The 57,671-nt window shown below is 45.3% G+C and carries 41 protein-coding genes and 4 tRNA genes (1 of these 45 running past the window's edge); 31 read left to right on the top strand and 14 right to left on the bottom strand.

The window, feature by feature from the left end; all coding sequences use genetic code 11:
- The 11 genes from ACWNM1_RS05995 to ACWNM1_RS05945 form a co-directional block, all read left to right on the top strand.
- Positions 1–12, top strand: the final stretch of a protein-coding gene (locus tag ACWNM1_RS05995) for a hypothetical protein (protein WP_449600288.1). It extends 300 nt beyond the left edge of the window; only the last 12 of its 312 coding nucleotides appear in the window; the start codon falls outside the window, past its left edge; its stop codon occupies positions 10–12.
- Positions 12–707 carry an N-acetylmuramoyl-L-alanine amidase gene (locus ACWNM1_RS05990; RefSeq protein WP_449600287.1) on the top strand — a complete coding sequence of 232 codons (696 nt, stop codon included), beginning with the start codon at positions 12–14 and terminating at the stop codon, positions 705–707. The genes ACWNM1_RS05995 and ACWNM1_RS05990 overlap by 1 nt, the downstream gene beginning before the upstream one ends.
- Before the next feature lie 4 nt (positions 708–711).
- Positions 712–930 carry a hypothetical protein gene (locus ACWNM1_RS05985; protein WP_449600286.1) on the top strand — a complete coding sequence of 73 codons (219 nt, stop codon included), beginning with the start codon at positions 712–714 and terminating at the stop codon, positions 928–930.
- 74 nt (positions 931–1,004) lie between these two features.
- A complete protein-coding gene (locus ACWNM1_RS05980; RefSeq protein ID WP_449600285.1) occupies positions 1,005–1,208 on the top strand; it encodes a hypothetical protein in 204 nt (67 codons plus the stop codon).
- A gap of 288 nt (positions 1,209–1,496) precedes the next feature.
- Entirely contained in the window at positions 1,497–1,823 is a 327-nt protein-coding gene (locus tag ACWNM1_RS05975; RefSeq protein WP_449600284.1) for a hypothetical protein, read from the top strand.
- 261 nt (positions 1,824–2,084) lie between these two features.
- The gene (locus tag ACWNM1_RS05970) at positions 2,085–2,444 is read left to right on the top strand and encodes a hypothetical protein (protein ID WP_449600283.1); all 360 of its coding nucleotides are present in this window, start codon (positions 2,085–2,087) and stop codon (positions 2,442–2,444) included.
- Between the two features lie 12 nt (positions 2,445–2,456).
- Positions 2,457–2,738 carry a hypothetical protein gene (locus ACWNM1_RS05965; protein WP_449600282.1) on the top strand — a complete coding sequence of 94 codons (282 nt, stop codon included), beginning with the start codon at positions 2,457–2,459 and terminating at the stop codon, positions 2,736–2,738.
- Complete coding sequence (locus ACWNM1_RS05960; protein WP_449600281.1) at positions 2,735–5,167, top strand: hypothetical protein; 2,433 nt, start codon at positions 2,735–2,737, stop codon at positions 5,165–5,167. Before ACWNM1_RS05965 ends, ACWNM1_RS05960 begins: the two co-directional genes overlap by 4 nt.
- Positions 5,168–5,340: 173 nt before the next feature.
- Positions 5,341–5,416, top strand: a tRNA-Ala gene (locus tag ACWNM1_RS05955).
- 10 nt (positions 5,417–5,426) lie between these two features.
- A tRNA-Lys gene (locus ACWNM1_RS05950) sits at positions 5,427–5,499 on the top strand.
- 444 nt (positions 5,500–5,943) lie between these two features.
- Positions 5,944–6,120, top strand: coding sequence for a hypothetical protein (locus ACWNM1_RS05945; RefSeq protein ID WP_449600280.1), 177 nt, complete (start codon positions 5,944–5,946; stop codon positions 6,118–6,120).
- A 266-nt stretch (positions 6,121–6,386) separates the two neighbouring features.
- Here the strand turns inward: ACWNM1_RS05945 and ACWNM1_RS05940 are convergent, their stop codons facing one another.
- Positions 6,387–7,298, bottom strand: a complete 912-nt coding sequence (locus ACWNM1_RS05940) for a helix-turn-helix transcriptional regulator (RefSeq protein ID WP_076300916.1) — start codon at positions 7,296–7,298, stop codon at positions 6,387–6,389.
- A gap of 99 nt (positions 7,299–7,397) precedes the next feature.
- On the opposite strand from ACWNM1_RS05940, the gene ACWNM1_RS05935 reads away from it, so the two are divergent.
- Both ACWNM1_RS05935 and ACWNM1_RS05930 read left to right on the top strand, forming a co-directional pair.
- Entirely contained in the window at positions 7,398–8,339 is a 942-nt protein-coding gene (locus ACWNM1_RS05935) for an alpha/beta fold hydrolase (protein ID WP_449600279.1), read from the top strand.
- Positions 8,315–8,905 carry a YdeI/OmpD-associated family protein gene (locus ACWNM1_RS05930; protein ID WP_256721570.1) on the top strand — a complete coding sequence of 197 codons (591 nt, stop codon included), beginning with the start codon at positions 8,315–8,317 and terminating at the stop codon, positions 8,903–8,905. Before ACWNM1_RS05935 ends, ACWNM1_RS05930 begins: the two co-directional genes overlap by 25 nt.
- An 859-nt stretch (positions 8,906–9,764) precedes the next feature.
- Here the strand turns inward: ACWNM1_RS05930 and ACWNM1_RS05925 are convergent.
- Positions 9,765–10,223, bottom strand: a complete 459-nt coding sequence (locus ACWNM1_RS05925; protein WP_449600376.1) for an IS110 family transposase — start codon at positions 10,221–10,223, stop codon at positions 9,765–9,767.
- A gap of 691 nt (positions 10,224–10,914) precedes the next feature.
- On the opposite strand from ACWNM1_RS05925, the gene ACWNM1_RS05920 reads away from it, so the two are divergent.
- A tRNA-Lys gene (locus tag ACWNM1_RS05920) sits at positions 10,915–10,987 on the top strand.
- Between the two features lie 215 nt (positions 10,988–11,202).
- Here the strand turns inward: ACWNM1_RS05920 and ACWNM1_RS05915 are convergent.
- The 3 genes from ACWNM1_RS05915 to ACWNM1_RS05905 all read right to left on the bottom strand — a co-directional run bounded on the left by ACWNM1_RS05915 (position 11,203) and on the right by ACWNM1_RS05905 (position 12,526).
- Positions 11,203–11,268, bottom strand: coding sequence for a putative holin-like toxin (locus ACWNM1_RS05915; RefSeq protein ID WP_449600375.1), 66 nt, complete (start codon positions 11,266–11,268; stop codon positions 11,203–11,205).
- A gap of 77 nt (positions 11,269–11,345) precedes the next feature.
- Positions 11,346–11,651 carry a hypothetical protein gene (locus ACWNM1_RS05910; protein ID WP_449600278.1) on the bottom strand — a complete coding sequence of 102 codons (306 nt, stop codon included), beginning with the start codon at positions 11,649–11,651 and terminating at the stop codon, positions 11,346–11,348.
- Positions 11,652–11,695: 44 nt separating this feature from the next.
- Positions 11,696–12,526: a hypothetical protein gene (locus ACWNM1_RS05905; RefSeq protein WP_449600277.1), complete on the bottom strand. Its 831-nt coding sequence runs from the start codon at positions 12,524–12,526 to the stop codon at positions 11,696–11,698.
- Between the two features lie 538 nt (positions 12,527–13,064).
- On the opposite strand from ACWNM1_RS05905, the gene ACWNM1_RS05900 reads away from it, so the two are divergent.
- Positions 13,065–17,369: a discoidin domain-containing protein gene (locus ACWNM1_RS05900; RefSeq protein ID WP_449600276.1), complete on the top strand. Its 4,305-nt coding sequence runs from the start codon at positions 13,065–13,067 to the stop codon at positions 17,367–17,369.
- Positions 17,370–17,398: 29 nt separating this feature from the next.
- Complete coding sequence (locus ACWNM1_RS05895) at positions 17,399–21,544, top strand: DUF4855 domain-containing protein (RefSeq protein ID WP_449600275.1); 4,146 nt, start codon at positions 17,399–17,401, stop codon at positions 21,542–21,544.
- Between the two features lie 16 nt (positions 21,545–21,560).
- Here ACWNM1_RS05895 and ACWNM1_RS05890 read toward each other — a convergent pair whose 3' ends face one another.
- Positions 21,561–21,872: a hypothetical protein gene (locus tag ACWNM1_RS05890; protein WP_449600274.1), complete on the bottom strand. Its 312-nt coding sequence runs from the start codon at positions 21,870–21,872 to the stop codon at positions 21,561–21,563.
- Positions 21,873–23,823: 1,951 nt separating this feature from the next.
- Between ACWNM1_RS05890 and ACWNM1_RS05885 the strand changes: the two genes are divergently transcribed.
- The 5 genes from ACWNM1_RS05885 (at position 23,824) to ACWNM1_RS05865 (ending at position 27,221) form a co-directional block, all read left to right on the top strand.
- Positions 23,824–24,417, top strand: coding sequence for a TetR/AcrR family transcriptional regulator (locus ACWNM1_RS05885; RefSeq protein ID WP_449600273.1), 594 nt, complete (start codon positions 23,824–23,826; stop codon positions 24,415–24,417).
- A gap of 26 nt (positions 24,418–24,443) precedes the next feature.
- A complete protein-coding gene (locus tag ACWNM1_RS05880; protein ID WP_449600272.1) occupies positions 24,444–25,376 on the top strand; it encodes a dimethylarginine dimethylaminohydrolase family protein in 933 nt (310 codons plus the stop codon).
- Positions 25,377–25,427: 51 nt separating this feature from the next.
- Positions 25,428–26,330, top strand: coding sequence for a cation transporter (locus ACWNM1_RS05875; protein ID WP_449600271.1), 903 nt, complete (start codon positions 25,428–25,430; stop codon positions 26,328–26,330).
- Positions 26,331–26,517: 187 nt separating this feature from the next.
- Complete coding sequence (locus tag ACWNM1_RS05870) at positions 26,518–27,024, top strand: recombinase zinc beta ribbon domain-containing protein (RefSeq protein WP_449600270.1); 507 nt, start codon at positions 26,518–26,520, stop codon at positions 27,022–27,024.
- A gap of 124 nt (positions 27,025–27,148) precedes the next feature.
- Positions 27,149–27,221 (top strand) — tRNA-Lys (locus ACWNM1_RS05865).
- Positions 27,222–27,394: 173 nt separating this feature from the next.
- On the opposite strand, the gene ACWNM1_RS05860 is transcribed toward ACWNM1_RS05865, so the two are convergent.
- Genes ACWNM1_RS05860 through ACWNM1_RS05850 form a run of 3 tightly spaced genes read right to left on the bottom strand, consistent with a single transcriptional unit; the run spans position 27,395 to position 31,155 of the window.
- A complete protein-coding gene (locus ACWNM1_RS05860; protein WP_449600269.1) occupies positions 27,395–28,153 on the bottom strand; it encodes an ABC transporter ATP-binding protein in 759 nt (252 codons plus the stop codon).
- A gap of 4 nt (positions 28,154–28,157) precedes the next feature.
- Positions 28,158–30,479, bottom strand: coding sequence for an ABC transporter permease (locus ACWNM1_RS05855; RefSeq protein WP_449600268.1), 2,322 nt, complete (start codon positions 30,477–30,479; stop codon positions 28,158–28,160).
- Positions 30,480–30,525: 46 nt separating this feature from the next.
- Positions 30,526–31,155, bottom strand: coding sequence for a TetR/AcrR family transcriptional regulator (locus ACWNM1_RS05850; RefSeq protein WP_449600267.1), 630 nt, complete (start codon positions 31,153–31,155; stop codon positions 30,526–30,528).
- A 346-nt stretch (positions 31,156–31,501) separates the two neighbouring features.
- Between ACWNM1_RS05850 and ACWNM1_RS05845 the strand changes: the two genes are divergently transcribed.
- From ACWNM1_RS05845 to ACWNM1_RS05815, 7 genes are all read left to right on the top strand, one after another.
- Entirely contained in the window at positions 31,502–33,283 is a 1,782-nt protein-coding gene (locus ACWNM1_RS05845; protein ID WP_449600266.1) for a sensor histidine kinase, read from the top strand.
- A 36-nt stretch (positions 33,284–33,319) separates the two neighbouring features.
- Complete coding sequence (locus tag ACWNM1_RS05840; RefSeq protein ID WP_449600265.1) at positions 33,320–34,864, top strand: response regulator transcription factor; 1,545 nt, start codon at positions 33,320–33,322, stop codon at positions 34,862–34,864.
- Between the two features lie 144 nt (positions 34,865–35,008).
- The gene (locus ACWNM1_RS05835; RefSeq protein ID WP_449600374.1) at positions 35,009–36,301 is read left to right on the top strand and encodes an extracellular solute-binding protein; all 1,293 of its coding nucleotides are present in this window, start codon (positions 35,009–35,011) and stop codon (positions 36,299–36,301) included.
- A 32-nt stretch (positions 36,302–36,333) separates the two neighbouring features.
- Positions 36,334–37,206: a carbohydrate ABC transporter permease gene (locus tag ACWNM1_RS05830; protein ID WP_449600264.1), complete on the top strand. Its 873-nt coding sequence runs from the start codon at positions 36,334–36,336 to the stop codon at positions 37,204–37,206.
- 56 nt (positions 37,207–37,262) lie between these two features.
- Complete coding sequence (locus ACWNM1_RS05825) at positions 37,263–38,123, top strand: carbohydrate ABC transporter permease (protein ID WP_445671635.1); 861 nt, start codon at positions 37,263–37,265, stop codon at positions 38,121–38,123.
- Between the two features lie 62 nt (positions 38,124–38,185).
- Positions 38,186–40,096, top strand: coding sequence for a family 20 glycosylhydrolase (locus ACWNM1_RS05820; protein WP_449600263.1), 1,911 nt, complete (start codon positions 38,186–38,188; stop codon positions 40,094–40,096).
- Positions 40,097–40,548: 452 nt separating this feature from the next.
- Positions 40,549–49,107, top strand: coding sequence for an alpha-L-fucosidase (locus ACWNM1_RS05815; protein WP_449600262.1), 8,559 nt, complete (start codon positions 40,549–40,551; stop codon positions 49,105–49,107).
- Positions 49,108–49,265: 158 nt separating this feature from the next.
- Here the strand turns inward: ACWNM1_RS05815 and ACWNM1_RS05810 are convergent, their stop codons facing one another.
- The 3 genes from ACWNM1_RS05810 to ACWNM1_RS05800 all read right to left on the bottom strand — a co-directional run bounded on the left by ACWNM1_RS05810 (position 49,266) and on the right by ACWNM1_RS05800 (position 51,696).
- Positions 49,266–50,468 carry an MFS transporter gene (locus ACWNM1_RS05810; protein ID WP_449600261.1) on the bottom strand — a complete coding sequence of 401 codons (1,203 nt, stop codon included), beginning with the start codon at positions 50,466–50,468 and terminating at the stop codon, positions 49,266–49,268.
- Positions 50,469–50,492: 24 nt separating this feature from the next.
- Positions 50,493–51,083: a TetR/AcrR family transcriptional regulator gene (locus tag ACWNM1_RS05805; protein WP_449600260.1), complete on the bottom strand. Its 591-nt coding sequence runs from the start codon at positions 51,081–51,083 to the stop codon at positions 50,493–50,495.
- Positions 51,084–51,330: 247 nt separating this feature from the next.
- Positions 51,331–51,696 carry a VOC family protein gene (locus ACWNM1_RS05800; RefSeq protein WP_449600259.1) on the bottom strand — a complete coding sequence of 122 codons (366 nt, stop codon included), beginning with the start codon at positions 51,694–51,696 and terminating at the stop codon, positions 51,331–51,333.
- Positions 51,697–52,104: 408 nt separating this feature from the next.
- Between ACWNM1_RS05800 and ACWNM1_RS05795 the strand changes: the two genes are divergently transcribed.
- The 3 genes from ACWNM1_RS05795 (at position 52,105) to ACWNM1_RS05785 (ending at position 55,393) form a co-directional block, all read left to right on the top strand.
- Positions 52,105–52,752 carry a hypothetical protein gene (locus ACWNM1_RS05795; RefSeq protein WP_042186601.1) on the top strand — a complete coding sequence of 216 codons (648 nt, stop codon included), beginning with the start codon at positions 52,105–52,107 and terminating at the stop codon, positions 52,750–52,752.
- A gap of 326 nt (positions 52,753–53,078) precedes the next feature.
- Positions 53,079–53,888 carry an acyltransferase domain-containing protein gene (locus ACWNM1_RS05790; protein ID WP_449600258.1) on the top strand — a complete coding sequence of 270 codons (810 nt, stop codon included), beginning with the start codon at positions 53,079–53,081 and terminating at the stop codon, positions 53,886–53,888.
- A gap of 266 nt (positions 53,889–54,154) precedes the next feature.
- A complete protein-coding gene (locus ACWNM1_RS05785; RefSeq protein WP_449600257.1) occupies positions 54,155–55,393 on the top strand; it encodes an RICIN domain-containing protein in 1,239 nt (412 codons plus the stop codon).
- 111 nt (positions 55,394–55,504) lie between these two features.
- On the opposite strand, the gene ACWNM1_RS05780 is transcribed toward ACWNM1_RS05785, so the two are convergent.
- Both ACWNM1_RS05780 and coaA read right to left on the bottom strand, forming a co-directional pair.
- Positions 55,505–56,530, bottom strand: a complete 1,026-nt coding sequence (locus ACWNM1_RS05780; RefSeq protein ID WP_449600256.1) for a glycosyltransferase family 8 protein — start codon at positions 56,528–56,530, stop codon at positions 55,505–55,507.
- Between the two features lie 163 nt (positions 56,531–56,693).
- Entirely contained in the window at positions 56,694–57,629 is a 936-nt protein-coding gene (coaA, locus tag ACWNM1_RS05775) for a type I pantothenate kinase (RefSeq protein ID WP_449600255.1), read from the bottom strand.
- Between the last annotated feature and the right edge of the window lie 42 nt (positions 57,630–57,671).

Below are 57,671 nucleotides of genomic sequence, written 5' to 3'. Positions count from 1 at the left end.
GATGCGGCTTAATGGGCGCTTATATCTACCGCAAGGACTATATACCGAAGGGGACCGCGTGCAATCGGCGGCCAGGATACGTTATGTCTGCGACTACGATTACGATTCACAATACGGGTAACCCCGTATCATCAGCGGCAAACGAGCGCGCGTGGTTAACGAATCCAACGAACGCGCGCCAAGCGTCATTTCATATCGTAGTCGACGAAAAGGAAGCGGTCGAATGTTTACCGCTGAATGAGAACGCATGGCACAGCGGAGACGGTAGCGGAGCTAAATCCGGCAACCGTACGTCAATCGGCGTAGAGATATGCGAAAGTGGCAACTACGCAAAGACGCTTGATAACGCGGCCAGTCTCGTAGCATCGATGCTAAAGGAACGCGGATGGGGCGTGGATAGATTGCGCCGACATTACGATTGGTCCGGTAAAATATGTCCGCGCTTAATGTACGATAGCGGAAAATGGACCGGATGGGCAGCGTTTAAGGCGCTAGTTGACGCGAAATTAAATCCGGTTAAACAGGAGGCCGCCGATATGATAGTAAATAAAGCTAACGTAGTAATCAACGGTTGCAAGGCGAAGGATGGCGTATTAATTGACGGTGCTGTTTATGTTCCCTTGCGCGATGTATCCGATAAGCTCGGCGCGGCAATCGCGTGGGACAACGTAACGAAGACCGCAACTATTACAAAGGAGGCGAAATAATACGATGAACAAAAACGATATCATCCGCAAATTATCTTCGCGGAAGTTTTGGGCGCTATTGGCGGCGCTGGCTACTTCGGTACTTACGGCTAGCGGTGCGGGCGATAATACGGTGCTGCATGTAACGGGCGTCATCGGCGCAGTTGGTGCGTGCGTTGCGTATATGCTGGCGGAGGGTATTTCTGACGCAGCGAACAAAGTTAGCGGAGATAAGACGGAATAGACTAAGCATATTTACAAAATGCGGAAACTCTCCGATAATAAGATATAACGGAAATTAACGGAGGTTGAACGAATATGCTCTTAGGTGTAATCGTATTCGGAGTTGTAGTCGGAATAATCATCGCGGTTATTATCGCTATTAAACAGACCGCAACTGCGGAGAAAGTCGATTGCCCTACGTGCGGACGGACGACGATACTACCGGGCGGAAGCGCGAAATGTCCGAAGTGTAAGACGCTGATTGTGCGGACATCGAGCGGAGAACTAATAACGAAATAGATACGTAATAATAAGGCGCAGTCTTAGCGGAGTAACATCCGTTAGGGCTGCGCCTTTTTTCGTTTAATTACGCGAGTTCGTCCGGTATAACGTACAAGCCCGCCGTCATACGCTAGGGGTAAAGCGGTCGCCTACGCGATCCGCGCTTTGGGAGCGACGGTGGATACCTGCGCTCCTTTTCGCTGTCTAACGCCTGTCTACCCGTAAAAATGTCGTAAAATTTGACGACATATAGACCGAGCTTCCGCGCATAACATCAAACATACGTAAAACGTAGGAGGCGATAATGTGGCAGCGTTAGTAAACAAAGCGTTATTGAAGCGTATGGCGGGCGAAGTATCCGTTGGAATACTCGCTGAGATGATCGTTGACTTTGCGCAAGGTATTACGGAAGCAGACGACGTTGACGACAGCGTGCTCGAAGTAATTGGCGCGATTGAAACGCTGACGGCGGAGATTAAGAGTCGCAGCGGTGCGCCGAAAGTTGATCGGTCGAAGCGTAAGAAAACAGCCGCAGTAGTGGCGGAAGCTAAGCCCGACGACACTCCGCCTAATCAAACGAACACTCAACCAGTAACTATGCGCCCGATAGGAAACGGTAGTCATCGTGAGTAAGTACGTACGCAAGGGCGTTAATTTCAACGTCGACAACGAGCACCAACGTAAGATACTCGAATGGGCAGCGCGTAAGGGCCGCGACAACTTTAGCGGATTTGTAAAAGCGATATTATACGCGGCAATGACCGCTGAATTAAAACAGAAACGTGATCGCTCCGATAGTTCCGCCGACGATTAATCCGATAATAAACGCCATATTAACAACTCCTCTGCGTTAAATTTACGCCTAGTATATCCAATCCGAAAGGAATGATACGTATGACTAAAACCGTTGCGCTCGAATGGGGCGCATTCCAATCCGGCATCATTACGCCAAAGATATCCGCGCCACGCATATCCACTTCGCTAACCAAAACGGCCGCCACCGTTCACCTCGCGTTAATCCCGAAGGTCGCGTTCGCATCGTCAGTTGCGGCCGGTTCCGCGACGTGGGTAACGGTATTTTCAACGGTGCTCGGTATCGCCGATTGGCTCTGCGTCGGCATCATCGTATACGCCGGAATTACGTGGATGTTCGGCAACCATACGAAGGCGATCGAGTTTCTAATGGGCGGAAGCATCGGTTACATTATCGTGCGCCATGCGGTCGATATCCGTAACTGGCTGCGGATGTTATAGGAGGTGGGCGCAATGATAATACGTATAAATGGCGCCGCACTTCCGGACATTGGCGGAGGCGTAATCGATAATATAACGGAGACAATTACCGGACTTATATCGCGCGTACTTGGTGAGACAGCGACCGGAATCATCGCGGCAATGAACGCATATTCTCCGGAAATTATTACGTTCGGCATTATCGTATGTGCGCTCGGAATGATGGTCGCGCCTATCGTCGGCAACAACGGTAAATGGATGGGGCGTATGTTTTTAACGTTTTGGGTCGGCGTAATCTGGCGTGTATTAACGTGAGCGCGTACGTCGTATATAAAATAATTCCGCATGTATCCGCGCTAAACTCCGCATCCCGTAACTTCCAACGCTCACTCTACGAACTATTCTCCGCACGCACTAAACCACGCCGCGAAGGTTATCGCATTGTCACGAAGCCAGCTCCGGACTTTTGGTGGATTACGCAAATGTGTTCGGATTCCATAACGTTTTACTGCGCCATGCCCGTCGAATTCGCCGAATCCTTCCGCGTTAAATTCCGCAATCATGAGCAATGGCGTAAGTCAACGCTAGAAATCGCAGATGACTTTACGTTTCAGACCGCAGACAATACGGATTTATATGCGCTCAAATACCGCAGACACGATATGTTCTCGCTAGACTTCCGCTATAACGAGCAGACGACGCCTATACGCGAATTACTCGGCGTAACGAACGAATTAAGCGAAGGCGAATCGGTTAGTGTATTTATTCGTACAGAGACAGTATCGCGCCATAAATGGAAGAAACTCGCGGACTATGCGTGGGAAACGTGGGAAGGCGGAGGGCTCTCTTACCGACCCGGATTTGATCCAATGCGGCTAATGCGTACACTAGCGATGGGCGCAGCGCATATCTTTTACGAAGTCAAAACGCTAATCGAGGACGTAATGTCCGGCGTAGAGAAATCTCTATATCATGGCGCAGGTCCGGCGGTTAAATCCGAGCGGAAGGCGTTACCTAATCCGGATCGCGCGGAGCTACTCGTTAACGGCGATCTATCTACGCAGACAAAGAATAAGCGTAATCTGCCCGTATTTAAAACGTCGATTCGCTGCGCCGTTACGTCCGCCGATCCAATTAAGCGCGGGATGTTGGCGCGTTCAGTAGCGAGCGCATACGGAGGTTTAGCGGGCGATAATCGGTTGGAATGCGTAAAGGTTAACGTAAGAGCGCGAGCCGAATTGTGCGGATGGAAAGTGCGCGAAATCGCTCCGAATATAATGAGCGTAGATGAGCTCGGTAAACTAACGCAGCTACCTACCGCAGATTTACAAGCGGAGTTTTCCGAAGTCCTAACGTCGAATCGGCGCGTTGAGATCGAGCTGCCCCGCGCTTTCCTAGATGAGCGCGGTATACTTGCGGGTACGGCTACGGATCGCGGCGTAGAGCATCGCGTTCATATTCCGACGAACAGTCCGGATAAACTGTATATGCCGCGTGCTGTTAACGGATCACCGCGCATGGGCAAGGATCAACACGTAGTCAATCTCGTAGTCGAAGCGCGGAGGAACCACGGAATAGGCGCAGTTATACCGGATTTCATCGACGAACATAATCGGGATAAAGCCGGTAATCAACGCGGCATGGCGGACGCGATCCGCGACCACTTAGCACCGGAAGACGTTATCGACATCAATCTAGCGGATACAGCTTACGCGCCATATCTCGGACTGCAAACCGTGCTTCATAACGTTAGTGATAAGCGGATTGCCGCCGATGCAATAGCGGAGTATCTAACGGATTTCCTATTATCGGACGGCGACGAAGATAAGTTTCAAACGTCGGAATTTACGCGGGATGCGGCGAAAGTGTGTAACGGTGATCTAACGGATATGAAAGCGATGTTCACTTCGGCGGCATTCCGTAAACAAAAGATAGCGGAGTTAGACGATACGTTCGATATGGATACGTGGCGCGACTACGATAAGATGAGCGAAGGTAAGCAGGGGCAGATATACGGACCGGTCTTGCGGAGGATTACGCAAATAACGAGTAGCGAATTTTTGAAGCCGATGTTTTGCCAAACGTATAATCCCGCAATGGACTTATACCGATGGGTCGCGGAGGGTAAAGTCGTTATTATCCGCTGTGTAATGCCGGAAGGCGTACCGATGCCGGAGCGCGTTAAGGAGATGCTCGGATATTGGATCGTAATGCTGACGCTTCTTATTAAACTGGCGCAGAAGGACGAGGCTGCCGGAACACTACTCGTACTAAATGAGCCACATCAATTTATGTCGCGGGGCCTCGTTCACTTTACTAAGCGGATTTTACGTGAAGGCCCGAAGTATAAATTAGCGCCGATCATCGCGTTTCACGATTTCAGCGCGTTCCACTCGTATCCGGGCTTCGTCGATACGCTATTGTCCGCGTCCGTCAATTGGCATTTATTCCGCAATACGCACCTCGATACGTATAAGCGTTTAATGCCGTATCTCTCACGGACATTTAATGATCCGCAACAAGCGTTCGAAGCTACGCGCCAGTATCAGTTTATCGCGTGTTGGCTGCGTGAGAGCGAATACGAAGCGCCATTCGTGGCGGACGCATTGGCTCCCGTCGGCAAGCGCTATACGTCCGTAGATAACGCGGCATTAACGGCGGCACACTCACGTAAATACGGCCGTCCGATTGCGGATGTATTAGCGGAGATTAAGGCGCGGGAACGGAGGTATCGGAAGGCGTGATGTAGTATTCCGCAACATTCGACAGATATGCGTAAAAAATAGTTGCAGCGATGCGCTCCCGTGTGATATATTATTTAGGCGGAAAGAATACGAGCGGATTGACTGAACGCTAAAAACCGTTGATACGAGCGGATTGTACGTTGACTGACCGTTGACATAACGGAGTAATTCGCGGGGCCATAGCTCAGCTGGGAGAGCGCATCGCTGGCAGCGATGAGGTCAGGGGTTCGATCCCCCTTGGCTCCACCAAACATCATATGGACTCTTAGCTCAGTTGGTAGAGCAGTAGACTCTTAATCTATTTGTCCAGGGTTCGAGCCCCTGAGAGTCCATCCTAAAGAAACGGCAGAAATGCCGTTTTTTTGTTGTTTATGCGACTTTTGATCAGTTTCCCGATGATTAAGAATCAATTACTGAGTTGATAACGTGAAGTGGATAAATATTCTTTTCAATATTTTAAGGTAAACACAAATACATCTGTCTGCGACTACTACTCAAGCCATGTGGAGTGTGTAGTGTCAACATACCGTGTTGACAAATAATAGGGAATACCTAAACTAAATAAAAGATAATGATATTAAAAGGCAGTATTCTTGAAGCAGGAAAGGATACTGCCTTTTAGTTATAATTAGGACGAAGCTTACCACAAATAGAGCGTATTATTTATTATATTGAATTAGGAAATGAACAGAGCTCAACTCAACTATGAACATTCACATAATTTGGTACTATTAAACAATGAAAGAAAGCTATCCCATTTGAAAGAGGAGACATATATGAGTGTGCATTTAGATTATTTATGTAAAGATTATAATGAAGATAGAATTGTTCCTTTTATCGGTGCAGGGCTATCTATACCTTTTAATGTGCCAGATTGGGGTAGTTTAATAAGGGAAATAGCTGAGAAATACGCCGTAGGTGATACGTCTTTTGTAAAGTTAGCTGTAGAATAAGATTTACAGAGATACGATTACTGGCAGGCAATTGATGCTTTGAAAAAATATACAACAGTCCAAGAAGAAGATATTCAAGAACATATAGCAGTTACTGTACAGAGAAAAATTAATAAAGTGGAAAATGATTTGCTTCATAACTATATGGATCTGAAACAAATGGACTTTAAGCTTTTCTTAACTACAAATTATGAAAATATATTACACAACTATTTGCAATGGAATTAACTCCAATTTTATTAAAAGAAATACAAATGCTAAATATATCAGGAATAGTTCTCCATCATTTGATATAAATAATTTCGAAAGTCTTCAACATAGGTTTTGGGCTCTACAACTTTTAGATGAGTGCCGAAGCTTGCTAAAAGTTGAAATCCCATACGATTTTGTGGGACATAAATGGTTGCTAATAAAAATCCAGAACTATGGTCTTCAATACTTCTTCGACCATACCTTTCGATGATTTGATCTTTTATGCTAGGCGATATCCATGCCTTAATCGTGACGAATTCAGGTAGATAATTTGCTTCGTGTACTTGCTCTGACCAATCGTCTCTAGGATGAAACGCGCGTTCATCCATAGTAATATGATCGATCCGAGATAACTTGAAAGTTCGATATCCCTGTCGATGTAAACAGAATCCTTTCAAGTACCAACTCGATTCGCTAAAATGCAGCTCATAGGGCTCGACCATTCTATTCGTTACAGCCCCGTCCTTATCTGTATAATCAAACGAAGCCAGCCTCTTTTTTGAAATGGATTCTTGACATGTCTTTAAGGTTTCAAGAATCTCGGACCGACCTTCCCAATCATAAAACGACAGTTGAATGGAACGATTTAGAGACAATGGACTAACCATTGCCTCTATTTTTTTTATCGTTCTTTCAACTTCTTCAGTACGGAGGATTTGTTCCAATCCGCCGAGCGCAGTTAATATATTCTGTAAATCGGAGCTGCTTAAAAGGCGTTTATCAACCTTGTATTCATCCATTATGCCGTAGCCCCCTTTGACCCCATTGACAGAGTAGATCGGGATGTTCGATAAGCTCAATGTTTCCATATCGCGAAGGATCGTTCTTTTGGAGACATTGAATAGTTGTGAGAATTCCGTTGTAGAAACAACCTCTTTTTTCAGCAATATCATGATAATCGAAATGAGTCTCTCCACTTTGTCCATAATTGCCCTCTTTTTTTACATGATTTCAGAATGGTGACACCTTGATGTCACCTTTTATCCATTATACTACAAGTATCACAAGAAGGAGGTTTTAATTTAATGTTTAATCCAACCGATTTTCCCAAGCCCACCCTTATTTCAGCCAACGGTGTGGAACTCGAAGTGTTTGAAGCAGGCCGAGAAAACGCAGGAAAACCTATTGTACTCTGCCACGGCTGGCCAGAGCATGCCTTTTCTTGGCGCCATCAGATGGACGCACTTGCCGCAGCGGGCTACCATGTCATCGTCCCCAACCAGCGGGGTTACGGCAACTCATCCCGTCCGACCGAAGTAACAGACTATGACATTGAACACTTGTCGGGTGATCTCATCGCGCTTCTCGATCACTATGGATACGAGGACGCTACCTTTGTCGGTCATGACTGGGGTGCATTCGTCGTTTGGGGACTGACCTTGTTGCATCCAAACCGCGTCAATAAAGTGATAAATCTGAGCTTGCCTTACCAAGAGCGCGGAGAAAAACCCTGGATCGAGTTCATGGAAGAAATACTTGGCGGCGATTTCTATTTCGTCCACTTCAATCGACAGCCAGGCGTCGCGGACGCCGTATTCGAAGACAATACATACAGGTTCCTTCGCAACCTGTACCGGAAGAACGAGCCTCTCAGAGCACCTGAGCCAGGTATGGCGTTGATCAATCTCGCCAGAGCAGAAACACCGCTCGGTGAGCCCGTATTGAGCGAAAGCGAGCTGGCCGTTTACGTCTCCGCTTTTGAAACATCAGGGTTCACGGGCAGCATAAATTGGTACAGGAACCTTGACCGCAACTGGCGCTTATTGGCGAAAGTGAACCCAATCATCCAGCAGCCGACCCTCATGATCTACGGCAACCGGGACGTGGTTGCTAAGTCTGAAAACCTGACAAAGTTCGTGCCCAATGTGGAAGTGGTCAATCTGGATTGCGGTCATTGGATCCAGGAAGAAAAGCCGGAAGAAACAAACCAAGCGATTTTAAAATGGCTGGAACAATGGGAGATGTAGTTTTTTTCAACAACCAAGAAGAGTTTAACGATTGGTTAGAAGAACATCATGCTGAAGCTAGTGAAATTTGGGTGGGCTATTTTGGGATAAGTACAGGGCGTGCAAGCCTTACTTGGTCTGCATCAGTAGATGCCGCTCTTTGTTTTGGGTGGATTGACGGTATACGAAAAACCATTGATAAACAAAGCTATAAGATTCGCTTTACTCCGCGCAAAGTAAATAGTGTATGGAGTGCTGTGAACGTAAAGAAGGTAAAAGCACTAATACAGCTTGGAAAGATGAGACCAGAAGGAATGCACGTCTTTAACAACAGAACCGATGCACAAGGCTATTCCTCTGAACAAAGAAACGTGGAACTTGCCAAAGAATATGAAGAACAAATCAAGGCAAATCAAACAGCCTGGCTATTCTTCACTAATTTATCACCATCCTATAAAAGAGATTCTATCTGGTGGGTAATGAGCGCCAAGAAAGAAGAAACACGATTAAGAAGGCTTGGAATATTGATCGCTTCATCTGAAGAAGGGCTAAAATTTCAACATTGCAAAAATAATATTACAGAATAAGGAAATATAAATAACAAAAGAATCGTTAAAAGGATTTTTGGTACTGCATAAATCTGGGTCTATTGTTTCCCTGATCTTTAGGAGAGAGGAGCTACTGTATTTCTCAATCATTTAGGGTTTAATTCTCATCAAAAGTCAGAACGTTTTAAATGCGAGGCATAAATCAAATCGCTAAATGAAGAAGGGATGAAACAGCTCATCCAAAATCGCAACCCCCTTCATTTTTATGGTACAGCCGACCCTCATGATCTATGGTGACCGGGATACGGTCCAGAGGTCTGAAAACCTGACAAAGTTCGTGCCTAATGCGGAAGTGGTCAATCTGGATTGCGGTCATTGGATCCTGCAAGAAAAGCCGGAAGAAACAAACCAAGCGATTTTGAGATGGCTGGAAGAGCAGAATGATGCTGAATAGAGTCGCTTAGCAAGCAAAACTTAGAAAAACAATAAGGACACCCAAACAGGCAATGTCATTAAGTTAAGCTCAAAGGTATGAACGGGAATAAAAATGGAATTCAAAACGGCATGGGAAAGCCCCGTGCCGTTTGTTTTTTACTTCACGCAAGGAAACGGCGTATAACTAACAAAGCAGAAATACTGCAATAATTGAACAGGCGGAGAGAAAAGCATCGCTCTATGTTCTGTTCCAATCCAGTAAGATGCTCTTGGTACTGAAGAATGAGGGTAATAAGGACTTTCAAATTGATTAAGTGGCTTGCATACATGGTTTGCTGAAATGGGTTTTGTTTTGCCGCAACTAGCAGCCGTTGCCCCCGTTTTGAAGAAAGCAGTTCTTTCATCTTAGATTTGAGTGTGTTTTCATCCGTCTGTAATACTGAATATGAGGTTGGGAATTCACTTAAAACTGTAATGAAATACCGGAATACGTAGCTCCAAAGACACCTTTGTAAGCAGGGAAAACCTGATCTAAAACAGCTTGGAATTGTAGTTTAGTTTGTACACACATCTTTGAAAGAGACTCATATTGTCTTGTAAGATAGCGCAGATTGAGAAGTTGCACACCTCTTTTCTTAAACGGTTCAAATTCTTCTTTGTAGTACAGTTCTCCCAATAGGTAAGCGTCAGCAGCATCCGTCTTTACTTTACGAAGTTGAGACTTCCTAAGCCGATTTGAGATGAGCGGATTAATGACAATATAAATATAATGATGTTCCTCTAGGAACTGAACAACGGGACTTTGATAATGACCGGTTGCTTCTAGAATAAGCAAAGGACGTTGTTGAGATGCAAATTCAACTTCTGTTAAAACTTGAAGGAAATTTGCTAGACCATCTCGAGTGTGCTCGAAGTGGAATATCCCTTGGAATGGCTTTCCGCGCTCTAGAAAGGCTTGTCCATGGCTTTATTCTTTAGAAATATCTAGACCGATAACTGGATTCATTTCATCTCCCCTTGTAAGTGTAGATTCACCGGCATCCCCTAAGGTTGATCTTCTTGTCGCTCCATAGCATCGCTTGTTATACGGGATCTTACGTCCCAACCAGCCTCAATCATGGTCATGACAAGTAGGGGTGAACATTATAGCTCTCGGGATCAAGTCCCACGGGCAGGTACGTTCGACCAGGCTACTTTAATCTTCTATGCAAATGAAAAAAGGATCAACTAGAAAGAACTGGTTGATCTCATAATACGAACGGGCAGGAGAGTTGAAGATCAAACGCGGGGAACCGTATCACAAGTGATGGTAAAGCAGAGGTATGTGTTAAGGGTAGAGGCGTGGATGTTAAATGTCCATGTGGGGCTTAAGTATACATATTCGATGCATATGGAGTGCTGAAACATATTACATCATTTAATGGGGACGAACTGGGGACAAACGCTGTTACCAAGTATCATAAAAGAATTGTTTATATCATCTGACAGTCGTAGGAAATGCTTGCATAATAAGGATTATTCCTGCATTAGCATTCTAAAACCTAGACCATCTCTATCGCTGGCAGCGATGAGGTCAGGGGTTCGATCCCCCTTGGCTCCACCAAACATTATATGGACTCTTAGCTCAGTTGGTAGAGCAGTAGACTCTTAATCTATTTGTCCAGGGTTCGATCCCCTGAGAGTCCATCTAAAGAAACGGCGGAAATGCCGTTTCTTTGTTGTTTGGAGAGTGGAGTCACTTTTTTTTGGTTTAGATCGTGGTATAGTTTGGGTAGATAAAACGTACAATGCAAAGAGAGCCGTGCGTCAACACGACTCTCGGTGCAATATCCGCTTTTAAGGGCGGCGGCTTTCAGATGTTCAGTCAGAAAATAGACCGTTTTCCTTTTCGATAGGGCGGTCTATTTCTTTTTGAGGTAATTTAGCAAAACAATAACGAACATGCCGAACATGAACATCAGTGACAACGCTTAATAAACCTCCATGGCCTCACCTCCCTTCGGGGAGATTAGCGATCATTGAGTCTGTTAGGGTTTAACGAGATTCAGTAGAACTGACGCCATTCGCCACCGTCTACTTTTCTACGTACCTCGGTCAAACATTTCAACCAATGAAATAAATCGTTCAGCAAATCTTCAATCTGATCCGTCATGGACAGCTTGGTAGCGCCAGCGAAGATCTCCGTCGGTCTGGACGAATCTAATTTGTACACCGTGAAAGACTCCGCCCGGTCTTTCCCTTCAAAATCCTGACCATAACGTTGGACAATGGTGTGATTGCTTGTTGTTCGCTTTCTGTTAGGACGTATTCCCTCGTGCATGTGTAATAAATAGAAACACTGAAAAGTCATACCTCCCAAACATAGAAATGGATGCGATATCCAGCTCCTGTTTATTACCCTCCAAAAGTGGAAAGCAAACTAGGCCAAACCTGCATTCTGGCGCCGCATGAAGGACAATTCATTTCCCCGGCCAAATACGGCAATTGGTTCAAAAAAGAGGAATCGCCCAGCTGATCGGCTCGCTCTGCCAGTATTTGATGTTCCGCTTCAACGAATGCCTCAACGGGAGTAACCTCATGTGCCGCCTGAAGGGGTTCGAATATCGGATCTTCCGCGAATGCTTGTATACGACCGCCTTCTCCGCTCGGCCACAAGTAAGCCTCTTGATCGCATGCTCCGCAAACGGCCACATATTCGTCGCCAGCCGTAAAATTCAGAAACATGTTTGCCACACTCTGGGATTCCCGATAAGCCGCGTCGGCAATGAGAACATATCTTTTTTCGGTATCGCTGCTTATTTCTTGTTTGGCGTAGGCCAACATCTCTGAAACCAGCGAAGCAAGCTCCGCTATCGCTTTTAAGTAAGATTGGTACATCTCCGCGCAAACCTCGTTTCCCGCTTCAGCAGCGAGTTCGTTCCAATCCGAGGGATACGGCTCTGATCTTGTTTTGTCATGACACGACTCGATCATCCCGCAAGTGATGTAGATTTCATGGCGCACTTCCATATTTTTTGATGCGCGAGCAAGTTTGGCCAGATAAGGTACTGCCGCGTAAGTGACGGTATAGATCGTATTTTGGTGATATAAGTGCTCCTGGAATAGCTCGTCGAAAACTTCTTTATCGAAATCAAGCATCAGATGCTCCAACAGTTCAGGTACTAGTTCGCCCGACTCGTAAGGACCGGTTAGCTTGCCCCACAGTTCGCTGTTTAATTGTAACAAGAGGAATCACTCCCATCCCTTACTCAAGTGAGATACATTTTCTATATTATCCTATAAGATCGGCAGGTCCTGAATAGGGCAACGGATATACTCCCCCCTCAAGAATAGGGCTTAAAGCCTAGGATGATTCCCCTTAATTCCACATCAAACGCCAAGATTTGTTCATGGGTCTAGTCGTTTTAGACTCCCATGACGGGTAGACGAAGAATGTGTAGGGCTTAGCGTATCCCCTAGGCTCCATTTCCATAACATGAAGAAAAGCCACTTCTACTGAAATGGCTTTTTTCTTTTTCACTACTCTTCGAAAGGATCACGATTTTGTACTATTAATTGGCACGAGATATGACAGAAATGCTGGCATGCTTGATTCAGCCGTAGAAGGCCGAATGTCCACATTTGTATATGTATTGTAAACACAAGTATATCGATGAAACGAATGCCCCTACTTATAATAAAATTGCTGCAGCAGTTGAGCATAGAAGGTCATGCGGTAAGCTGGAGTAAAATTCGAGCTAATAAACAACGGGGGGGGATCTTAGTGCGTTTACGGTATAGGAATATTTTTTTAGTGTTTTTTGTTATCGCTTTCATTTTAATTGCCGTTTCATCGGAGAAGTCCGACGCCGCAACAGGTAATCTGGCTTTAGGAAAGACGGCTTATTCGTCGTCGAACGAAGTAGACTTTTTCGGGCCTGAGAAAGCGGTCGACGGTGGCAATCGGGATGCAAGCCGCTGGTCTTCGGAAAGAACGGATGACCAGTGGTTCTACGTTGATCTGGGCGAGCCTGTAGAAATTGGAAGAGTAATCATCAACTGGCAGACTCCGGCGGAACAATATCAAGTTCTCGTGTCTGACGATGCGGTAACCTGGAGGAACGTATTCGTGGACAACCGCGTGCTCGTCGCCCGCGGACCAGTCGAGGATACGATCGATTTTGAGCCGACACTGGCGCAATACGTTAAGTTCCAAGGAGTAACGCGACGTCCAATTGAGGGTATCTATTACGGATACTCCTTTTGGGAATTTGAGGTATACAAAGGCAAACCGCTGTTGCCGCCTATGATGGATGCGGTCAAAAACAGCATCGTCGTCTCCGAGGGAGACACTCAGCTGAACCTGCCCGCTGTACCGGATGGTTATACGCTGACGTTGGTGAACACGGACAGCTTGCCGGTGATCGACGAGCAGGGCAATATTCATGCGCCGCTTGTGGATACTCAGGTTCAGCTGCTGCTGCAAATCGAGAGCGACAGCGATCCGACATATCTGTTAGCGGATAATGCGCTAGTCACCGTACCCGGTCTCTACGAGCAGACGAGCGATCGGAACTCGGAGCCGCGAGTCATTCCTTCTTTGCGTGAGTGGCTGGGCACAACCGGCGAGTTCCGCTTGACGGACAAATCCAATATCGTCATTCGCGCGGAGGATGAAGCGGCTCTGCGGGGGACGGCCAATATTTTGCGGAAGGACTTGCTTGATTTAACGAAGCTTCCGCTGACGGTTACGGTTGGTTCACCTCAAGAGGGGGACATCTATTTGGTGCTGGATGACGCGCAAGCGGGATTGGGGACAGAGGGCTATGAGCTGAATATCGGCGAATATACTTCCGTCGCTGGCTCCAATCAGACGGGCGTCATGTTCGGCACAAAAACGATCCTTCAACTGCTCGGCCACGATGCCGATCATAAGACGATGCCCAAGGGGCAATCGCGCGATTATCCGAAATACGCGGATCGAGGCTTCATGCTCGATGTGGGCCGCAAGTTTTATACGATCGAATTTTTGCGGGATTATGTGAAGTTAATGTCCTACTATAAGATGAACCGGTTCCAGATTCATCTGAACGATGATGTCGGCGATGTCGGTTACTTCCGTCTGGAGAGCGAGAAATTCCCGGGAGTGACGAGCAAGGACGGCTTCTATACGAAGCAGCAATTCAGAGACCTGCAGCTGCTTGGGATGGAATACGGCGTAAACGTCGTGCCGGAAATCGATACACCGGGCCATTCCGGCGCGTTCATCGCCTACGACCCTAGGTTGGGCAGCAACAATCAGCTGGATATCAATCGTCCGGAGACGCTCGACTTCATTAAAGAACTCTTTGACGAGTATCTTGACGGCAGCAATCCGACCTTCGTCGGCCCGGACGTGCACGTCGGCACGGATGAATATTTCGGCGACGACAAGGAGGCGTTCCGCAGGTACGCGGATATGCTCCTTAACCACATTAACAGCAAAGGCAAGCGCGCTCGTCTGTGGGGCAGTCTGTCCGCATATGACGGCACGACGCCAGTCAGCAACAATGCGACGATGGACATCTGGTATGAGCCGTACGGAAGTGTCCTGCAGGCCATTGAGCTTGGCTACGATGTTGTCAATACCAACACGAACTTGCTCTATATCGTTCCGCAACTGTACCGCAGCTATTTGAATTACGATTTTATTTACAATGAGTGGGAGCCTAACGATTGGCTGGAGACGAAGCTTCCTTATGGGCACCCGCAGGTAAAAGGCGGCATGTTCGCGCTCTGGAACGACGTGTCCGTAGAGAAGGGCGTCTCCATGGCGGACTCGCATCAGCGTATCTTGCCTTCCATGCAAGTGTTGGCGGAGAAGCTGTGGAGAGGCAACCGCGTCGACCGGAACTTTGCAAGCTTCCAGGCGGATGCCGCAAAGTACGTGGACCCGCCAGGTGTTCATCAGTCGCACAAGCTTCAAGTCGACAATGAGCGCAATATCGTGCTCGATTATACTTTCGACGAGGGCTTCGCGGATCGTTCGGGCAACGGCTTTGATGGCAACGCGGTGAATGCAGGCACGGAGAAGGGAATCTTCGGGCAAGCAGTAAGGCTCAAAGGCGGAGCCAGCTACGTGGAAACGCCGCTTCGCACGCTCGGTTTCGGATGGACGATGTCCATGTGGATCAAACCGGACGCTGACAACCCGCAAGGAGCTGTGCTGCTGGAATCTCCGGATGGACAGCTGAAATATAACATCGGGGGCAGCGGCAAACTGGCCATCACGAAAGAAAACTACGCCAGTGAATTCAATTATAAGCTGCCGACCGACCACTGGACCCATGTCATTATGATCGGCGACGACACGGGGACCTCCATCTTCATTAACGGCAGTGAGTATACGGCTACTCTCAAAGACGGCTCCAAGTTGGAAACGTTCGTATTGCCAGTAGCCAAAATAGGCAGTGAAACGAATGCTTTTAAAGGCTTGATTGACGAACTCATCGTAAGGAACACCTACGTGGACCTGCATGGAAATCTGGCTTTGCATAAGCAAGCCGAATCCTCGCTGCCGGAATCCTCGTCCTACACGGCGGACAAAGCGGTGGACGGCAGAGGGGACACCAGATGGTCCAGCGATTGGGTGGACGATACCTGGTTCATGGTGGATCTGGGTGAAGTGAAGAACATTGATGCTGTATCTATTTTGTGGCAAACGGCTTACGGTTCGAAGTACCGCATTCTCGTGTCCGAGGACAAGGAGAACTGGACGAATGTCGTGAAAGACAACAACGGCGAGATTAACGGCAAGCCGGGACGCGTCGTGACTACCTTCCAAAGCACGCCGGCCAGATACGTGAAGTTCGAAGGCGTGTCCAGAGCTACAATGTTCGGCTATTCCTTTGAGGAATTTGAAGTGTACGGAGAGGAATATAAGCTCGGCAATCTACGGCCGATTATCGACCTGTTGACGGCTATTGAGGCCAACAAGCTCGTGGAGGACAATTACTCTCCTGAGGGCTGGGCACAGCTTCAACAGGCGATGGTACAAGCGACTGCGGCGATTCAAAACGCCCAGCTGACTCGTCCTGAGGCCGAGCAGGCGTATGCCGGGCTGAGCGTTGCGCGCGATCGTCTAACGATCGAAGACGTAATGGGTCTGATCGAGCTTAATGTGAATGAAAGCATTGCCGCGAATCTCTATCTACCGCAGAAAGGACAGCTCGGCACGCGTATCGTCTGGAGCAGCTCGAAGCCCGACTATCTGAATGCCAACGGACAATTGTTGCAACGTCCGTCAGGCAGCGACATGGAGGTCGTGCTGACCGCGACGATCAGCAAGGGAGATGCATCCGCGAAAAAAACGTTCAAGATCAAAATCAAAGCGTTGCCTAGCTCTGGTGGCGGAGGATGGGTTCCGACTCCAATAACTCCAGATCCGGAAGGAGGCCAAAACGGCGGTTCGAATCCGGGAGGCGGAGATCCAGGCAATGGCAAAGAGAACGGCAACGGCAATGGCGGGGAGTCTGGCGGATCGACAACGGTTCGACTGAACGATATTGCGAGCCATTGGGCAGAAGCGTTCATCAAACGGGCCGTCGAGCTTGGATTCGTAGCGGGCTATATCGACGAGACGTTCAAGCCGAATAAGGCGGTCAGCAGGGACGAATTCGTCGTCATGTTGGTCAAAGCGTTGAAGTTGCAAGGTACGAACAGTTCGCTGGACTTCGCGGACGCAGGCTCAATTCAAGCTTGGGCGAATCCTTATATTGCGCTAGCCTTGGAATCCGGCCTGATCAGCGGCTATGCGGATGGGACCTTCCGTCCGAAGGCTTCGATTAGCCGAGCAGAACTGGCAGCGATGATTGTTCGCGGCTTGGGCCTGAAGACTTCGGAAGGGCATGAGCTCTCTTATGCGGACGCGGATCAAATCCCGGCTTGGGCGAAGCCGTACGTGGCAGCAGCCCAGGAGGCGGGAGTAATGAACGGTCGCGGGGACAACCGGTTTGCCCCGGCCGCCTCGGCGACGCGTGCTGAAGCTGTGGTCGTCATTCTGAACATGCTCGATGCGCTTGCAGAATTGCAAGCGCAGGAGCAGAACTAATTATGTATAGAAAGAGAGCGTGAGCTTAAGTGAAAACTAGACGAAGTTTGACTGCTTTGCTGCTTGTCCCGGTCATGCTGTTCTCGTTGATATCCTCCGTGTATGCGGAGGAGCCGGGCGGAGAAAGTGCCAGCTTTTATAATTTGGTTCAAGGGAAAACGTACACATGGTTGGATCAGCCGGAGGACGCTTTCCCGGATGACGGGACGAAGCTGACAGACGGCAATGCCGTAGACACATCCCGTGACAGCGGCAACTGGGTGGGCCACCGCTACAAGAAATCCCGTTCGGTTGTGTTTGATCTAGGCGAGCAGAAAACGATCAAGAACGTGAGCGCGCGTTTCTTGCAAGATTGGCCGAACAACGAAACGCTTGTACCGCTCACCGTTTCATTCTACGCGTCTGACGATGGGGTGAACTGGGGGGTATTGTCTCATAATGCGACTAAATTGTTATGGGGCGATCAGACCAACACCGAGACGTATAAATGGGACGGCAGCCCAGAGACCGGAGTCGTCAAGCGTGGCGATTATACCGAAGGATTGGTTTACGCTCAGTATGTGAAAGTGGTGTTCTCCGTGCATCCGAGGGCGTGGACTATGATCGACGAGGTGACGATAACCGGCGCGGACGGCTTGATCGACGGAGCCCAGCCAGTGCAGCCCGAACCTTATGGTCTCCAGCAACCTGGGGAGGCTACTGGCGGGATTGAAAATTTGGGCTTGCTGTATAACGGGCATTACCCGGATGGTACAGGAACCTGGACTAAGGAACGGGTTATCCCTAATATCAGCTATGTGAACAAGCAGGGAGAGCCTGTCGATTGGCTGTTCGACGGCGTGCTGTATCTGGGTTTGACGTCGGAAAACGGCAGAGGCTTCGGCGCGGTTGCAGCGGCCGGCAAAGCCAGAAGAGTGGAATGGGAATGGTATTTGAATAAAACGTTTAACGCCGGCGGCGATATGAGCGCGCTGAACGAGGCGACGGCCGAGGTAGGCGCGAAGCTTGGCGAGCCTGACCGTAAGACGAAGGTTGTTATGATGATACCCGATCCGGGCGAATATCAGTCCGATTTTGGCAGCATTAACGATGAAAATCTGGACTTCAACCTAAGTGTGGTCGGTAATGCCGCATCGCTGAACAACCGGGCCAAAGCGATTCAGTGGTGGACCGATGAAGTGCAAGCAAGATGGGCGGCTGCGGGCTACTCGAATCTGGAGCTCGTCGGCATGTATTGGCTGGAGGAGCAAATAAGCACGCATTCGACTGGCCCGGAGATGGTCAAGAAAGCGAGCGACATCGTTCATAATGCTGACCTGAAGATGTTCTGGATCCCTCATTCTTTGGCTTATAAGAAATTCATGTGGAAGGATGTCGGCATCGATGCCGTATCTCTGCAGCCGAACTATTTCTTCGAGAAAATGGAGTTCTCGCGTCTGGAAGATACAGCGGATATGGCGAAACGGTACGGCATGTCGCTGGAGCTGGAGTTCGATGACCGGATGATCAATGACGCCGTCTTCCGCGAGCGGTTCATCGATTACTTGAACAGCGGCGTGGATACAGGGCTAATGCAGCAAGGGTATAGAGCGTACTATCAAGGCAACAACGCCATTTTCAGCGCGGCGAAAAGCGAGGATCCTGCTACCCGCGTCCTCTACGATTGGCTGTACCAATTCGTGAAGGGCACTTATCAGAAGCAAGACGCCACTGCGCCTGATGTTGTAGCGCTCATGAACGGGGAGCCGATCTCGGAGCATACGATTGTGCCTGATACGACACAGGCCGCCTTCACCTGGGTCATTCCGGGAGATGATGACAGCGGTATCGTCAAGGTAACGGCCAAGTATGACGGCAAACTTTATACGCAAGGAACTATAGTAGATCTGACGGGCAAGCCGGGCAAGCATGTGCTGGAGCTGACGGTGGCGGCTGCCAAATCCAAGACGGTAAAGTTCGTAATAGAAGCTCGTTTGGGCGCTGAAGGTCTATTGGCTCTTGTTGATAAATACGCAGACAACAAGCAGCTTAGCAATGCCGATACAGTACGCGCTATGCGCAACGCCCTGATCATGATGGAGCGTACGCAAGAGAGCGATCCTGAGGAAGCCATAGGCTATTTGCTGGCATTCAATGCGAAGCTGGAAGGGGCTAAAGGCCTTGAATTTGTAACGGAAGGCGCTTATACGGCGCTGAAGGAAGGCGTGTATTACGAGATTGGCAGCATCGCACAAGACAAAGAAGCAGAGGCATCCTCGACGGAAGCCGCAGGTCTAGAGCCTTCTAAGGCGCTGGATGGCGCACCGGGCACGCGCTGGGCGAGCGAAGTGCGCGATACGGCTTGGTTCCAGATCGATCTGGACAGCAAGCAAACCTTCGATACGATCCGCATCGATTGGGAATATGCGCGCGCGGACCAATACCGTCTGAGCGTCTCGGATGATAAGCAGACGTGGGAGCCCTTGAAAGTCGGCAACAATGGCGTGGTTAAAGCGTCCGACGGCAAGAATACGCTGGTATTCCCGGCAACGACGGCAAGATACATCAAGTTTGAGGGACTGAATCGGGCAACGTTCTACGGTTATTCCTTCTATGAATTCGGCTTGTACAATCTTTCCCAGCGGCAAGAGCTGAAGACATTGGACGGCATAGAAGCTGCCGTGGACGCCTCCACGAAGAAAGTTACGATCAATGGGTTAGTCATGAACGGTAAGAAAGAACATTTGTATGTCAAAGTGCTTGACCCAAAAGGCAACATTCAATATACCGGCCAGACGGGCACTGAGGATGACGGAAGCTTCCGCATCGCCTTTACGTTGACCGGAGAAGAGCAAGGACTGTATACGGTCGAGCTTGAAACGGATGACATGACGACTTCAGAGCAGGCCGCCTTCGAATATCGCAAGCCGCCTTCCACTGGCGGAGGCAATGGGGGCAGCATTGGAGGCAGCATTGGAGGCGGTTCGGCGCAAGATCCGTATACGTTGCAAACGGACGGTTCAGTCAAAGCCGTGCTTGTCCCGACATTGAAAGGCAATCAGGCTGCGGCTTCGGTCGGAGCAGCGGATCTGAATGCTGCGATTCTCAAGGCAACAGCCGACAGCAACGGCAACAAGCATATTCGTCTTGAATTGAAGCCGTCGAATGCGGCTGGCAGCTATGCTTTGGAGCTTCCCGCAGCTAATCTGACGAACCAGTCTAATCTGATTCTGCATATCTCCACGCCTTATGCCCAGCTTGCTTTGATTGGTGACATGCTGGCTGGAGTCAAGAAGAATGCCGGAAAGCTGCTCGTTATCGTAAGCGACCATGCAGGCGAGTATCGCGGCAACGAAGCGGCTGGCCGGATCGGCAACAGGCCAATCGTTGAAGTTGCATTGCAACTGGACGGTGAAGCTCTGTCTTGGAACAATGCGAAGGCACCGATTTCCATTACGATTCCGTATTCGCTTCAAGCGGGCGAGCAAGCTACTGATCTGCAAGCTTTCGAGCTGACGGGCGACAGCGCGGCGGCAATTGATGGCACGTCTTATGACAAAGACAAGGGCGTACTGCGATTCTCCATCGACAAAGTCGGAGTCTATGCTTTCGGCGGCAAGAAACCAGCTGCGTTCACTGACCTTGGCAAGCACGAATGGGCGCGCGAGGCGATCGAGAAGCTGGCCGAAAGAGGCATCGTCAAAGGCATCTCGATCGAAAATGGCACTTTCAGCCCCGCAAATCAAGTAACGCGAGCTGATTTTATCCTTATGCTGGTGAACATGTTTGACTTGCGCGCCGAGATTACCTCGACGTTCGCCGATGTGAAACCGAATGATTATTACTACGATGCGGTGTCCATCGTCAAGCAATTGGGAATCGTTTCGGGCGTGAACGAAGTTAACTTTGCTCCTCGTGACTCAATCAGCCGCCAGGACGCTATGGTTATGCTAACCCGAGCGCTTCAAACGACGGGAGCAATCAAGCCGTCCGCATCCGGTTCAACACTTGAGGGCTTCCGTGATGCGAGCCAGATTGCGCCATATGCTGCGGACAGCGTGGCAACTCTGTTCGAGCATGGGCTGGTTATGGGCTCGGGCGGCTATATGAAGCCGAAGAGTACGACCAGCAGAGCGGAAGCGGCGACGTTCTTGTATCGCGTTCTTCAATTAATCGAAGGGCAGCAGCAGGAGTAGACGCGGGAACAATTGATTAAAGCACATTCCGATTAGTGCGGCAACGCGACCGGGATGTGCTTTTTCGACGATACAGAATAAAACTTCCTGAATGAACGGATGAAGCCGATAAGCCGTCCCGCACTTCCGCGATGAACTGCGGGCGCGTGATGGCGCCTCCGACCCCCACGTAAGACGCCCCGGCGCGCATGGCCGACGCCGCTTCCTCGGGTGTCCTGATGCGCCTTCCGCAACGAACGGTAACGCACAGCGCTTCGCTCATCCACCGGACGAGATCCAGGTCGGGGCCTTCGGACCGAGGGCCGCAGTAAAAGAGAGTGTAAGGCAATATGAGAACCTTTCCAATGACGTGAACTTTGATGCACTTGTTGTCAAACTTGAAGAATTGAATGAGTTAATTAGACACTTATCGTTCTTTCTTAGAGAGGTCTTGCATGACATGAACCCGTATGCTGACTTTGAATATTTAGTTAAAGACTACATGTAATGTAGTCCACCCAGCTACCCACTTCTCTGGAGTGACCCCTAAAAGAACTCCAAATTCTATGTGAGTACTTTTCATAGCACGTTCATGAGCTTCTTCAATCATGAAGAAGCAGAATCCCTACGTATTCATACATAGAGATTCAAGGCGGGAACGCTGATGAAGGCGAGTTTGAGTATAAAAGAGAGCTTCGTAAGCTGATAAACAAATATAACCTGTATAAGTTCGACAAGAACAATGAGAAGACAATTTTCGAACGTATAAGTTTTTGGACTAATAGGGGTCCTCAGGTAGCATAGCTTCTTCAAAATATAAAGATATCTTACTCGATACCATTTTTCTAAATATATCTCGGATCGATTCGATCATCGATACAACGAACTTGTTGCTGAAGGCGATGGATTTGAAAAAGATCGTGATAATATGAACGGTTTAATGTATTTTATGTACCGGAGAAATGTCACAGGAAAGCAGATCTTCTAATATCGTATCTAATAATATGAAATGGAAACCAAGGTATGGCTAACAGTTAGATGAATAGAGTGGTTTTCATTTACGTAAATAAGTAACATGTTAAAATAAAAAAATGTTTCAACAATACTTTCACTTCATCGCACTACAAATTTGTGTAATAACACGATGTTCAAGTTTCGAGGGGGGATTGTTTTGTATGATTATTTAATTAATAAAGGGAACCATTTATATAAAAATAAAACGGTTAAGGGTACTCCTGATTCGTACAAATTTTATAAGGACAGGATGACAAATGGCCTGCTGGAGGGGAATCAATAGACTTGTGCAAGCAGCCAAACGAAAAGCCGAGACTACAGAAACGTTCAAAACCTGATTGCTATGGTTTACATGACCGCTAACAAACTTCGGCTTCCAATGCTTTTAGCACGTAGTTCCTAAATCCGTCTTTACCCATCCAGTAGAGCGAAGAGCCTATTTTAATGTATAGGGGGCTGCCGTCATACAATACACTTGAATTTTCTAATGTTAAGTATAGTGAAGTTTCTCATGCAGTTAATCTAAACTGCGAAAGTACTCATTATTGCTAAATGTATAGTATTTATGAAGTAAGCGTCAAACACACCCCACCTTTGAAACGTGGAATGGCTGTGAGATAATCCTCTTTGTTAGCTTGGGCGAAGGTGGTACAAATGCAAGCGCACACAATCAAACCGCTATGCATCGGGATATTCCCGTTGCATAGCGGTTTGATTGTGTTATGGAAGTTGTCCAGTTCTGCTAAGCTTGAACTGCAGGTGAAAAAAGTCCAAGTAGGAAATACTCCGCTCTTTTTTCGTAATCAATCGTTTCTCTCAGCTTTCTCATGTTCCTTTTTAAGTTGTCTTAGCGCTCTGAAGCAATCGTTTTATTATTATACAACAGTGATCCAGCCAGGAAGGTCACGATTCCCCATGTGGCCAAAATGCCTCTCCACCAAGTCCTGTGCCGTACATCATGCTCTCCTCGGCATTAGAAACTTCCAAGAGACTTTTCTGAACCATCTGACTTTTGATGAAATTAGAAGTCTAATAGGAATGAAATAAGTACGGCCCGCTCAGTGATGGCGTAGGTCAATAAGAGCGGGAAACTCCTGATACATAGGACCTGATCTTACCTGATTCGACAAACTTACGAAGATGATTTATGTCTTTTTCGATATTCGATGCTTTCATTTGACACCGGAAGAAGAATTATGTACAATTCAACTACCGAACGGTAGGTAGTGTGATCCCAGCGGTGCAATGTCAAGTAGGTGAAATATCGTTATACGAGGAGGGTGTATATGTCGGCAGCAGATCGAGTAAAGCTGCAAGCTATGAAACTATTTTCGCTTCATGGGTATGAAGGAACGTCTATGGAGTCTATAGCGGGTCAGGTGGGCATACGAAAGGCTTCCTTGTATTCTCACTTTAAAGGCAAGGAGCAGCTATTTCTGGCTATTGTGGACGACTTGGTTGAAAAGAATCGGAAAGTCCTGCATCAGTTAGCTGAAGAGATTGAAGCAATGAGTACTAAGGAAAAGCTTTATGCTGTTTTCCGGCATCTTAGCTACTATCCTCTGGAAAAAGATCAAACCTTGGAATTTGATTTCTTTAGAAGAATGGTCTTTTTTCCGCCGATATCTTTAAAGCTGCTGTTGCTAGAAAAGGTCTCTGTCTACGACCAGCAATTGAAAAATTTGCTTGCCTCTATTTTTAAAGAGGGTGCTGCTAATCGTGTGATTCGAAACAGCAACTTATCTGATTTACTGGCTGCCTTTATTTGTAACGCAGACGGTGTCATGATGCAGATTCATTATTGCTCGAATGAAGAATACATTCGCGTTGCACAATCTGCCTGGAATGTTTTTTGGACGGGAATCAGCACATCATGTTAAAAGAATCGCAAAGGGGATGCTAGGCAATGAGTGAAATCCATATTGTCAATGAGTATGGCCGATTAAGAGAAGTGATATTGGGTGTGGCTCCTTCGCTCTATTTTCCAGGCATGCATGATATTGAAGCAGAGGATGAAAGCCCTTGGTGGAAAAAAGCACTGACTAACTTTATCTATCCCATGGTGAAGGGAAAGGCCGTTCCCCGCTTCCTTGTACGAAAGTATCAGAAGGAGCTTGCCGATCTCAAGCAGGTTCTATCCAGCTATGGGGTTCGGGTATTGCACCCTGAAGAAGTGAAAATCAGATCGGAAGAACCAGCGGGCCTTGGACAAATGTATGCTCGTGATTCAGTCTTATGTGTAAACGACTTAATGGTTGCGGCCAACTTGCAAATTGAAATGAGGCAAAAGGAGCTGCGCGGGTTTCATCCCATCCTCAGCTCGTTTAGGCAAGGCGGCGCTAAGGTGGAGACGATCTCGGCTCCATCAGAGATTTACTTGGAGGGCGGAGATGTAATAGTCGATCTTCCCTATGTGTATGTGGGAGTGGGCAAATATGCAAGTAATGAAAAAGGAGTACAGTGGCTGCAAGAAAAACTGGGCTCGAATGTACAGGTTATTCCCGTACGATTACAGAATGAAGGCATTCTGCATCTGGATTGCTGTATGACATTGATTGGAGAAAAGCAAGGGATTATTCATCGTGAATCATTGCAAGATCCTTTACCTTATCCATTAAACACCTATGATTTTATTGAAGTGGACGGGAAGACGCGCTCCGAGATGGGTACCAACATTTTAATGCTGGGTCCCAAGAACATTATCGTTCAAAAAAGGCACGAGTCGTTGCAACAGCATCTCAAGGAACGCGGGTTTACGGTGGCCCCGATAGATTTTACCTGGCATGCCCGTCTGGACGGAGCCTTCCGCTGCGCAACCTGCCCGATTTACAGGGAATAGAGAGACTTCAACAAAGCTTCAGACGGGACAGCCTTTGCAGGAGGTTTTGGTATGAATCAAAAGATAACTGAACAACGAGCATTGAAAGTAAACGTTATGATTAATATCGTCATGGCGATCTCAGCATTTTGGGCTTATGCAAGCACCAGTATACAAGCTATTTTCTTGGATGCCGGATTTTCTTTGATTGTCGCGTTATCCAGCGTGATGGCGATTTTCATTTCTAGGTACAGTAATAAAAGAAGCAAGGTATTCCCCAATGGACAGTACATGTATGAACCACTGTACGCTATGTTCAAATCCTTGGTAACACTGATCCTTTTGATGATCTCAACCATAAGCAGTATACAACTTTTGACTACATTCCTGAGAACGGGGACAGCGAGCAAGATCAACATTGTTCCGGTCATTCCGTATATCCTATTGATGATTGCCTTAAGCTTTGGGCTTTCCTTCTATGCCAAATATCAAAATAAGAAAATAAATCAAGCCAGCACGATATTGGCTGCTGATTCGAAAATGGCGTTTGTAGATGGACTTATGGCTGCAGGGGTAGGGTTGGGAGTTTTGCTGTTTTTGTTTATTGATGAAAATGGGCCGTTTTCTTTCTTGTTGTATACGGGAGACTCACTGATCACGCTTATATTGGTACTGTTTGCATTGAAAAGGCCGCTTCTGCTTCTAAAAGAGAGTTTTATCGAACTAGTGGGTGGCGTTACGACGGATATAAAAATTATAAAAGAGATTGAGCAGACTCTTCACAGGAACTTGCCTGAGGACACACAATTAAAGAACTGCCAAATTCGTAAAACGGGTATGAGCTATCATATTTCTGTGAATCTGACATGCTCATCTGAAACCATTAAGTTGAGCGAATTTAGAAAAAGCAAAGTACAAATAGAAGATGAATTATCCGCCAAGTATACCAACCTGAACGTTAGCTTTGTATTTTAAACGGATCATGACGTCGTGCTAACGGGCTAAGCTTCTGACCTTTTTTTTCTGCGACAGAAAGATTAACTAGCAGGAATTTCCGAAAACTGTTTGTCGAAGGTATATAGGTCAGTATTTATTGAAGGGGTTGACCTAAATCCTTCAGAAAAATAGATTAGCTACGCTTGACCCCATATCCAAGCGTAGATTGGATAATCGTGGCGAAGAGGATCAATATTACATCAAGAATCATCACGAGCCAATCTTAAGTGAAGACATTTTTGAAAAAGCCCAAGATATTTTGTACAGACGAGGAAAGCCGCGTGGGAAACTTGAAAAAGGCGGTGAACGCGAAAAGTTCAGTCGGAAGTTTACGTTAAGTTGCAAGCTTGAATGTGGATTCTGCGAAAAAAACTATTCCCGCAGAAGCTGGAATAGCAAAACAACTTACGCAAAGGTCATTTGGCAATGTGTCTCATTCTCGAAAAAAGGAAAGAAATATTATCCCCATAGCAAAGGCATTGAGGAAAACATAATTGAGGGCGCTTTTGTCGAAACGTACAATCGGGTCTGCGGCAATCAAAAGCAATTTCGTAGTGTGCTTCAAAGCAATACTGTCCTTTCTAAATTTGATCGCAATGTATTCGAAAGTGTCATTGAAAAAGTTATATTGGGAGAAGAACAGGAAGACGGTAGCGTAGAGCCGTATCAATAAACCTTTGTATTCAAAACCGGCTTAAAGAGCAGTATTCAAGGCAAGGGGGGAATGAAAAACCCAAAAAAACTGGCAGCGATGAGGTCAGGGGTTCGATCCCCCTTGGCTCCACCAAACATCATATGGACTCTTAGCTCAGTTGGTAGAGCAGTAGATTCTTAATCTATTTATCCAGGGTTCGAGCCCCTGAGAGTCCATCTAAAGAAACGGCGGAAATGCCGTTTCTTTGTTATTTTGGAAATTAAACAATGTTAACTAATGTGGATATCTCCTATGAAAAAGGTGGGAGGATAAGCGTGAAGAACTAGGAGATGTGGAAGAAAAGAGGAGTCAACCGGCAGGTTCTTAAAGATCATTTTCATGTCATGGCTTATATCTCTAATTCCCACATTTTCATAGTAACTTTCTCGACCCTGCTATCCATATCAGTCCCGTCAAACTTTGGAAGGTTCAGTTCGCTTACGATTTTTCCGTCACTCATAAATATAATGCGTTCCGTCCGCGCCGCAACCTTTGCATCGTGAGTTACAAGCATAACTGCAGTACCGTCTGCGTTAATTTCAGAAAAAATATCCATAATCTCCTGCGCCGATTTTGAGTTGAGCGAGCCCGTAGGCTCGTCGCCAAATATAATCTTCGGGCTGTTCATAAGCGAGCGGCATATTCCCGCACGTTGAAGCTGACCTCCCGAAACCTGTGTAATATCTCGCTTTTCAAGCCCCGCAATGCCTACCCTTTTCATAAGTGCTCTTGCCTTCTCTGAAATTTTTGCTGCGTTATTTCTGTTGTCACGCATGGACGAAAGAATGATGTTGTCGAGGATATTTAGATTTTTCAGCATAGTCGGTTGTTGAAAGACAAATCCCATTTTTGTTCTACGAAGATCTGAAAGCTCATTCTCAGAGGCCGACGATAATTCCCTGCTGTCAAAAACAACCTTTCCTCCGTCAGCCTTGTCCATTCCACTCAACACAAACATCAGCGTCGATTTTCCCGAGCCAGAAGGGCCCATAACCGCAACGAACTGGCCATCGTTTATTTCAACGGACACTTCATCAAGAACAATACGTTGTTCATCGCCTTCGCCGAAAGACTTTACAATATGATCACCGATAATAATCTTATTCATCTCTCTACTCCTTTATATGGTCGGATATTTTTATTTGTCCCGCGCCTGATGTGCCAATCATGGTTGCGATAAGGACTGAGCCTATCATCATTAGCGGACTAAACAGATACGCCGAAAGAGGAGTAACCGTAAAATTAAACGACGACGCTCCAAACGAAGAAATAACCAAGCCCGCAAGCATCTCACCGAGAGTGTTTGCCAGTAGTGTGCCGAGAACAATTCCGACAATTAGAACGAATACCGTCCGCGAAACATACTGCCACTTAATATCCGAGTTTGTAAAACCGAATGCTTTCATTAGGGCAATAGAATATCGGTCCTTTACCACAAGCATCTTCATAAATAACAATGTAACTAGTACCGTTATAATTAGTGCAACAGCGACCGCGGCGTAGGCAGCCATTTCGACGGAGCTTATTGTCGAGCCAAAGGTCTGTGTAATAAATTCATCAATGTCTGAAATCTTAGCAAAATCAAATTTGTCTGCATACTCCGCAACCTTTGCGTCAACAAGGGATTTATCCAAAAGTTCAGCGCTGACAGTGCTCCACATAATGTCCGGCGAATGGTCGGTAAAAATAGCCTTTGCTGTTTTGCCGCCGTTCGTAATGTCGGAATAGATTCCGCTTACCGTGAGATTTTTCTCCTTTCCCTCCATCACCAGCGTAATGATATCACCAACCTTTTTGCTCATCTCATTGGCGTATATAGTCGAAAGCGCAATATCGTCAAATGCAACGGGTTTGTTGCCCTCGGAATATTCGATAGGAAATATCGAATGGTCGCCGAGTTCAATTTTAATATTTTCCTCTGATCCGTCTTCCGTTTTTGCCTTGAATGATTTTGTTGTAAGGATGGCAAACCTTGAAATGGCTTGATCATTTTTCACTGCCTCTACGATTTCCACAACTTTTTCCGAGATATTATCGATATTGCCGGACAACTGTATGCGTAGATCGTAGTTTCCAATCCCCATATAACTGATGAAGCTCTTCGAGGAAATCGTGCTGTACAGATTCTGCGGAACAATCATGATAAATGCCGAAATCACCAGCACAGCTAGCATTGTGGAGTAAAGCTTTTTCCTTGAGAGAACATCTTTGATACCGAGAAAAATATTTGTGTTAAACAGTCTGTTTCCGCTTAAGGTAAAACGCTTAGCACCCGTGTTTTTGTCCTGGGAAGTGCCAAAGCGTATGGCTTCCGCGGCAGAAATTGTTCGAAAGCGTTTTAGCACTCCGTTAACATAGACCATAATGGCAAGGAATACTAGCAATATGCCGATGACTCCTAAAGCTACAGAAAAAGAAGAATGTTCACTTTCTCCCATATAAAGCCGTATATTTTCGAGAAGCATACCTTTGAAAACAAACGAAAGAGAAAAACCGAGAATAGAGCCTGCAGCCGCAAGCACCGCGTATTTCGCCAGATAAATCTTCTTGATGTCAGAGACACGCAGTCCTATAGCTTTCATAACACCAATTTCACGATAATCATCTTCAATTTTCGCAAGAAGTGTAAAGCGTATGCACATGAACGTGATAGTAACGACAAGCAAGCTTACCAGAAGGATAACCCCAATCATTAGCCCGTTGGAAATTGCATTCATCATTCTAAAAAGCGAATACGTAACTGTCGGCCCATTCATTTCAAGTCCTGCGGAGGTATATGCGGTTTCAAATGCGCCTATCCCCGACATATCTTTTAATCTGAACTCAATCAGATACTCTGTATTTCCAAGGTTTTTTATTTCCGCATAGTCTTTGCTGCTTACAAGAAATCGCTTTGAGGCAGAAAGCGAAGAATTCATTGTCGAATCGCGTAGAAACCCCTCAACGGTAAATTCTTTGCCGCTAATTACGGCCTTGTCACCGATCTTTGCAGTGTTATCTTTCATATAAGTTATCGGAACATAAATCTCGCCGTCAGATACGTTGATGATGTTACCGTCCAGATCAAGAAGATAATCGAATTTTTCGCTCTGTACGCTTAAACCGTTGTCCTGAACGCTGTGCGCAAGCGAATTATCACCTATTATAATCCGCGCGCCATCAATGTTCAGAAATTCTACCACTTGAAACTCATCGATGTTGGTGTTTTGTTCCGCAAAAGCCGTAAGCCGCGCAGTATCAATCTCACCCGAATGCATCTGCATAAAATGTGGAGTTTTCGCTTGTGTCATTAGCGTGTCCAACGCGCCAGAAAGATTGACGACGAGTATCGCTGCGAGTGAAACAAGCATGGCTGAGGCAGCGACAAATATCATTGTTGTTAGCGATATCGCTTTGCTCTTTAAAATGTCATTACGAATTATCCTATAATACATAATCCACCTCTGAATGAAGGATTTCCTGATTTATTCGTTGCTTCAACTATCCACGGCCAAACATCTGCATTACGTCTGTAAGACTTCCACTTTTAACACCCAACAATCTTTCTACATTGAAAACAAAGGCCTGTATGCGTGAAGCACGCTCCTCGTTCGTTAAATGAACCATATCATCATCAAAAACGGTATTCGCATAGATCACAACCATTTCCATGCATTCATACGGATACGGTGTGTGGAACAGTCTCTGCTGGATGCCCTCGTGGATGATTTCTGTGAGTATCGGTGTAACGCCATTGATAATGACCTTTTCTATTTTTTGATGCATAAGTGCGTTTTGCGGCTTGTGAATATGCTCCATAATTTCCTTGCTGCTTCCGCCGCTTAAGTTCAGTGCCATAACAACGCGAATAATGCGCTCGACTACAGGTATGCTCTTGTCTGCTGCAATTTCCTGAGCCGCACCTAAAAGACGGACACTATACCGCTCAATCAGCGCGTCCATAATATCTTCCTTCGACTTGAAGTGATGGTATAATGTTCCTCGCGCGATTCCGACCTTTTCGAGGATATCGTTTGTACTTGTACCGTCAAAGCCCTTCTGACTGAAAAGCTCCTCAGCTGCGTCAATTATTTCGTTCCTGCGTTCCTCTGCTTCTTTTACAACTCGCATCTTTACAACTCCTCAATTATCGACCGACTGTCTGTCTGTGTTCATATCGCTTTAATAATAACACTTTTTTCCACTGTGTTGTCAAGAAGACATTTTAAATCATCAGGGAAGATCAACCCGTCACACCAAAGAATATGCCCGATCTTTATGCCAAAAGCTGCAGTACCTGGACGATGTCATGGTGTATTGACGGCCTCAAGACCAGACAATGCTTCATCAAGTCAACAATAGACTCTAGTCGGGACGAGCGACTTAGGTTATCATGAAAGCGCAAACATGTTTTCTGGAAGTCTTGAAAGCTACAATTTAGCAACAGAGCATAAAGGTAATCTGAACGGAGGATAAGATGGAAAACTGGTTGGGTAAATCGTTAAAGCAGAAGCTGAGCTTGTTGATTATTATTTCGGTATTGGTACCGGTGTTGTCTCTGGGACTGTTCTCCTATTATATTGCTGAAAGCTTAACAGAGGAGAAAGCGAAAAGTTCAGGCATGAACACGCTTCGGCAAATTGGGGCCTATTTGGAAAATATGGTGAGCGATGTAGAGAATCTATCACTATTTCTCATCGGCCACCCTGATGTCCAAAGCTATTTGAAAACACCGGAACACGATTTGCTAAAGCAAACCTCGATCGTTAATTTACTTACAACATTATCGATTTCCAAACCATATATCGCCAATGTCATAATTGAATCGAATGAAGATAATAAGCCGTCGGTTTCCTTCAGATCTGTCCTCGAATCAGAATGGACCGATATTCAGAGCGAGTATCCCAGTTATTATGAGGAATTTCCAAAATGGTGGTCTCCTGTGCATCACTTCGTTACGTCGGACGGTAAAGAGGATGTCATTACGATGTCGCGGCCGATTCGCAGCACATCAAAATATTACAGTATCGGCATGCTTAAAATTAGCTTGACACAATCAGTTATCTCTAGCCATTTAAAGCAGGCTGGATTAGAGGGTGAAGGCGTCGCTTTGCTGTTGGATGGACAAAATCGGATATTGGCTGGACCGGAAGGGTACGCGACTAACAAGAGCTTGAACGATTATTTTCCCGGAATAGTTGATTTCAAGAGCAAGTCGGGGTCGTTTGATTACGGAGAAGCAGAGGAGCGGAGTACAGTACTGTACTATCAGATGCCGAATGTTAACTGGAGGCTTGTAGGCATCATTCCGGCAAAAGCTTACAGAGCGCAGAACCAGTATTTTTTAACGTTAACTGCAATTGCAGTCAGCATTTCCATGCTCTTTGTCATCGCGTTCGTCCTTGTACTTATTCAAAAGGTGACGAAGCCGTTGTCTGCATTAACGAATTTTCTTAGGAATTCCAGCCCGGACGAGCCGCTGCCTACGCTGCCTGTCACATCGATCGATGAGGTTGGACAACTGATTATTAGCTATAATCGGATGAGCTCGCGAATTATTAATCTAACCGATGAGGTGAAGCACAACGAGGCGTTGAAGAAGGAAGCGGACATGTCGGCTCTTCAAGCTCAGATCAATCCGCATTTTCTATACAATACGTTATCGTCAGTCCACTGGATGGCGCTAATGAAGGGAGACGAAAAAATTGCGGATATGGTTGGCTCATTGAGTGATTTTCTTCGTTTCAGCTTAAATAAAGGACAGGAATATTGTGCAATCAGCCAAGAAATTTTGCATGTAGATCATTATGTGAAGATCCAGTCTATTCGATATCCAGATAAATTTGATTACGAGGCGAATATTCCGGCGGAGTTGCTCGATATGAGAATGCTGAAGTTGCTGCTCCAGCCGCTAATTGAAAATGCGATGATTCATGGCATTTTGAAAAGAGAGGGTAAAGGAAGCATTATCGTTAAAGCGGTGTCAGTGGGAGAGCGTATTACGTTTATCGTTCAGGATGACGGTGTCGGCATGAGCAGGGAAAGATTGGAGCTGTTGAGGGAGAAGGTAAGTGCAAACTTGGGCATTGATCCACTGAAGAATAATGACTCGGCAGGTAGCAGCTACGGATTGCGCAACGTGCATAATCGGCTGCAGCTTCATTATGGGCATGAAGCTGGATTGCGGATCGAAAGCGTAGAAGGAAGCGGCACTAAAGTTAGTTTTACGATTATACCGCTCCAATCAGAAATCAAATAGGCTGCAACCTTTGTGGGAAGGAAGGAGAATGTGCACATGAAGCTTTTAATTGTAGATGACGAAGTCATTATTAGGACCGGCCTTAGCACGGTTATTAAATGGGAAGAGAATGGCATTGAGCTGCTCGCGCCGGCTGCTTCTGCAGAGGAAGCGCTGATGCGCATTCCGATAGAGTGTCCTGACATCATTTTAACCGATATTCGGATGACGGGAATGACGGGATTGGAATTGTCTCGCGAGGTTAAGCGGAATTTTCCTTACATTGAAATTGTTATATTGTCTGGATTCGATGATTTCGCATATGCACAGCAAGCGGTGCGGGAAGGAATAAGTGATTATTTGCTTAAAAATAGCCGTCCTGGCGATATCATGACTGCGGTTATGCGCGTGAAACAGCGTATCGTCAGCAGAAGGGAGGCTGTGCTTCAAGAAGCCATCCATCAAACGGCATTCCGTTGGAAGCAGCTAGATCGGTTTCTTCGCGGGGACAATCTCCTGACGGAGCGTGAAAGTGAGGAACTGTTGATCTATTATCCTGAGCTGAGGCTCGGATCGGATATGGAGAAGCTAGAGCTATGGCTAGTGACATCAGCGTCTCCACTGACAATGAAGGAGGAGATGGAAAGCGAAATGAATGAGGCGGCTGCGATGATTAGGGATTCACTTGGCTGTGTCATTCTGGATTGGGAATATGGATGGCTGCTTATTTTCCGCAGGGGGCAGCCGGGTGCGAAGCGATTGGTTAAGGCGTCGATGGAGCGGGCGGAGCGCGTTTATAGCCAGCCTTTTTTTGCAGCATGCGGTGTATGGGCCAGCAATTTGGCAGAACTGAGGGAGTCACTTCGCACCGCCGAATATACTACCTCATTCCGCTGGCTGGCAGAGGAAGTAAGAATGCTGGTTTATGAAGATATTAAAGACCGGAAAGGAATGCGGACCGTTTGTACGGAAGAAGTGGAGAGTAAGTTGACTGCCGTTCTGAGAAGCGGTAGCCGAGAAGTCGTACAGCAGTGGATTAAAAGTGAACTGGCGAGCATTAGGCAGGATACGGAAGCGACGCCAAGTTCCGTTCAAGCGTATTTGCATTCGTTGATCGTTGGGGGGTATCGCTGGTTAGAGCGTGCAGCAGCATCTGTGGGTCAATCGATGCCGAAGCTTCCGCAGCTTGAGCAGTTGGACATGAAGCTGCTTACAACGTATCCAGAAGAAATACTGGAGCAGATGCTGCTTGCAATCCATGCCCAGTATGAACGATTAAACGGCAGCAGGAATGAAGCCATTGACCGAACTGTAGCCTATATACGCGAGCATCTTGCTGACAGCTTGTCTTTGGCGCAGGTAGCGGCAAGCGTACATATGAATCCAAACTATTTTAGCAAGCTGTTTAAACAGGAAACAGGTAAAAACTATATTGAGTATGTAACGGAAGCGAGAATGGAATGGGCTAGCCGTTTGTTGAAGGAAACGCCGGCGAAGGTAAGCGAGATCGCTAGGCGGGTAGGTTACGAGGATATGAAGCATTTTAACCAGCTTTTTAAGCGGTACAGTGGCGAAACCCCTTCGCAATATCGATCAAGATGAATTGACGAAGGTGAAAATATCCCCCGTAAGCGCTTAATTATCCCCCCTACGACTTATCGTCTGTCTTATCTATACTAGGGTTATTACTAAAGGGGGAATATTTGAATGAAGAAGAGACTTGCGTTTGTAACGACAATTATCTTGATGATTGCCCTTTTGGCAACCGCTTGCAACAATAGCGGAAACAAAGAGCAGAGCAATGAAGGGAACAAAGGCTCTGAAGAAAAGACGAAAATTTCAATATGGCATAACTTCGCAGGTGACGACCTTCGTGCCAAAGCGGTTAGAGATCTAATCGACAAGTATAAAGAAGAACATCCAGACGTTGAAGTAGACGCGCAAGCGATCCCGGTTGATGGTTACCGTCAACGCCTAAGCACAGTGGCCGCAGCAAATGAAATGCCAGACGTATTTTTCGTCTATGCGGGTAGCCAATCCCAAGAGTTCTACGATGCCGACAAGCTTCAACCGATTACAGAGCTGATGGATAAATACCCTGAATGGAAGAACAATTTCTTGGCAGGGGCATTCGACCGCTATGAGTTTGAAAAAGGACAAATTTTCACAGCGCCGATCGGGATGTCAGCAACTTCGTTCATGTATTATAACAAAGACCTTTTCGAGAAGCATAGTGTAAAAGTACCGACAACTTGGGAAGAGATGATGACTGCAATTAAAACATTCAACGATAACGGCATTACGCCAATTGCCCTCGGCAATAAAGCACCATGGGTTGCACAATCGACGATTATCGGTTCGTTGGCTGACCGCGTGACGGGTACGGACTGGTTCTTGAAAGCTGCAGCTCAAGATGGAGCGTCTTTTACAGATCCTGTGTTCATTGACGCTTTGGGCAAGTTCAAAGAGCTCGTTGACAATAAAGCGTTTCAAGATGGCGCAAACAGCATTGACAACACGCAAGCAGAGCAATACTTCATTCAAGGCAAGGCAGCTATGATGATTAACGGCGCATGGTCGCTTACAAATCTTGCAGCATCCTCAACGCCTGAGCAATTGGCACCTATCGAAGTTACGACAATGCCTGGCATAGAAGGTGGAGCAGGCAAAGCGAATACACTGTCCGGCGGCGCTGGCGCTGGCTTCGCGCTTAACAAAAATACAGAAGGTGCACAAAAGCAGGCAGCGCTTGATCTGATCTACGCAGTAAGCGGACCGGACGGCCAAAAGGCGATCGCAGAAAGCAACTCGATGGTTATGTACAAAGTAGAACTGGATAAGTCGAAAGTAAGCCCGCTTTACTTCAAAGCTTACGAATTGGCTGTGAATTCTGAAATTACACCGGTATATGACGCCTATTTATCTGCTGAAGCAGGCGAAGTGATTAACAACGGTCTTCAAGAGCTTATGATGGGTGGTAAGCCGGAGGATGTTGCTAAAAAACTGCAGGATGCGCAAGCACGTTCGACTAAAAAGTAATCAGACAAAAGCAAGTAAAGGAGGCTGTCGCCATGCCTGCATCATTGCGCAGCAGAAGCTTCGTCATCATGGCGCTGCTTCCTGCACTACTCATCTTTATCGTCTTTGCGATCGTCCCGATTTTTTGGTCAGCGTACTACGGGTTCTTTGAGTGGAAGGGACTCGGTGCTGCCAAGTTTATCGGGTTGGATAATTATCGAATGATATTAGAGGATCCTGTATTCTGGAGAGCGCTGAAAAACAATCTGATCCTTGTTGTCTCGGCAGTAATAGGTCAAGTATCGGTCGCATTGCTGCTGTCATTGCTGCTGCTTAAGAACACGATGTTCAATCGCTTGATGCGCTCCGCCGTATTTCTCCCGATGGTGCTGTCTACAGTCGTTGTCGGCCTTATCTGGGGTTATATTTATCACCCGCAAATTGGTTTACTGAATCAATTATTGGAGACGCTGGGACTGGAATCTTGGACTCGATCTTGGCTAGACGATCCTAAAATCAATATGTTTGCCGTATCGATTCCGATTAACTGGGCAAATATCGGGCCATATCTTATCATTTTCATCGCTGCACTCCAAAATATATCTTCAGAAATTGATGATGCTTCGAAGATCGACGGGGCGATTGGTTGGAGGAAGTTATTTTTCGTAACGCTCCCGATGATTTGGGGAACAGTTGTTGTAACCATCGTACTATGCATATCTGGGAGCTTAAAGGCATTCGACCATGTTATCGTCATGACGCGTGGCGGTCCTGCACAATCTACAGAATTGCTCGCCACATATATGTACAATAACACCTTTACGGTATACCGTTACGGCTACGGCTCTGCGGTATCCACAATGATTATTCTGATTAGCGCCGTGCTCATTGGCCTAAATCACATCATCACGAAGAGACGCGGGTAATGGGCGGTCGGCTAATGTTAGCCCGGCCGATGAAGGAGTGAATCGCTATGCAAGTAATGATAAACGCTCGGTCGGAGAAGATGAGAGGCTCGCTGTTACGTAAGCCGATTTCCGGAATTGCGAAAATCATTCTGTTATTTTATGCCATAATTACATTGTATCCGCTATATTGGTTAGGAATAAGTGCATTCAAGTCGAATCAGGAATTTTTCAATCGTCCTTATTCCTGGCCGCAGCATTGGCAACTCGACAACATAACCCGGGCATGGGATCTCGGAAATATGGGTCGGGCGGTGCTTAACTCCACAGTAGTTACTATGTCAGCGCTACTGCTAACTATTGTGCTCGGCATGCTTGCTGCATATGTGCTTGCCCGATTCCCATTCAAGTGGAGTGGAGCTGTAAAAGGATTGTTCTTGCTCGGCATGCTCATTCCAATTCATAGCACACTCGTTCCATTGTTTATTTTCATGAACAAGCTCGGGATGCTGAATACGTACTGGTCACTCATTCTGCCTTATACGGCATTTGAATTACCAATTGCAATCTTCCTCGGAATGGCCTACATCGTATCTATTCCAAGAGAAGTAGAGGAAGCGGCGATGATCGACGGCAATGGCTGGTGGGGAATCTTCGGACGCATCATTTTCCCGCTGTCTCTGCCAATCGTGGCTACGATTACAATTCTTGCATTTTTAAGGTTTTGGAATGACTTCTCCTTCGCGCTCGTCTTTATTAATTCTCAAGCGCTGAAGACGCTGCCCCTCAGCTTGTCGCTCTTCTCCGACGGATTCGGAACGGACTACAGCTTAACAATGGGAGCGATGTTTATTGCTGCAATACCAACTATCGTCATCTTTTTGATCTTCCAAGAGCAAATTATGAAAGGTATGGTAGCAGGCTCGGTCAAAGGTTAACACCCTTGATCGAGTTTTTGGTGTAATTTTATACATATTTCATTCATGTGGAGGGATTGATAGTGAAGTTACATTTTATGGGGGAATTGAGCGAGCTTCAATCAGGGCTTCAGTTGCTGCTTACCGAACTTAAGTCAGAATTGTCGGAGGACGGAATTCCCGTGTGGATAGAATCGTCTTCAGGAAAACTGGAAGTTGGCTATGATGGTAAAAGCGCTTATATTCGTTACGGCGCTAAACATCAATTTTTCCGCGGCTTGGGATTGTTGATTCAGAAGTTTAGTGGCGGAGAGAAGTTTCAAATTATAGAGCAACAACAATTCGATGCGATTGGTCCGATGTTTGATTTGTCGCGCAATGGAGTGCTGACCGTTGAAAGTTTCAAGTTTATGCTGCGCAAAATGGCGCTGATGGGCTTGAATAGCGTCATGCTCTATTTGGAAGACACTTACGAGATAGAAGATGAGCCTTATTTCGGCTATATGCGCGGCCGCTACTCTGTTGCGGAGTTGAAGGAAATCGACGATTACGCCGATCAATTCGGCATTGAAGCATTCCCGAGCATTCAGACACTGGCTCATTTAGAGGAGTTTCTGAAATGGGAGCCGGTAAAGGAATATAAAGATACAAAAGGCGCGTTGCTAGTTGGAGCGGAGAAGACCGATCTTCTGGTCGAAAATATGATTGTCAGTATTAGCTCGCCGTTCCGCAGCCGGAAAATCCACATCGGGATGGATGAAGCGGAAGAGCTTGGACGAGGTAAATTTTTGGATCGCAATGGACATATAAGCCGTTTTGATATTATGACAGGTCATCTGGAGCGGGTGCTTACAGTAACGCGACGCTTAGGATTAAAACCGATGATGTGGAGCGATATGTTCCTGAAGCTGGCTTCAGCTAACGGTGAAGATTATTACGGCCATGAGACGCAGATATCAGAGGAAATGTCGAGCCGCATTCCTAAGGATATAGATATGGTTTACTGGGACTATAACCACGTCGAGGAGAAGGACTACGAAACATTGATCGCTAAACACCGGCCGCTCGGCAATAATCTTATTTTTGCGGGTGCGGTGTGGGTATTCAATACATTCGGCGTCAATTATGGGCTATCCTTGCCGGCGACCGATGCAGCACTGACGGTATGCAAGAAGGAAGGCATCCGGGAAGTTTATGCGACGATGTGGGGTGACGACGGGATGGAGAGCAATCCGTACATCGCTTTGCTCGGCTTGCAGTTTTATGCGGAGCATGCTTATTCTTCGTCGACGCCGACTGACAAGGCGCTGGCCGAGCGCGTTCGGTTCTGCACCGGCATCGAAGCGGATGCTTACATGGGACTGAAGTATTTGGACGAGACACCGGGAGCTGCGCCAAATAATCAGAAGCAGAGCAATCCGTCTAAGTTTCTGTTGTATCAGGATGTACTGCTGGGGCTGTTCGACAAACAGATTGATGGGCTAGATATGGCGGCTCATTATGCATGGACTGAAGGCGAAATTGCTAGCCGCAGAAAAGCCGAGGCAGAGCTAGATTACTTGTTCGAGGTGCCGCAAAAGCTGTGTGCGGTGCTGAAGCAGAAGAGCGAAATCGGTCTTGAGCTGAAGCGGGCTTATGACAGTGGAGACAAGGCAGTGCTTAGGCGGATTGCAGAGGATGTTTTGCCCGAAATCTCGCTGAGTGTGCAACAGCTTCGCGCCGCACACCGGAAGCAATGGCTATCGATGTTCAAACCGTTCGGCTGGGAGGTACTCGATATTCGTTACGGCGGTGTCGTAAGCCGGCTGGATACAGCGAGCATGAGGCTGTTAGAATATGCGGACGGAAAGCTCGAACGGATCGAGGAGCTGGAGCAGGAACGATTGCTGTATAGCACGACGAACCGTTTCACCGACAAAGGTGCAGGCTGGTGCAGCTATTATTACCGGATGGCGTCGCCTAATGTCTTTTTCCATGTGATCAATCCATTCTAGGTTGAAGAATTATAGAATAAGAAGATAGATAGAGGACAGCTGAATGTGGCTGAGGGTTTTCAGCATTAACGGATTATGTCTGGACAAGAGAAAGTGCTTTTGACTCTTATTCTATTTGTCAAGGGTTCGAGCCCCTAAGAGTTCATCTTAAAGAAACGGCAGAGATGCCGTTTTTTTTGTTGTGCAAGTAAATACAGGCCATCTCTTGATGGAGAAGGGCCTGCGCCCTAGGAATTGACCCATTTTAACCTTACTTGATACACTCCTAACCTTCATCAAAAGAAAGTACCAGAAACAAAAGAAATTACAATATACCATGTAATAAATACTTCAAGTGATAGTGAAATCACAAAAAAATACAAATAGTGCTATATATTTTCCAAATTGAACCATTTCTTCTATGGTAATATGAAAGCGCTTACTAAACATTTTATAAACATGGAGGTTTCGCAATGAAGAAAGCACCACAGAAAGTAGTTGGCAAAAATACAAGGAGACAAATTACAAACAAGATTGCCCTAGTTGTAGCTTTTACGATGCTATTTTCTACCTTTTTTCAAAGTTATCCAGCGGCAGTATATGCTGCTGAGCCTGATGATTATGAGCCTACTTGGGAATCAGTAGGAGAGCATGATCCGGCGCCTGAATGGTTTCAGGATGCGAAGTTTGGAATTTATGCTCATTGGGGAGCTTACAGTGTACCAGCATATTCTAGTGAGTGGTACCCGAAATACATGTTTGAAGATGGGTCAAAAGAAAGATCTCATCATGAAAATGTGTATGGTAATCCACAGGTCTGGCCATATCACAATTTTATTGAAGGCGCTTCCGATAAGGAAGGTAACAGGAAACAATTTATGCCTGTATTGAAATCAGAGGGAGGACAATTTGATCCTGAGGAATGGGCGGAGCTCTTTAAAAATGCTGGAGCGCGTTTCGCAGGACCTGTCGCAGAGCATCATGATGGCTACTCGATGTGGGATAGCGAGGTTAATGAATGGAACACAGTCGATAAGGGACCAGGCATTGATATTGTACGTTTACTGACAGATGCTATTCGTGGCCAAGGCATGAAAACTATTGTGAGCAATCATCATGCCTACAATTACAACGGCTTTTATAAGGCTGTGCCCCCACAAGAAGATCCAAGCCTGCAAAAATTGTATGGACAATTGCCGAAGGAGGAACTCGATCAGCTTTGGTATGATAAGCTGAATGAGTTAGTGGTCAACTACGATCCGGATATTATTTGGCATGATTTTGACGTAAATAAGGTTGGCGAATCACAACGATTGAAGTTTTTATCTGAGTACTATAACCGCGCGAAGCAGCAAAATAAAGAAGTGGTGGTAACCTACAAAAGGCATGACCTTGATGCATTTCGTGATGGAGAGGTAATAGACTATGAACGAGGCGGTCCTGCAGATATTACTGACAATTACTGGTTGACAGATGACAGTGTCAGCTCTTCTAGCTGGTCTTATACTGATGGGATGTCTTATTACTCTTTACGAGCATTAATTCATTCCCTTATCGATCGAGTAAGTAAAAATGGCAACTTGCTATTGAATATCTCACCAATGGCCGATGGTTCAATTCCCCAAGAGCAGAAGGACATTCTAATGGGAATGGGACGCTGGCTAGAAAAATATGGCGAGGCGATCTATTCTACTCGTGCCTGGTCCACTTTTGGAGAAGGACCTACTCCGATGAACGGGGAAATATACGCTGAGCCGCACGAAGGAAACGAAAAGGATATTCGCTTTACAAGAAATAAAGCAGAGGATACGTTGTATGCGATTGGCTTAGGATGGCCGCAAGACAACAAAATGAAAATTTCGAAGCTTTCGAAGTATACTTTTGACACAGCTCAATTGAAAAAAGTGTCTTTAGTCGATGGAGAAGAACTGACATGGAAGCAGGATACAACAGGTCTAATGATCGATCTGCCCGCTACAATTCCTGCGGAATCAGCTCAAGCATATGCTGTTAAGCTGGAATTTGAGCAGCAGATTCCGGAGTATAAGGATCCGAACCGTAATATTTTTTATCAAACAGACGCAACTGATTTTTCCTTTGCAACAGGTAAAGTAGAGGAGCAAATGGACAATGAATCATGGCAAAAGAATCTAGGCAATATTTATGGAGGAGATCATGTTGTCTATAACAGGCGCGATTTTGGTGCCGGGGCAAAAAGCCTAACTGTAATGGCTTCTGCAATGAGCGAGATGACGATTGACTTCCGAATTGGAAGCCCGGATGGACCGAAGGTTGCTACCGCACAAGTGCCAAACACAGGAGACTGGAAAAACTATGTTAAAGTTGAGGCTAAGGTAGATTCCAGCATTACTGGCATACATGATTTATATGTGGTGTTCTCTGAAGGAGCTGGTCTTCGCTGGTTCCAATTCCAGCCGTCGACTGAATATGAAACAAGAAATGCATTCGATTGGAATATGGCTGCCAGCTTTAATGATGCAACAGGGAATATAAGAGTTGAAAATAGCTCTGAGGGCATCCAAAATCTTGCCTTTACTTCAAATGGCGATTATACGATCTACAAAAATATGGATTTCAAAGATGGTGCTAGAAAGCTATCTATACGTGCAGCAACGACAACTCCTATGAAGATTAATGTTTACATTGATGATCCGTCTGGAAGAAAAATTGCTTCAGTTAAAGTACCTAATACGGGGGACTGGCAGCAATACAAAACTATCGATGTTGAGCTGGACAGTATAGTGACAGGTATTCATGATGTATACCTGGAATTTTCAGATAGTGTAAATGTAGGCGGGTTTAAGTTCGAAGCGAAGTTCGATGATAGCTTACTTGTGGAGTTGATAGAGCGGGCTCTAGCTTTGAATGCAGTGCGCTACACTATGGAAAGCTGGATTGGACTGCAGCAAGCATTGGCTAAGGCTCAGACCATTCAAGCAAACGTGAATGCTACTCAAGATGAGATTGATGCAGCGATTATAGGATTAAAAGCAGCCATTGCTGGCCTTGTACGAGTAGAAACTGGTGGTCCTAATGAAGAATTCCGTGGGGTGCATTCTGACACACCAGCCTCGCATTGGAAGGACGGAATGGTTAGTGGTAACGGATTGCTAGGTGTAGTTAGCTACGGTGATCCTTTAGATGAGCGTTTCATTTATCAAAATACGAAATTCAATTTGCCGAATGATGGTGTTCGTGAGGCACCAGACATTAGCAGTGTCCTAAACGAAGTGCAGCGTTTAACTTTGGAAGGACGTGGCAAGGAAGCAGCTTCGAAGGCTAGTGAAGCCGCAAGTGGATGGTTGCGTGAAACATCCGGCAATCCGAATGCAAACTGGGAAATTGTGCATACCTATTCCTTCCATCCTGGCTATGAGGCGAAGCTGAATGTGGAGTCGGAAGGTCAGCGCAACAACTATGATCGTTGGACTAATTATGAGACTGGAGAAATCGGTGCTCGTTGGTCTGATAGTCAAGGCGATTGGGCAAGAAAGACATTTGTATCTCGACCAGATAATGTAATCGTAACCTACATGGAAAATCCGACCGAAGCAACAAGCTTCGGCGCTTCAGTAAACATTAATGTGGAAGATCTCCCGAATTTCCAGAATACAGGAATTATCACTCAACAGGAAGTGGAGGCGACTGGAGACTATCTAGTATTAAAAGCGAAATATCCTCTTATGCCAAACTCACCGCTTGCAACTGGTGGTTATGCGGGAGTAACGAAGATTGTTACAGACGGTGCAAAGCGTGTATCTGGAAATGATGTACGTGTTGAAGGCGCAACATACATTGCATTGGTTACAACGCTGGATCGCCAGGAAAAAGACTTCGAGCTTGATCAAGCTGAGCTAGTTGATAGCTTGCTAGAGCAGGCCAATACATTCGTAGGAAAATATACGAATGCTGATACGTTTAATTATGAGTCTGCACTTGCACCGCATGCAACGGTTCAAGGCGAAATGATGAATCGTGTGAAGCTGAATTTGAATGGTGATTCTGCAGATCGTCAATTAACGAGTGATAAGCTTCTTCAAAAGCAATATGGCAGCCCGGATACGATCAATCTAGCATTAGCAGAGAAGGTGTTTGATTCTGGACGTTATGCGTATATTTCTGCAAGCGGCCACAACCCGCCTCGTCTAATGGGACTATGGACAGGAGAGTTCCAGCCACAATGGAGTGGAGATTTTACAACTGACGCCAACATCAACTTGCAAATTGCCGGTGGTAATATCGGCAATACACCAGAGGCGATGGAAAGCTATTTTAACCTAATTATGCGTGATATTGAAGATTGGGAAGTTAATGCTGAACGTATTTTTGGCATTAAAGATGCAATACTTGCACCGCCGAGAACGGATGGTGACGGAGCTCCATTAACTCACTTTACCGATAATGACAGCTTCCCGGGTCAATACTGGATTTCAGGAGCAAGTTGGTTGTTGTTCCCGTTCTATGAATATTACTTGACTTCCGGCAATCAGGAGATTCCTGATGGCAAAGGCGGCAAGCGTCCGGTACTAGATATTCTCTTTGAAAAATTGACAATGGTAGGCAACTTCTTCGATGGTTTGTTAACAGAAGAATTTGTCGATGAGAATGGTAATTTTATTATGGTACCGACTTATTCACCGGAAAATGTCCCTGCGAATCGCAATTCTACGATACAGCCGAACGCAACGATGGATATTGCGTCTACTAAGGATGCCCTGTTAATGCTGATCGAGGTTTCAGAGTTATTAGGAAATACTGATGATATTGCAAAATGGGAGCAACTGCTAAGTCGTTTACCTGAGTATAAGTATAATAGCAATGGCTCATTGAAGGAGTGGGCGATGGATGACTTAGAGGACCAAAATTATCATCGTCACATTAGTCATTTGTATCCTGCTTGGCCTGCATTAGAATCGAAACAAAATCCAGATAACAAACTAAATCAAGGTATTATAAAGGTGCTTGATAGTCGTGAGCAAATTGGTGGCGAGAGTGCTGCCCATGGTCTTGTTCATAAAGGACTTGTGGAAGCCCGCGTCAATCGTGCTGAAGGTGTATACGAATCTTTGCTGCCGTTATTCACGGATCGCTACTTGTTCACCAGCTTGCTGATGTCGCATAATGACTGGTGGAAGGCCGTTTATTGCACAGATGGTCCGATAACAATCCCTGCCATTATTATGGAGTCTCTGGCGTATACAGATGCCGACACAATCGAGCTGCTTCCAGCTCTGCCTGAGCAATGGGCAACGGGAGATATTTCAGGCATGCGTGCTAGAAATCAAACCGAGATCAAAACGTTGGAATGGGATCTAAATAACGGCATTATTAAAGTCGTTCTAAATTCCGATAAGACACAAACATTAATGTTATCTACACGATATGGCATCGATGAGATAGTAGTTTATGGCGCAGAGGTTAAGGAAGCACTTGATATGAATGCTCGTGAAATTTCGTTAACAGCAGGTGTTGATGCGGAAATTACAATCACATTACCAACTTTGGTTGCGGGTGCGCAAGTATTTACGAATGAAGCAACTGGAATGATGCTGTCGAGTGAGGCTACTGCAGCTGTAGATACTGATGCGATTCTTTCCGCTGGTGGCATCGATCCTATTCAAACATGGGAGCTTGTTCAAAACAGTGGCAATAATTACTTTATTTTAAACGGTAAATCAGGTAAAGCTTTGGATGTAGCAGATGAATCAAGCTCAGATTCTGCAGATATTATTCAATGGAGTCTGACTAAAAAAAATAATCAACAGTGGAAGGTAGAAGAGCAAGCGAACGGCTATTATGTGTTAATCAATCAATTAAGCGGTAAAGCTCTAACATCCATGGATGAAGAAGCTAATACTGCAATTCGCCAACGCAGCGTTAATCGCCAGGATGCACAACTTTGGCAAATGCTTCCTGTTGAGGATGGTACAGTACAGTTCATTAATAAGAAATCAGGCCTTTATCTAAAGCCAATGAGTAACTCAACATCAGATGGAGCAAAAATTGTCCAAAATGATGCATCTAAAGGTGTATCCAAGCGAGAGCTTTGGAATATTAAACCTGCAGGCTCAAATTCTTATCAGATTGCCAATGAACTGATGGGCCAGGTTTTAGAGGCTCGAGGCGAAGTAGTTAAACTAGGCGCTTGGAATAATGATGCTGAGCAAAAGTGGACATTAGAGCAACTAGATGACAATTCGTATAAAATCATAAATGCATCTAGTGGACTAGTATTACAAGCGAGTAAGCTGGCTATCGGTCAGGAGCTGCCCCTTGTATTAGGAGAATGGAAAGCTGCTAATCCTGTATCCTTGCAGAAGTGGTTTATGAGCACACAGCAGATTAAGCCTGAATTGCAAGATGGGCCTCAACTACTTTGGGGTGGAAATGTAGATTGGAAAGTGCAAGACGATAACGAGCTTACACTTGAAGTAGTTAACCTAGAGCAAGCAATTAGCAAGGCTGAATTAACAATTTCTTTTGATCCGGCGCTGCTGGAAGTTACCGGCATTACTTCAGCATCAAATGAAGCAGTTGATTGGAAGACTGTAAAAGAAGGAGAAATCCGTGTTGTCCTTGAAGGCGAGCTTCCAGCCAGTACAGAAGCGTCGAAGCTTTTAGTTGTCAAGGCAAAGAGTAAAGAGACTGAGCGGTCCTCAGCTAATATCTATGTCGAAAAGGTTGTATTCACAACTGCAAACGATGAGCAGCTATTAGCCTATGGCAACCAAGTATCACTTACACTTTATGCGGATGCAGCTAGCATTGTTGTAGTTGCAGAAGATGGAAAGACTACGATCGATAGAACAAACGGGACATTGCAATTATCGGCGATTGTTAAGCCCCTGAATGTACGTAATAAAGCTGTAGTATGGTCCGTAGAAAATGTAGAGTCATCTGACAAGACGATAGCTACAATTAGCAAAGACGGGTTGCTTAATGCCCTTAATAACGGACGAATTAAAGTAATCGCAAAGGCATTAGATCATCCAGAGATTACAGGAGAGCTGATCATTACAATTAGTAATGAGGTGGAGAAGCTGACTGGTACAGTGTTTGGATATGGAGCACCGTATTCCGGCTGTAACTCCTGCACTTACGACAAGATGTTTGATGGAGACATTAATACCTACTTTGACGCGAATGAAGCTAACGGTCAGTATGCTGGCATTGATTTGGGAGAGGGTAACGAGGCTCCTGTAAAATTAATTCGTTTCTATCCGCGAGAGGATAACGCTTATCGTATGAAAGGTGGTAAATTTCAAGGCTCGAATACATCTTCGACGGAAGGTTTCGAGGATATATATGTCATTCCATCCACACCTCCTTATGGCTGGAATGAAGTTGAGCTTGTAACTCCATCGCAGCCGTATCGTTATTTGCGTTACTTATCCCCAAATAGCGGTTATGGCAATGTGAATGAAATAGAGTTCTATGCGGTTCCAGTTATCGTTATCGAGAATGAGGAATTAAAGCATCTGAACGAAATAATTGATCAGTCTAAAGCTCGGTTATTGCAGACGATCGAGGGCAGCAAGCCAGGAGAATTCACGCCTGAAGCAAGAGCGGAATTGCAAGCTGCAATCGAAGCAGCTGAGCTAGTAGCTGGGCAGGAGGGAGCTGACAAGGAGACTATTATTGATATGATTGCAGTCCTGCAACAGGCGTTGACAGACTACAATGCATCCGAGATTGTAGGGCAGCCTGAGAAGGAAGCGAGCCTGGTAAACATAGCTGTGCTGGATGAGAATGGGCAGGAAGTAGCGCTTAGCCCAAGCTTTAATCCGTTGACAAAGCAATATGAAGCTGTCGTAGAAGATGATGCCGGGCATGTGACAGTTAGCGCAGCGACTTATGACTCCAAAGCAGTGGTGCAGCTAAAGCTAGCCGATCATATCATTGGCGAGTCGGGCAATACAGTAACTGAAAAGATTGAACTGACAGGTGCTGAAACCATGGTTACGCTCGAAGTTACGGCGCAGGATACTGCGATTACAGAACGCTATACTTTGAGCGTGAAGCGCAAAGAAAAGGAGATACCTGTCGTGATTACTGTTTCTGCGATTAGCAGTCTTCCAGATATTGGTGTAGCGTACGGTACAATGCAAACTGATCTTCCTCTGCCTCAACAAGTAGAGGTAACATTAAGTGATAATAGCAAGCACATCGTAAACATTTCGGCTTGGGATAACGGTACACCAAGCTACAACGCTACGACTGCTGGAACTTATTTGTTCAAAGGAGAACTTGCGTTGTCTGAGCAATGGAGCAATGCAAAGCAATTGCTGGCAGAAGTAAAGGTGATTGTTGCTCGCCAAAGTGACGGTGGAAATTCCGGGATAACTGATCCTGTAGCTACACCAAAACCAACACCAACGCCAACACCAACACCAGAAAAAGAAGAGACAAAGGATCCAACAGATCCGAAGAAACCTACGGATCCAAAGCAGCCGACAATTAGCTTTAAAGACATCGTTGGCCATTGGGCAGAGAATGCAATTATGCAAGCAACAGCGAAAGGAATTATTAAAGGCTATACAGATGAAACGTTCAGACCGAATATGTTAATAAACCGCGAACAATTTGTAGTAATGCTTGTGCGAGTATTACAGCCGGAGCAGCAGGCAGCTGGAACGGCCAAGTTTACAGATTCTAAAGAAATAAGCAGCTGGGCAAGTGATGCGATTGCTTATGCAAAGCAGATCGGAATTGTTAATGGATATGCAGATGGTAGTTTCCGACCGCAGGATGAAATTAGCCGTGCCGAAATGGTGACGCTTATTGTCAGGGTGCTTAATCTGTCTGATCAAGCGGAAGGCGTAGTAACAAAATTTGCGGATGATCAGGAAATCCCAGGTTGGGCTAAGCCATTTGTCGTGCTTGCAGTGCAGCACGGCATTGTGAAAGGTAAAAGCAACAATCTATTTGAGCCAAATGCGACAGCGACTAGAGCGGAAGCCATAATGATGCTGATGCGCATGCTGTCAAGCAATTCCCAACAGCAAAGTTAAGAAATATAGTGGGAATAGGATGTCCAAGAAGTCCTTAAAATGAAAGCAGTCGGAAAAACAACTCGTTTTTCCGACTGCTTTTTTTGTTGTGCTCCCTATTGTTGCAGGAATGTAGGAACGTAGCGAGGCTGTTTCTGTCCATATCTTCTTTATAATTGTTAGTTTACCAACCCACTAGTAGATTGTTTTTCTTTCCATACCATCGTAATTACAAGACCAATAAACATAATGACAGCCGCAAAGAGATACGGATAGTTGATGTTTACATCAAATAATACTCCGCCTAATGCAGGTCCGATGATATTACCAAGGCTAGTATAGGTTGAGTTCATGCCAGCGACAAAGCCTTGCTCTTTTTCAGCCGTTTTTGATAAATAGGTCGTTAATGCTGGACGGAGCAGGTCAAATGCGAGAAAGATGAAGCAGGTAACTAGCAGAACAGTTAAATAGTTATTGATCATGGTGGAGGCTACAGCTAAGGCTACGCCAGCAATTAAGCAGAGTTGAATGAGCTTTTTTTCACCGAGCTTATCTACCATTTTACCGAATAAAAAGACCTGCACAACCACCCCGAAGATTGAGCTTATTGTAATGATGGTTGCAATATCCCGTGGAGTGAAGCCAAATTTATGATCAGAAAAGAGGCTAAACACAGTTTCATATGCCGATAAGCCAAAGGCGAGGACAAACACTATAATAAACGCAATAATATATGCTGGATGAAACGAGCGTTTCAGATCGCTGATAAAGTTGGTGTCTTTTTTAAGTTTACTGATTTCCAAAAGCTGCTCTTTGGATAGTGGCTCTTTCAGAATAAATATCGACGAAATACAAGTGATTAAGGCGAAGCCAGCAGCAAAATAGAATGGAGCACGTATACCTAGTTCAGTAATAAATCCTCCGATTCCTGGGCCAATAATAAAACCAATACTAATGGCGGCAGAAACATAACCCATTGCCTTAGGTCTTTCCTCTACTGAGGTGATGTCCGCAACATAGGCAGTGACGGCAGGCATAATGAATGCACCAGCAATCCCTCCAAGAATTCTGGCGATATAAAGAACGGATACATGCGTGCCTAAACCAAAGATCAATTCCGATGCACTGAAGAGTATTAAGCCGATCACGATCATTTTTTTTCTGCCGTAAGTGTCAATCCATCGCCCTGCCAGAGGAGACATAAGTAGTTGAGCGAACGCAAATGCTGCTACAAGATACCCCATCGTTTTGCCTGACAAATGCATAATATTCATAAAGGATGGCATAACAGGGACGATTAGCCCAACGCCTAGAAAAACAATGAATATATTACTTAGTAGAATGAGTAAGACTGTTTTTTGTTCTTTTAATGGTTTCTTCATGAAGGAATACCTCTCTTTGTAAAATCACAGCTGTGAAATACCTCTCCAAAATACGGTCCATGAGGCATTTAGTTTTTCATTTAATCGTGTTTCATTATTTCCATACACAAGCTCTAGCATGATCGAATCTACTACACCTAAGAAAGCAAGTGTTGGGATCGAGGCTGCATCTTTCCTAATGACGTTGGCATCAATCCAAGTTTGGAATTTGCTTTCAAGGATAGGTTGAATCTTTTTCTCCGTGTCGATTACTTCTTCATCAATGGCTGTAGCAAGATGGGGCGGTGGAAAAAAAGAGATACGCAGCCAAAACTTTAACTGCTCGTTCTTTTGAAACATATCAATGACCAATTGCAGATATCCTAATAAATCTGTTTTAGGATTTTGAGTCCCTACCTTACTCAAATATTGTAGTTTCGATGAGATTTCTGTCTCTTTGGCATCTTGTAAAACTTGCAGGAAAAGATCATCCTTCCCTTTGAAATGGGCATAAAGAGATTGTTTTTTCATCCCGACTTGCTCAGCAATTTGAGACAAAGAAGCCCCCTCATATCCATGAGTTGTGAAACATTTCAAAGCAATGTCTTTAATTTCTTTACTTTTCAAAAAAATCACCTCGTTATTAACGAACGTTCGTCAGTTATACTAACAAAATTAATTGTTTTATGCAAATGAATATTGTTTCAAGAAAGTCTTCCCTTTTAACATATCCTTAATTCTTAAGCTGTTTGAAAAGACGACTGACCGAACTAAAGGAGCTGATCCTAACATATTAGCAGGTATAATCAAAAAAAAGAGGAGTGTCACCACAGCCATTTCATGGCTAATGGGACACTCCTCTTTTGGTTTGAAAAAAGCTAGCCTAGCTATGCTCCGCTAACTGTACCTCGAAGTCGTCTGGGTCCAGTATATATAAGAATCGCAGATGGGGATTTGGTGTGATCGGTCCGCGTGCGACGGGGATGCCTTGGCTTTTCAAATACTCTATGGCATCGTCGAGCGATGCCACTTCGAAACCAACAGAAACGCCGCATTCCGGCTTCAGTGCCGGATCACTACCCTGAATAAGCTCGATTTTGGGCTGATCCACCGTGCCTAACATAACAATTTGTTTTCCTCTACTCTCAAATCTGCGGTCAATGGAAAGCCCCAGAATCCGGTTATAAAAATCAAGGGAAGCCTCCAGATCGCGCACCCTAAGCGTTACCCAATTCATGCTCAACTTCATGATTGTAATGTCCTCCTCTAATCTAGTTCTATGAAAACGTCATTTCTTCTTAATTATACGCCTTCTTATTCACTAAAAGTTCGTAATATTGAACCTAAGTCACGAAGGAATACATAATTGTTAAACACTTACACAGGGGAAGCAAGGAAAGAAGCTTAAATTTTCGCTGCTGGTCAATGATAATGACGGCGAGGGACTTAGAGGCTGACCGGAATACAATAGTGGCATAGGCTCTTGGAAGGATGTTAATGCCTTCGGGGACCTTGTACCTGACCGATTAAGAGACTATTTCATAAGCGGCAGAGATGCTGTTTCTTTTTTTTCTCCTCAACTGGTAGGAATTTGTCTATTATTAAAGTGTCAGTTCAATTCGCTAGATGGTATGATAGGAGCGGGAGGGAATTTAAAATGACCAATGAGATAACAAATGAGAACGAAGAAACATTAAACGAGAACGAAGAAATAACCAATGATCCAGAAATGTCTGAGGAGGATATGAATAAGCTGGTGATGGCTGTTCATCATAACGGTCTCGTAGCTTTGAGAGTGCACTTTCAAGACGTTGAAGGACAAGTGTTGAATATGGAGGCCTACGGCCCGGTTTTTGTTTTTCACGTAAAGTCTGAGTTAGACCATGTCTATTCTTGTGGCTTTTTTCTGCGTGAATTGATTGCAAGATTCCAATCGGGTAAGGATCCTGCAGCATGGATGGCTTCATTCTTTGTTGATCTGATGAAGATTGAGGGAGGCAAAACGCTTCCAAAACCGCCTTCAAGTGAAGAAGAAGCTAAAGCGATCATAGACAATGTGTTAGTTCCGCAATGTATTAAAGAAATCACCGAAGAATTTGCGCCAGAGGATGTACACGTTGGCCTAGCTTGGAATGAAAAACTTGGTCCGGTCTTCGAGGCTGGATTTCCAGCGATAAGCGATGGGAATAACGTGTGTGCGTTCCCATTGCATTTATTGTTAACCCACTTGCAATTAAATCGGGATCCTTCCGAGCTGCTTGTTCAAGGCATGTATAACATTCGTAAGGAACATGGATTGGAGTAAAACAGGCTCTGAGCCCTGGCCATCCATAACACAAAGAAGTGGCAGAAATGCCGCTTCTTTGTTGTATTTTATGAGAAGAATATTAGTCATAGTGAAATGGAAGGGCACAGATAATTTTAAACAATATCTGAAAGCTTGGTTGCAGTGGATAAATGATCATTGAAGTAGGTTGTTACCGTCTTTATAATCAAATTATCCGAACCGGATGCAGGCACATGCCCTTGAGCAGAAGCGAAGAATCAAGCTCCAAATCTAGATCACTATTCACGAAATGCTTTTGTAAAGTGGGGTTACAGGCATTCCATAAGAACTGAGGAGGTTTTTTAGTGAACATCAGAGCATTGTGTGAAGGGATAAAGCTTGATCCAGCGGCTAGACAGCAGGTTTATGAGTTTCAGATGAAAGAGGACGAATATCTAGTTTATAAACAACATTTTTATTTTGACAGATTTTCTTTTTTTGAATCTGTGAAAGCATCGGAGGGCTATCGAAAGCTACTATTATATTTATTTGTGAGATTCGCAGTAGATGCTTATGAAGAGTATCGTATTCGTAACATTGAGGATGAGATCTATTATGATACATTCTCAGATATTCAGATCTGGTGCATGCAATGTCTACGTGATTACGGTGAATATGGTATTGAAGAATATAACTGGCTGCAAGAGCATGTTCAGCTTCGTTTATTTCGTTTGGGAAGAATGCAATTTCAACCTTTTGCGATGGACCGCGATTTAGTTGTTGATGGTTGTAAAGTCTTTATCAATCAAGTTGTGCTTAATGTGCACATTCCAGCGGGAGAGCCTTTATCCGTTCAAAGTGTCGAGGAATCCTTTCAGTTAGCCAGAGTTTTTTTTAGAGGTATAACTCCAGTGTTTATTTGTCATTCATGGCTGCTTGATCCGGAATTAAGTGAGATCTTGAACCCAGAATCGAACATTATTCAGTTTCAAAGTCGGTTCTACATTTATGAAGTCGATAAAAGTTCCAAGGAAGCAGAAGAAAGAATATTTAGTAAACTAAGTATGACCCCTCAAGAGTACGAAGAGAACACCCAACTGCAACGGCGTGCAAAAGCCTTTTTAATTGGAGGAGGCAAACTAGGAAGTGGCTATGGGATTAAAGTACATAAGTAAGGTTGAAATCTTGGCATATTACGGATAGAGAAGACGTACACTGCAAATGAAGTGATGCGTTAACCTGACTCTGGCTGTAATAGCTGGTTCTAGGGATAGCGTCTTATTTTATCCAAAAAACGAAACCGGTTTCAAATGTGCGAGCGCGCCGTGCAATGAAATCAATAAGATCAAAGAGGTGATTCCATTGGGCTGACTCTGGGCAGATATCGTCTTAAGCATTCCTGTGTCCTATAATTTTTTTCATTTATTAGGAGGAGACGACGATGTTGAGAAAAGGAAAAATGCTAAGTCTATTTCTGCTGTTCACACTCATGATTGCTCTAGTGCCTACTGGTCATTCAAGTGCAGCCTCGAACTGGAATCTGGTATGGAGCGATGAATTTGACGGGAATTCTCTGAATACTAATAATTGGTCGGCTGAAATCGGCACGGGTATCGACGGTTGGGGAAACCATGAGCTTCAGTATTATACCAGTCGTCCACAGAACCTGCAGGTAACAGGTGGCAATCTAGCAATAACAGCGCAAAAAGAATCGTATGGAGGAATGAATTACACCTCTGCACGGATCAAAACACAAGGACTCAAAAGTTTTACGTATGGGAAAATTGAAGCTAGAATCAAGGTGCCTTCGGGTCAAGGACTCTGGCCGGCATTTTGGATGCTTGGATCAAATATTGATACAGTAGGTTGGCCTAAATCCGGTGAAACAGACATTATGGAACGTGTGAACAATAATGCTTTTGTTAACGGGACGGTACACTGGGATGCCAATGGGCATGCCAGTTATGGTCAGGTTTCCGGTAATCTTGATTTCTCTCAGTACCATGTGTACAGCGTAGAATGGGATACGAATTATATTAAATGGTTTGTAGACGGCAACCAATATAATGCTTTTTATATCGAGAACGGAACTGGAAATACGGAAGAATTCCAGAAACCTTTTTTCATTCTGCTAAACCTTGCAGTGGGTGGGGATTGGCCTGGAGGACCAAACGGTTCAACTGCTTTCCCTGCACAAATGCTGGTTGATTACGTACGTGTGTATCAGACTACGCCTAACTCAAGCATCGTGAGTGGCGGGATTTATACTTTGGCTGATAAGGCTAGTGGTAAGGTTCTCGACGTTGTAGATGTATCTACAGCAAACGGGGCAAAGATGCAGCAATGGACCAATTACACAGCCAATAATCAGAAATTCAAGGTGGAAAGTACGGGAGACGGCTACTATAAGCTGACAGCAGTGCATAGTGGAAAAGTGTTGGATGTGCCGAACTCATCAACCGCCAGCGGCGTACAGTTGCAGCAGTGGGATGACAATGGTACCAACGCTCAGCGCTGGAGCATTGTAGATGTAGGGGGTGGATACTACAAACTAATTTCTAAAGTGAGTGGATTAGCTATGGATGTAAACGGAGCCTCAACGGCAGACGGCGCAGCGGTTCAGCAGTGGACGGATAATGGAAGCGATGCTCAGAAATGGTTTTTTACTAAAGTGAACTAAAGAATCTATTATACGATCATATTTAAGAAAAACGGCAGAGATGCCGTTTTTCAGAATGACGAGAAACCCAAATCACTGGATGGCCTTGGGTTTCTCGAGATCCTGCAGCTCCTATCTAATAGGGGCTGTTTTTTTACGTTTAATACGTCGTTGATATTGAATTCTTGTGTTGATTACTGTCCCTTTTCTTCTCCTAATCGTTCTAATTAGTTTCAATTGAAACAGCGAAAGGGGTGAGATTCTTGTGCGTATAATTTTAATTCTACGTTTATAAATGATTCGTCTATTACTTTTTCGTATGAACCGCCGCTTAACATAGCTGACCTTCCGTCTTCTTCGTTTTAATTTGGCTTTAAAAGCTCTCCAAGGAGTTAGATTTAGGAACTTACGATATAGCGCAAATCCTGAGGAATCTTTATTCCAGCATTTCTCATCCCCGGCAAAATGGACGATTTTATTATTGTAGTCATGATCTGGGATGGCCATGTTAAATGAATTAAAACGGATATCGAGAGGGAGGTAATTTGCTCCGAAAACTGCATTTAGAACATCCTGGTCAGGCATGGTGACATCAGGGAAAGTGCGCAAAAAGTTCAGCATCTCTTGGTACCAGTTCGTATTCTGGCGGATATTATTCAAAGCAAATACGATCACTCCAGAATTAAAATAAATCTCAGGATTAAGCCCTTTGGCGCTCACAATAGGTGCAACATCCATAATGCCCTGATCCCAAATCGCCCCTAAATACTTTTCGTTCAGCTCGACCTGCCACAGCTCCGCGATGTCTATGTTTACCAATACATCACAATCCAGATAAATAATTTTGTCAGCAGGAATTAACGCGGGAAGCAGCAATCGGTACATACTTGCATGTGTCCACATATCGATAGAATTAATATTGGCAAGAACCTGGAGCATATCTTCGGGCAAAGTAATCGAATAAAAGCTAATCGTATGCTGATGTTTAATGGTTAATCTGCTGAGCTTTCGCTTGTTAACTTCGGTTAAAGAGGCATCATGTAAAATATGAACATGGATTGGGGAACTTGTATGATGAAAAACTGACGCTAAAACGACACCGGCATGCTCTACATATTTTCCATCCTTATCTTGAAAAGCCAAGGCAATTTCGATCATTTGATTTATCCTCTCTCTACATTAATGTACGAATGTACCACAGTATACGTTTGCCCTGGCGAGAGGATAATGGCATTACACCTACGATATTCACCCAATTTTTTGTGCACATAAAAAAAACCAAGCTCTGCAAATTAGAGGCTTGGTTTGTGAGAGCACTTATTTATTTTCGCAGCTTAATGCGATCTATGTGATGATTGTTATTCTTAAATAGTATAAGATCTGCACGATTTCTCGTAGGCAAAATATTGTGTATCAAATTTTCAAAATTGATTTCTTTCCATATTCTTTTCGAGATCTCGATAGATTCTTCTAGTGATAACTGTGCATATTTTTTAAAATAAGATTGCTCATCTTGGAAGGCGGTATCTCTCAGCTTAATAAACCGGTCAATATACCATTTCTCAATATTATTCACATCAGCATCCACATAAATTGAAAAATCAAAGAAATCAGATACAAAATAGTTTGGCATACTTTGATTAATTGTCAAATTAGTCTGAAGAACATTTAATCCTTCAACAATTAGGATGTCCGGGTTCTCGATCGTAATAAATTCATTTGGCACGATATCATAAGTTAAATGCGAATATACAGGGCTTTGAACACCCGATACACCAGACTTCACTTGAGTTAAAAATGAAATTAAACTACGTGTGTCATAGCTTTCAGGAAATCCCTTTTTCTTCATGATTCCACGCTTTTCCAGCTCAGCATTGGGAAGTAGGAACCCGTCAGTAGTAACTAAATCTACTTTTGGATGAGAAGGTAATTGAGAGAGGAGCTTCTGAAGAAGTCTAGCGGTTGTACTCTTGCCAACAGCGACACTTCCGGCGATGCCTATGATAAATGGACCTCTTTTAAGATCGTTATTAAGAAAGTGATTTATAGAATCTTTAAATGTATGAGAGGCTTGAAGCTGCAAATGTATCAATTGGGACATAGGAAGATAGACCTCATTTACATCCTCAATCGAAATTTTATCGTTGATACTTTGGATATCGCTAAGCTCTTCTTCTGATAATTGGATAGCAGTAAAATCGCTTAATTTTTTCCAATCCTCACGTAAATAAAGTGTATATGCTGAATTATTCACCATTAAAGTTTCCACATCCCTGATTTTTTTAAAGATTCACCTGCA

This window comes from Paenibacillus sp. Marseille-Q9583 (assembly GCF_976954365.1).
This window is presented reverse-complemented; position numbering and strand designations above follow the sequence as displayed.

Bases quoted from the DNA above. Each gene is read 5' to 3' on its own strand.
- ACWNM1_RS05990 (WP_449600287.1), top strand. From the start codon at position 12: ATGGGCGCTTATATCTACCGCAAGGACTATATACCGAAGGGGACCGCG.
- ACWNM1_RS05830 (WP_449600264.1), top strand. From the start codon at position 36,334: ATGCCTGCATCATTGCGCAGCAGAAGCTTCGTCATCATGGCGCTGCTT.
- ACWNM1_RS05780 (WP_449600256.1), bottom strand. From the start codon at position 56,530: ATGATCGAAATTGCCTTGGCTTTTCAAGATAAGGATGGAAAATATGTA.
- ACWNM1_RS05855 (WP_449600268.1), bottom strand. From the start codon at position 30,479: ATGTATTATAGGATAATTCGTAATGACATTTTAAAGAGCAAAGCGATA.
- ACWNM1_RS05845 (WP_449600266.1), top strand. From the start codon at position 31,502: ATGGAAAACTGGTTGGGTAAATCGTTAAAGCAGAAGCTGAGCTTGTTG.
- ACWNM1_RS05880 (WP_449600272.1), top strand. From the start codon at position 24,444: ATGAGTGAAATCCATATTGTCAATGAGTATGGCCGATTAAGAGAAGTG.
- ACWNM1_RS05825 (WP_445671635.1), top strand. From the start codon at position 37,263: ATGATAAACGCTCGGTCGGAGAAGATGAGAGGCTCGCTGTTACGTAAG.
- ACWNM1_RS05860 (WP_449600269.1), bottom strand. From the start codon at position 28,153: ATGAATAAGATTATTATCGGTGATCATATTGTAAAGTCTTTCGGCGAA.
- ACWNM1_RS05930 (WP_256721570.1), top strand. From the start codon at position 8,315: ATGGCTGGAACAATGGGAGATGTAGTTTTTTTCAACAACCAAGAAGAG.
- ACWNM1_RS05800 (WP_449600259.1), bottom strand. From the start codon at position 51,696: ATGAAGTTGAGCATGAATTGGGTAACGCTTAGGGTGCGCGATCTGGAG.
- ACWNM1_RS05980 (WP_449600285.1), top strand. From the start codon at position 1,005: ATGCTCTTAGGTGTAATCGTATTCGGAGTTGTAGTCGGAATAATCATC.
- ACWNM1_RS05965 (WP_449600282.1), top strand. From the start codon at position 2,457: ATGATAATACGTATAAATGGCGCCGCACTTCCGGACATTGGCGGAGGC.
- ACWNM1_RS05850 (WP_449600267.1), bottom strand. From the start codon at position 31,155: ATGCGAGTTGTAAAAGAAGCAGAGGAACGCAGGAACGAAATAATTGAC.
- ACWNM1_RS05785 (WP_449600257.1), top strand. From the start codon at position 54,155: ATGTTGAGAAAAGGAAAAATGCTAAGTCTATTTCTGCTGTTCACACTC.
- ACWNM1_RS05795 (WP_042186601.1), top strand. From the start codon at position 52,105: ATGACCAATGAGATAACAAATGAGAACGAAGAAACATTAAACGAGAAC.
- ACWNM1_RS05885 (WP_449600273.1), top strand. From the start codon at position 23,824: ATGTCGGCAGCAGATCGAGTAAAGCTGCAAGCTATGAAACTATTTTCG.
- ACWNM1_RS05985 (WP_449600286.1), top strand. From the start codon at position 712: ATGAACAAAAACGATATCATCCGCAAATTATCTTCGCGGAAGTTTTGG.
- ACWNM1_RS05810 (WP_449600261.1), bottom strand. From the start codon at position 50,468: ATGAAGAAACCATTAAAAGAACAAAAAACAGTCTTACTCATTCTACTA.
- ACWNM1_RS05970 (WP_449600283.1), top strand. From the start codon at position 2,085: ATGACTAAAACCGTTGCGCTCGAATGGGGCGCATTCCAATCCGGCATC.
- ACWNM1_RS05840 (WP_449600265.1), top strand. From the start codon at position 33,320: ATGAAGCTTTTAATTGTAGATGACGAAGTCATTATTAGGACCGGCCTT.
- ACWNM1_RS05875 (WP_449600271.1), top strand. From the start codon at position 25,428: ATGAATCAAAAGATAACTGAACAACGAGCATTGAAAGTAAACGTTATG.
- ACWNM1_RS05815 (WP_449600262.1), top strand. From the start codon at position 40,549: ATGAAGAAAGCACCACAGAAAGTAGTTGGCAAAAATACAAGGAGACAA.
- coaA (WP_449600255.1), bottom strand. From the start codon at position 57,629: ATGGTGAATAATTCAGCATATACACTTTATTTACGTGAGGATTGGAAA.
- ACWNM1_RS05910 (WP_449600278.1), bottom strand. From the start codon at position 11,651: ATGACTTTTCAGTGTTTCTATTTATTACACATGCACGAGGGAATACGT.
- ACWNM1_RS05940 (WP_076300916.1), bottom strand. From the start codon at position 7,298: ATGGACAAAGTGGAGAGACTCATTTCGATTATCATGATATTGCTGAAA.
- ACWNM1_RS05835 (WP_449600374.1), top strand. From the start codon at position 35,009: ATGATTGCCCTTTTGGCAACCGCTTGCAACAATAGCGGAAACAAAGAG.
- ACWNM1_RS05945 (WP_449600280.1), top strand. From the start codon at position 5,944: ATGAGTGTGCATTTAGATTATTTATGTAAAGATTATAATGAAGATAGA.
- ACWNM1_RS05935 (WP_449600279.1), top strand. From the start codon at position 7,398: ATGTTTAATCCAACCGATTTTCCCAAGCCCACCCTTATTTCAGCCAAC.